This is a genomic window from Flavisolibacter nicotianae (assembly GCF_003628535.1).
Taxonomy (GTDB): domain Bacteria; phylum Bacteroidota; class Bacteroidia; order Chitinophagales; family Chitinophagaceae; genus Flavisolibacter; species Flavisolibacter nicotianae.
In genome coordinates, this window is sequence record NZ_RBCI01000002.1 from 173,015 (window position 1) to 227,729 (window position 54,715).

Genomic DNA, 54,715 nt, shown 5'->3' on the forward strand with positions numbered 1-54,715 from the left:
AAATATGGTAGCCGGCTTTGGTCTTGAACACAGCCGATACCTTGCCCGCCGGTGTGCTGTAGGCCAGGTTCTCCAGTTCGTATGGAAGCGAGAAAACCGTCAGCCACCCCAGGTCGCCGCCGTTTTGTTTTGCCGACGGATCGTCGGAGAATTCCCGGGCCACATCGGCAAAATCTTTTTTGCTGAGTGCAGCGATTGCCTCTGTTTTCTTTTGTTCGGTGGCGATCTCGTTTTCGCCAGCCCTGATAAAAATGTGGGCCAGGTGAATGTCTTTCTGCGAACGGCTGAAGGCTTCGCCGATCATCCGGCTCATGCTTTCCTTGTCGTTTAAATATGTGGGCAGGATTTGCTGCCGCAGGTTGGCCAGGTCCGAAATCAACTGGGGCAGGGTGTCGTAGCCCAGCTCTTTGGCTTCCTGGATCTTTAGCCGCGATGCGACATAGAGGTCGAGGTAGTCTTTCAGGGCTTTTTCCGTGACGGGGCCCTGGCTATTTTTCCGGAAGGCCCGTAAAAAATCAGAAGCGTTAACGGAATGTTTTCCGTAGGTAAACAACGTTTGCGCCGGTGCGGAAAAAGCAGCGGCCAGGCAAACGGCAGTTAGCAATTTTTTCATTCGATCGTTTTTAGAACGGTTGCGCAATGGTTGCTGGATTGTTGGTATACGGTTACTGGTGCTTACCCTTTTGCAGCTTTTCTCCGCTGCTCCAGGATCTCGTCGAGTTGTTTATCGGTTATTTTTTTGGCGATGATGCGTTTGTCTTTGTCGAGGAGATACAAAGTAGGAAAACTTTGCACATCGTACAACTGCGAGTACGACGGGGTGTTGGCGGCGATACGGGCTTTTTCGGCTTCGCGGGAATAGTACACGTTCACCCATTCCTTCATCCCGGTGTGGTGCATGAAGTCGTACCAGTCGCTTTTTTGTCCGTCGGTTTCTTTGGCCATGGCAAACACCTTGACGCCCCAGGCTTTCCATTTCTGGTTGTATAGGCTGTCGATATGCGGAAGGGTTTCTTTGCAATGGCCGCAGGTGGGATCATAGATGACCACCACCGTGTAGGGGGCATCCACGCCATACAGGTTTCGTTTGGCGCCGGTGGAGTCGGGCAGCTCAATTTCCGCAGCCGGGGAGCCCATGATATTGGCCATAAGGCTGTAGGCGCGGTCGGTGATGATCTTGCGGCCTTTGTCGTTGAGCCAGTCGTAATTTTTCTGGGCAAAATATTTTTCAAACAGGTGCACGAACACGGCGTCTTCCCACATGTATTTCTGGTTCAGGTAGCGGTTCACAAATTTCAGCAGGAGGAATTTTTGCATGTCCTCGCTGATCGATGCAAAACCCATCATCCAGTCGATTTCTTTAATCACCGAATCGGAAGAAGGAAAGACCAGCTGGTCGAAATATTTGTCGACGCGGTTTTCGAAAAACGGTGTCCGCGTGAGGCGGTCGTCCCAGAGGTTGATGCCGTCCCAGTAATGTCCTTTGAAGTAGTGGTAGGCATAAAGCGAATCTTTTTTCTCCGCTTCCTTGTTGGCCGGCACGGTGGGTTCTTTCATCCCCCTGAGCAGGGCACTGAGTAAACTGTTCGGGGCCTTGTTGATAACGGCCAGCCGGTAGTCCACGATTTTTTTCGAAAGGGTATCAATTTGTGCCGTGATCCGCAGCGAATCGGCTGCGCTGCTGCCGGTTCGTTTTTTGTACAATTCGTCCAGCCTGCGGCCGTTCTGCAGCATGAACTGCTGGTAGGCTTTGAAGGCGGTATTTTCGGCCGAGCCGGTGAAACTGATCCTGTCAATCGCAGCGGTATCGGCCACGACGGAAAATTTTTGTTCGGTGCCCACCAGCAGCTCAAACTTGTTGGAACGATCGGGATAACCCACCAGGTAAATGCCGCCGCCCAGTTTTTTGGGCCCTTTAAAAACGCCGGTGCTGTTGGCATCCAGTTTTACCGAATCAACAATCGGCAACTGCTTGCCGTAGTAATGCCCCAGGTAGATGTATTGATTTTTGAACGGCTTGAGCGTGACTTTGATCTCGTAGCCGTTTTGTGCAAAAAGGGAAGTGCCCACAAGCAGTGAGAAGGCGGTGGCCAGATATTTCATAAGAAATGAATAAGTAGACGTAAAAATAGATTTTAATGGGAGATGAGTGGTTAAAAAGATGCAAAACAGTTTGGAGTTTGGAGTCTGGGGTTTAGGGTTATTGGGTGCTAGTTTCTTTCTTTAATTTTTTGCCCCTGATGTCCGAAGCGTTTAAATAGCTGATAAAGGCACCAATTTTTTTGACCGGTAAATCTGCATTGGAATAGAGTTCGTTGAAAAGTGCTTCTGAAAATAGTGTATGTCCAAGCCCCTGCATAATTGCGATTTCAGCTCCCCGGCTTCTCCCTTTGCAGTGGTTAATGAGTGTACAAACTCATGTTTACTTCCCCGGCCGAAGCCTTCGGCAATATTGTCCATAATAGAACCACATGTGCCTCTGACCTGGTCTTTGTAGCGAAAGTCCTTGGCAATAGGCTCCTCAAAAGTGAGCAGATTGATTTCCCGGGAAAGCCGCCGTGCTGGCTGCCAAATCTCCAGGTCTTCAAACTTATGAACAGCAGCCATGGTAAAGTTTGACCGAACTAAGATAACAACTCCGGACCCCCATCTCCAAACCCCAAACTCTCACCTATCTTTGCCCGCGTTTAACCTTTCATTAACCCAACGGCGAATACATTTGTTTCCTTTAACAATCATTATGAGAAAAGTAATTTTCAGTGTGTTGATCCTTTGCTTTGGCTTTGCTGCAGTAGCCCAGACCGATACCTCCCGGAATGCCCGTTTGCTCAGTCCCATGCAGATTCCGTCCAGCGACCATTTCATGATCCAGATCGGAAGTGCCGCCTGGCAAAACAAGCCCGACTCGATCCAGACAAAAGGCTTTTCCCGGACGTTCAACATGTACCTGATGCTGGACTTTCCGTTCAAGACCAACCCCCACTTTAGCGTGGCGCTGGGTCCCGGCCTGTCGACCGACCATATTTTCCTGGACAACCGGACCGCCGCTATCACGTCTACGGCCACCAAACTTACTTTTCCCAACGTAGCCGATACCAATCATTTTAAAAAATACAAGGTTTCAACCGCCTTCCTGGAAGTTCCTGTTGAATTGCGTTACTCTACCAAGCCTGAATCCAACGGCAGCAGCGTGAAGCTGGCCATCGGCGCCAAGGTAGGAACCCTGCTGGCTGCCTGGACAAAAGGAAAGACGCTGCAAAACAAAACAGGCAGCACCATCAACGATTTTATCGAGAAAGAAAAAGACAAACGGTATTTCAACTCCACCCGGCTTTCGTTAACCGGCCGTATCGGGTACGGGCATTTCTCCGCCTTTGCCTCGTATGCCCTGACACCGGTGTTCAAAGAAGGCGTGGCCCCCAAGGTGAACACCTTGAGCCTGGGGTTAACTGTGAGCGGCTTGTAAGAGATTGCCTGGCGACAGGAAAAAAGCGGTGCACTGAATAGTGGCATCGCTTTTTTACATTTAAGTAGGTTTGCGACGAAACATATAGAGCAATGCTGGACAAGAAAAACAAGATCAACAAAGAAGAACGGGCGGTGCTGGTTGGCGTGGTGCACAAAGACCAGCGCGAAGAAGAAGTGATGGAATACCTGGCCGAACTGGCCTTCCTGGCTGAAACGGCCGGCGCCGTAACGGTGAAAAAATTTATCCAAAAGCTTCCGCACCCCGACAGCCGGACTTATGTGGGCAAAGGAAAGCTGCAGGAAATCGCAACCTATGTGCAGAACAAAGACATCGACCTGCTCATTTTCGACGACGAGCTAAGCGGCGCCCAGATTGGCAATATCGAAAAAGAAGTGAACGTCAAAACCATCGACCGCTCCGACCTGATCCTCGATATTTTTGCCCGCAGGGCAAAAACCGCACAGGCAAAAGCCCAGGTGGAACTGGCCCAATACCAGTATATCCTTCCGCGGTTACGGGGGATGTGGAAACACCTCGAACGCCTGGGCGGTGGCATTGGTACACGGGGACCCGGTGAAACGGAGATCGAAACCGACCGCCGGATCGTTCGGGATAAAATTTCGCTCCTGCGCAAACGGCTGCTCGAGATCGACAAGCAGGCTTTTACACAGCGAAAAGATCGCGGCGAATTTATCCGCGTGGCCCTGGTGGGATATACCAACGTTGGCAAAAGCACCATCATGAACCTGCTGAGCAAAAGCGACGTGCTGGCCGAGAACAAGCTCTTTGCCACGCTGGACACCACCACCCGCAAGATCGTTTATGAAACCACGCCCTTCCTTCTCAGCGACACGGTTGGATTTATTCGCAAGCTGCCGCACCACCTGGTGGAAAGTTTTAAAAGCACGCTGGACGAAGTGCGGGAAGCCGATATTTTGCTGCATGTGGTGGATATTTCGCACCCGGCCTATGAAGACCAGCTTGGGGTGGTCAACAAAACGCTGCAGGAGATGGGCGTGCAGGAAAAGCCCACCATCACCATCTTCAATAAAATGGACCTCTACATCAAGCACACTTTTGATGAATGGCTGAACGAGGAAACAAAGGAGCAGATCCTGAATGATATGAAAGCAAGGTGGCAGGAGCAGACAGGCGGCAACGCCATCTTTATTTCGGCGCTGGAGCGGATGCACATCGACGAACTGCGGAAAGTGATCCTCGATAAAGTGCGGGAACTCTACCGCATCCGCTATCCCTACAAAACGGAATTCTTTTATTAACCGCGGACGGACAGGATTGTTTCATGAATGATAAAATCAGCTGGGTCAAAGTGGCGGAGAGCCGGGAAGAAGTGCCGTTTGGTGAAAACGGTTTGGCAGAACTGATGGCCGGCGACAAAAAAGTTTGCATCGGGACCTACAAAGACGAACTGTTTGCGTTTGCGGCCAAATGCCCGCATGCCAGCGGCCACTTGAAAGAGGGCTATATCGATGCGCTGGGCAACGTGGTTTGTCCGCTGCACCGCTATAAATTTTGCATGAAGAATGGCCGCAATGTGAGCGGCGAAGGCTACTACCTTAAGCATTGGCCGGTGGAAGTAAGGGCCGACGGGGTGTATGTGGGAATGAAGACCGGTGGCTTTTTCGGGTGGTTTTGAGCAGAGCGGTTTTTTAAGAAATTTATTGTGAAATGGGGATTTTCTCCTTTGCTGAAAAGTGAAAAACCCTATTTTTGCCGTCCCAAATACGGGGTATTCCTCCTTAGCTCAGTTGGTTAGAGCATCTGACTGTTAATCAGAGGGTCTCAGGTTCAAGTCCTGAAGGGGGAGCAACAGAAACGTTCTTATTGTCAATTTTATTTTCCTCCTTAGCTCAGTTGGTTAGAGCATCTGACTGTTAATCAGAGGGTCTCAGGTTCAAGTCCTGAAGGGGGAGCTGAACGAAAATGGTTTGAAAAGCAATTTTTTCAAACCATTTTTCTTTTAATCCCTTACCTGGACAGTCTAACCAAAGTCAATGGATCGGTTAATTCCCATATAACATTGCAGCAACCGATAAAGATCCATTTCTGAAACAATCTTAAAGTAAAGTTCATAGCCTTCTAGCTGGCGGTATGGGAAGTGTTTTTGCTCTGTACGAGTTGGGTAAAAATAGAGCGTGTTTTAGCAGCCACTAAATGGCTGGCCTAAAAAAGAGAAAGTGGCAATACCGACAGCATTGCCACTTTTACCAATAAGACGCTATATATGCAATTTCAGAGAGTCCTAAAAGTTTTAAGTACTGCCAACGGCGCAACCAAAACTTAATCACTTATAGCTATTTGCAACACCTGTCCGCCGCCAATGGCTGTGGGACCCAATCCCCAATTGGACACATAGAGGTTACCATCGGGTCCCATGGTCAGGCCGGTGGGCAGGCTAAGTCCCGATGCAACTGTTGTTACCCCGGTATGGTCCAAACGGACGACCCGGCCCTTACCTGGTTCGGGAAATCCACTTGAGGAGCCGACGGTATTTTCCAACACATAAATGCGGTCTCTTTTATCCACCACGATTCCCAGTATAGTAGTAAAGCCGGTTGCCAGTGTGGTAACCTGGCCGGAAGGCGTGACCTTCATGATCCTGGCGCCTCCCAGTGGAATGGGGAAAGTGTCTAAATTCCCTACGTAATAGTTCCCTTTGTAATCCATTACGGTTGGAACAATATGTCCAAAAAGGGCTGAAAAATCCACTACGCGGCTAATGTTTCCATCGGTGGTGATGCGCAACAGTTGGCCGCTGTTGGCTTCCACTACATAAAGGTTATCTCTTACAGCAGTCATGCTGTAGGGATCACCGTCCGGTTCAAAGTCATCCTCTTCCGGATTTTTTACCGGGTGCGTTTGTACAAAGGCGCTGATGCTGGCCACAAGGCTCCAGGATCCGTTGGACTCCACTTTCACAACACCGTTCGGTATGGAAGGGTTCCCATGTGAACAACCACCGCCTTCGATCAGTGCATAAAGCTGGTTGTGGATAAAAGCCACATCGGCTACCCCGATGATGTCCCCTCCAGTGATCTCGCTTAACATAGCGGATGGAAGCTGGTCCGTAACCGTGGTTCGTACGCCAGCAGGGCTGACTTTTGAAATCCGTCCGCCGGTTGGACTTCCTTTAACCGGACCTAACGGAAAGGGCACCTGTCGGCAAAGTCCTACCGTAGTATTGGTGCCGCCGGTTCCGCCCTCGGCTACATAGAGATATCCATCAGGACCGAATTCCAATCCTCTTGGATTGTTGAAGCCCGTGGCAAAAACCCTTACATTGTTAGTGAGCTGGCTTTTAACTTGTTTGCTCAATGCAGCTTTCCGCAGGGCCAGAGATTCATCGCTTTTGGGCGCCGTGGGTTCCGTAACCGTTTTTTTACAAGCCGTAAAAAACAGGACAATCACCAGGACGGCTGCCGTTGGTTTTGAAAACTTGCGCATAATTACCTCCTATGATTTTTAGTGAATAAGCCGGTTGAGTCGAAAGATGGATAAAGACAAACGTTAAAGACTACAAACCAGCCAGCCCTCTCTATCCATTTTTGTTTATATAGGGGATGTGGATGCTTACTCCCGCAAGATTCATTCAGTTGGGCCAGAGGGTTAGACAAGAAGGATCGCCAAGGGCAGATTGTAACAGGAGGATAAAATTACTGAAAATACATAATCACAGCGAAGAACGGTTTGTTTTGCATGGTAAGAATTGAATCAAACGATATGATGTTGCGAGGCCGGGGTTTGGTGTAATACCATTTCAAGTTGGGTAGTACGGTATCTTTTCATGACCATTGTGCCGTACTGAAACACAGGGAAAATTCTCTGGATTGACATGAGGGATCCCACGCACCGGCAAACGATTGCAACCGGGCTGGATTCGCCAACCGGTATGACCATGGGACCCGATGGCAATTTGTACGTTTCCACACGCGGTTTTGCCAGCAGCCCGGGTGATGGGATGGTAATGAAATTCAGCCTGCACTAACCGAATATTGATTTGCCCTGTTTACCCACAGGATTGTTGAAAGGGCAGGGATATAATAACGGCTTGAAAACATTGTTTTCAAGCCGTTTTACTTGCATCCTTTTTGACAGGATAAATCAAACTGCCATCCAGGTCAAACACTCGCCTGCGGAGAAAAGCCGTTCTCTCTACTGTCATCCGTCATCTGCCATCCGGACAAAATCTTCCCAACCCTTAACTCACTACCTTAAAGTTGAATGCCCCGTTCTGCGTAGCCGTCCAAATGCGCAGCCAGATGGGCAACACGGCTTCAGTTCCTCTTGCCGATGTGATGTCGCCAAGGTCGAGCAGGTTTTCGTTCTTCCAGCCAAATTCATTCAGCAAGGCTTTTACGTTTTGCTTGGCTTCTGCATCATTGCCGCAGATAAAATTCGTGTGATCGCCACTGTTGATCATGGCCGGGTTTACCATCAGTCCGCACCACATGGTGTTCAGTGTTTTCACCACTTTGGCGGAAGGAAATGTTTTCTGAATTTCTTCACCCAGCGAATGGGTGTTGCTTAAAGAGGGAAGAAGACTTGGTGGCGCACCTTTGCTAAAGTCCAGCGGGTTGGCAATGTCGACGATGATCTTTCCATCGATGTTGCTTTCGCCGGCCAGTTTCAGTGCTTCCACAGAAGCGCCTCCGGCCGTGCAGTTGAAGATGATCTCGCCAAAGGCTGCCGCATCGGCAAAGGTGGCGGCGCTGGCCTTGCCATTGTGTTTGGCAACAAAGGCCGCTGCTTTTTCATTATCCGCCGTGCGGGAGCCCATCCTGACTTCATGTCCCAGTTCGATCAGTCTTGAACCGATGGCATCACCGACCATGCCGGTTCCTAAAACAGCAATTTTCATTTGTATAAATTTTTATTGTTTGTGAATGATTGACCACACAAAGTTCCTGCTCTGTCACGGCTGCAGCATGGTCAATAACTTGGTTAAAATGGTCCATTCATAAAAAAGTCCTGTTCAGGCGAACAGGACCAATCATGCGATGCCAGATCATTCTATTTATTCACTACCATGCCCATTTGCGGCGCTGCGTACCGTGTTCCGGCAAAGGCACCTTCCGGAAAATTCTTGTCAAGCCTGGCCAGTTCTTCTGTTGATAAAGGAATGTCTCCTGCGTCGATATTTTCTTTCAGGCGACTTTGTTTCGTCGTGCCGAACAGGGGTAAAATATCATTGCCCTGGTGCAGCACCCACGCCAATGCAAGTTGCGAAGCCGTGCATCCTTTTTCTTTTGCCATTTCCTGTAAAAGCGCAACTCGTTTTTTGTTTGCTTCAAAATTTTCACCTGTAAACCTTGGTGCATGTGCCCTGAAATCGGTTGGTGCAAACTGGCCGGTCAGTTCACCGGACAGCAAGCCGCGGCTCAACACACCATAGGCAACTATGCCAATGCCCAGTTCGCGGCACACCTGCAGTAATTCATTTTCGATAACCCGGGAAGCCAGGGAATACTCCACTTCCACGGCGGTGATGGGATGAACCGCATGGGCTCTCCGGACCGTTTCGGGACTGGCTTCGGAAAGGCCGATGTATTTGACTTTTCCCTGTTGCACCAGGTCTGCAATGGCACCCACAGTATCCTCGATGGGGATCGTTGGGTGAACACGGCCGGGTTGGTAAATATCAATGGCTTCCGCACCCAAACGGTTGAGCGAGTAAGCGGCAAAGGTTTTGACGGCTTCCGGCCGCATATCAAATCCCAACCAGTCGCCGGCAGGCGAACGCAAGGCGCCGAACTTGACGCTGATCACCGGCTTTTCGCTTCGTCCCTTCAGTGCCTCGCGGATCAACAATTCGTTATGTCCCATGCCGTAATAGTCGCCGGTGTCGAGGAAGTTGATGCCCATGTCCAGGGCCGCATGTATCGTCGCAATGCTTTCGGCATCGTTGCGGGTTTCTTTGTTGCCGTACATATCGCTCATGCCCATCGTGCCCAGGCCGGGCACAGCCACTGCAGGACCTATTTTGCCTAATTGGATCGTCTTCATGTGCTGAATGATTTTAAAATGTCATACAAAAATCAGACAGTGCTTTCAATAGATCGTGGTGAGAAGTTCAGAAAAAATAGTGAGAAGTTCAGGTTATCCGCCGTGGCTGTCGCGAAACTTCTTCGGCGTTGTTCCTGTAAAATGTTTGAAGAACTTGCTGAAGTTAGACGGGTCAAACGTCAGGTGCCTGGCAATGGCTGCAATGGAAAGGTCAGTTGTGAGAATGATTTCCTTGGCGAGGTTCACCAGCCTTTCTTCGTAAATATCGCAGGGCGACCGGTTTAATTCGGCCTGTATGGTGTTGCTCAGGTGCGTGGGATGAATGTGCAACAGCGCCGCAATGTCTTTCACTTCAAACGTCGTAGCCGCCTTGCCGGATCTGAGCTCGTCGATGTGCTTGTCCAGTTCTTTTAAATAGGCTTCCGTGATTTCTTTTGGACGTTTCATTTCCCTGTTTGTGCTTTTCGGTAGGCCAGCGGTGTTTGTCCTGCGTGCCGTTTGAAAAACTTTCCAAAATTAGCCGGATCGGAGAAATTCAACTGCCAGGCAATCTGCGCCATGTCAAAACCGGTGAACCGGATGAGCGATTTGGCTTCAGTCATGATCCGCTCGTTGATAAAGGACAGTGCGTTTTTGCCGGAGGCTGTTTTTACGGCCTGCGATAAATGGTTGGGTGTAATGAACAGGAGATCGGCATATTCTTCTATGGTGCGCTTTTCCAGGTAATAGTTGTTGACCAGTTGAATGAATTTTTTCAAAAGCGTTTGCTGCGGGGAGGCGAAACCATCCTCCCACTGGTTGAAGGCGGCTGCAAAGTCTTTGACCTGGTAGAGGAGGGCCAGCAATTTTAACGTCGCTGCGGCGTGCCGGCCTTCCGTTTTTTCGTAAGTGCTCTGCACGTCTTCAAACAAAGGGGCAAACTCGGTAAAGCGGCTTTGATTCAGCCTGAAAAAATTGGTGTGCAATAAATCAAAAAAAGGAAACTCACTTTCGAATTCGGGTTTGAAAAAGGAAAAGCATTCTTTTTTGAAATAAAACAGGTAGCCGCTGGCTTTGTTGTCGCGAAAAAAACTGTACACCAATCCGGGCGACTGGAAAACAAGAAAGGCATTCAGGTCAGTGACGCTGGTCGTATCGTAGGTGATCTTGGTCTTCCCGGCATTGTTGACCAGGGCGATGAAGTAAAAGTCTTTTTTAAATGGCGGTTTGTATTGTTGCATTGCCGGCATGTTTTCGTTCAGCCGCAGGCAATAAAGGTGAGGGTCGCGGGTGTTGTAGCCGGATGAAAACGACTGCAGGAAATCGTTGATCTCCTGATAGTGCGGGATGATGTGTTTTTGCGTCGCCACCGGATAAAGATAAAAGCCGTGACCCAAAGCATTCGATTATTCCGGGCCTGTGGCCGTGTGTCAAATCATCTCGTGCATGTGCAGAGCCTCCCACAGGAAGATGCGACGCTGTGTTTTTGTTGGCGCGATTGCATAGAAAACAACCGGTATACATTTCTGTCCTGTCATCAAGCGAAGTGTTTGCAAAAATGCTCAGGCAAAGCGCTGTCGGTAACTGGATTTGCTGATTGCGTTTAAGTGCAAGGCCTTATTTTTTTTAGTTTTCCAACTGCATTCATTGCCGGTTTTTTTGTTCCTTTTATCTTTCGGCCCTTCACCCCGCTAACCACGTACCATCCCAAAAAATTACCTATGAAAAACCCTGGCTCGTTTTTCACGGCACGGCAAATGCCTTTGGATTCGTCGATGGTAATCGACCATCCTGCAGGCAGAAAAGAAAAGCCTGTGTTTGTGTCAGCGGCCAGTCTGCACAGTTGGAAGGGAAAACAGGAAAAGCTGGTCGGGGAGGCATACGCCAGGTTGGTGCTCCCCGAAGCCCTCCGCACATTCCGGCAAACATGTGCCTTCCCTGCAATTGATTTTCCCAGCCACCTTGTAAACGAAACGGCGATGGACGGTGACAGGCGACTCACTTCGCATTTGCCAACACCAATCAACCGTGCAGGAATGAATGCGGACGACTTTTTTGCCGATGCCCCTGCCTGCCGTCTTCAACCTCTGTTGCTGCAGAACGATCCCGGGAATATGGATAGGTTTAATTCGAACAGTCGCAGTTGGCTGCGTTTTGTTCAGCCACTGCTTTTTGTACAACTATGAAAAAAAACACTCTTCTCATTATCGACGATCACACGCTTGTCAGGGAAACCTGGCGTTTGATTTTGGACCAGCATCCTGCATTTACAGTTGTGGGAGAGGCTGGAACTGCAGCGCAGGGAATCGAGCTGGCAAAAAAACTGCGTCCTGCCGTTGTGATCATGGACATTAACCTTCCCGATAGCAGCGGCATCGAAGCCACCCGGGCGATCCGCAAGGAATTGCCTTCGGCCAGGGTGCTGGCCGTGTCCCTGCACACGCATCCTGCATATGCCAGGCGGATGATCCGGGAAGGAGCGCAGGGCTATCTGACCAAAAATTCGTCGCGGGAGGAAATGTTTACCGCACTCCTTGAAATACTCGGTGGAAAAAAATACATCTGCCGGGAGATCAAAAACATTCTTTCCGAACAACTGCTGGGCGGTGGGGAAACCTCCGTTGCTGGTGAGCTTTCCAAACGCGAGAAGGAAATTGTGTCATTGATCCGGCAGGGGCATTCGTCTAAGCAAATTGCCGCAGCCCTTTCGATCTCCATCAAAACAGTGGAAGTGCACCGCTTCAACATACTTCGGAAACTACACCTGCGAAACAACGCCGCCCTGCTGGATTTCATTCATGCCAACAAACTGGCCTTTGTCTGATACGAGCCGGTAAGCCTGCCTGGTCGGGTTTGTTGCAATGGTGTTTTCAGCATGTTGCCGGGATGGCAACCCGCAATTCGCAGCCACCTTTCGGACCGGCGGAAAGTTTAACGGTCCCATTGAGGTGCTCGGCACTGGAGAGAATTTTGTTGATGCCGACCCCGCGTTTGAAATTGAGCATATCAATGCCGATGCCGTCGTCGCAGATCGTAATATGCACCGATGCCGCCACACGGATCTCAATGGCCACCTGTTTTGCATGGGCGTGCTGCTGCACGTTCAGCAACTGTTCCTCCACGATCCGGTAGATGGTCAGTGCCAGTGAAGCGTCAACCACAGCTTCGCCATCGTAATGCAACTGCGTTTCCACAGCAGTGCGGCTGGAAAACGCCTTGAGCATGCCCCGCAGCAGGTCTTTCAATTCTACCTGCTGCAGCAAAGAAGGCGAAATGGCTTGCGACAGCTCTCTTACCTGGTTTACCAGCGAGGCGATGTTCTGCCGGCTCATGCGAATCAGGTTGGTCCTGTCAAGATTGCCGCCTTCGGCCATCTCCAGGTAAAATTTGGTTGCGGCAAGGCCCTGTGCAATGTTCTCGTGCAGTTCCCGCCCGATGGATTGTTTTTCTTCTTCGTGTTGTTGCAGGGTTTTTTGCAGGAGACGTTTTTCCAACTGCAATTGTTCCTCCGCTTTTTGTTTGAGCAGTTTGTTCTTCAGGCGGAGTTCCAGGAGTTTCGATACCTGTCGCGAAATAATCTGTAAGGTCCTGGCCTTCGTGGCGGGCAAGTCTCGTGGCTTATTGTCAATGACGCAAATGGAGCCAAGGTTATAGCCGGTTGGCGAAACAATGGGGGCACCGGCATAAAAACGAACATTCGGATCCGACTCCACAAAGGGGTGGTTAAAAAAACGGTCGTCATTTCGTGCATCATTTACGATCATCACATCCTTTTCAAGGATGGTGTGGGCACAAAATGAAAGAGACCGGGCTGTTTCGTAAAAGTCGTCTGCGAGGCCGATTTTGGATTTGAACCACTGTCGTTCACTGTCGATAAAGCTGATGGCGGCAATCGGGCATCCGCAAATGTCTGCCGCCACTTCCAAGAGGTCGTCGAATTCCCTGTCCTTCCCGCTATCGAGAATGCCATAGGAGTAAAGATCCTGCAGGCGGAGGTCTTCATTGAGGGGTAGGGATGCGATGGGCATATGAACCTGTTCCGGCGTAATGGATAAATCCGAAAACGCCTCAAAAATATTCCGAAACGGCCCTGCGTACATGCAAACCGCAGTGATTTTTTGTTCGCTATTTGTTTGCACTTAGTGTGCGCTGGTGTTGCTGCTTATCCGCGCAGCCGAAAAGTGCTGTTGCCCGGTTGTATTCAATGGCAGGCCTGTTTTTCAGCTATCAAAATGACCCTGGTTCTAGCCCCAATTTGCACGGGTTCTCTATGGCGGTGCCAGCACGAAGCGGTTGGTGAACGACCATTTCCGGATTGCTTCCCGGCCGTATTTTTGGCCGGCATTCGATTGGTGCAGCCGTTCGGGTTGCCTATTTGTTTTATTCTTTTACCGACCAGTGGCAGGCATGAGTGGAAAGACCTTGATCGAACAGGAGTTTTCGGTTCCCTTCCGGCACCTGCAGTTCCATTTTGGCGGTGTCAGTTGCAAAAAGCGGATCCCGGCGCTGAATAAAAAGGTTCCCATCACCATCATTAATTACAATATCCGCGAAGAGTTTGATGCGGTGAAAGACTATTTTGCCAATGCCCTGGGCACAACCGCGATTCACATCAGGGTTCGCATTGCCATAACGAACGACCAGCCCAGCACCATTGAAGCCACATCGCCGGAGATCGATGCCATCAACACCCGCCTTATTGAAACCGTTCGGTTCCGGTATGTAAAAGAAGCCGTGCGGAAAAAGGCGTGGCCGGAGACGGGAAAGAACCTGCTGACCATGGATGAATTTTTTGAAGCCTTGTCGGAAGAAACATTCAACCCGGCTGCTTTTTACAGCCAGGAAAGCGAACTGGCGGAGGACCTGCTGGCCGTTACCGAAACGAAACATTACCAGCACCTGCGGTTTTTATCATCTGCACATGTCCACCACATCATGCGGCTGCGGTTTGTGTTAAAGCCATTTTCCTTTTTGTTCCTGCTCGAAGGGCAGGAACAGTACCACATCGTGTGGGAAACACTGGACACGGAAGAAGCCACTTATGTGTGGCCGGTGGCCAAGGATGTCGGCAAAGTAAAGTTGGCCCTGCAAAAGGTGGAAGATGTTCTTCAACTGGTGAATGTACAGGGTAAAACGGCCTACCTCAGTTCTGACGAAACCTGCTCACGGATCTTTCATCACTACAAAGAGGGCATCAGGGGATTTGTCAAATGGAAAAACGAACTGGAAAGCCGTCTGACATGATTTGCGGGTTCAAAGGCAACACCGACCCTGGTGCAGAAACCCGGTTCACCTGTACCAACTATTCGCCGCAGGCATGTTTAAATGTTTTTAAAAAAGAGGCAGTGGGCAAACAAAAAGGCCGGATAGAAATCCAGCCTCGTGTAAAATCCAATATCCTATGAAAAACCAGTTCAGTAATAAACAAATTGTAAACCAATTCTTCTGCACAGGGAGAACAGCAGGCTCACCTGTTGAAAACAGGACGGGGCGGGAATTTTTTTGCCCATCTTTTCGGTAATCCTTAACGCACTGCTTTCCAATATGGGTACGCCATTTGCTTTTTTATTCAATGGAAAATAATTAATTCATACCCACGTTTACCAATAAACAGGGAAAGTGATTGTGCAGATGGAAGATCAGTTTAAAAAATTAGAAAATGCCGACCTGAAAGCCTTGTATGAAAAACAATTGCAGGCGCTTTCCGATGCCTTGATCAGCGGTGCAGAATGGAAGGACGTGCAGGACCAACGCAACCTGCTCATCGAAATTTCCAAACGCCTGCATCGCGGCAACAGCAGCAGCAGTCCGGCCGACTATCCTAACCGGGGAGAATAAAATTTCTTTCTTTATTGCCATCCCACGATAACCCAGGCTTGCAGGGTGAGTGTTTAATTTTTCTCTACTTTTACGCCTGCTTCATCATACATTCACCTTAATTCAATCTCAAATACAAGTATGAAAGTGGATATTTCCAAGCTTCTTCAAAAGAAGAAGAAGCAAATTTTAGAGCAATGGATGAACAACCAACTGGCCGATGAAAGCCTGCGTGAAGACCTGATGAGCAATGACGAGTTGCGGATACAGTCAGAAGAATTGCTCAATGCGTTGGTAACCTCTGTCAACAACCGCAACATCGACGACGCCCAGTCCCCTGATTTTGATACCACCATTGAAATTCTTTCGGGAATTTCCATTTCACGTGCCCGGCAGGGTTATTCGCCCAAGGAAACAGGCATTTATGTTTTCAGTTTGAAGGATGCAATCTTGCAAACATTGCAGGAAGAAATCAAAACAGACCCGGTGACATTGTACACGGTGTCCTTTAAGGTCGGTAAGCTGATAGACAGCTTTGGTGTAACCACGTTCGAAACCTTTATCAAAGGCCGCGAAGAAGTCATCCTCCGCCAGACCGACGAAATTGCGGAGATATCTACACCGGTGATCCGGGTGTGGGATGGGATACTGGCCCTGCCCATCATTGGCACCCTGGACAGTGCCCGCACGCAGGTGGTAATGGAAAACCTGTTGCAGCAGATCGTCGACTCGGGGAGCAGCATTGCCATCTTGGACATTTCGGGGGTGCCGGCCGTTGACTCGCTGGTTGCGCAGCACCTGATCAAAACCGTGAGTGCCACACGCCTGATGGGTGCCGAGTGCATCATCAGCGGCATTCGTCCGGAAATTGCCCAAACGGTTGTACACCTGGGTATCGACCTCTCCAACATTGTTACCAAAGCTTCGCTGGCCAGCGCCCTGCGGTATGCGTTTACCATGTTGCAGTTAGAAGTAAGAAAAACAGCAAAAGAAAAAAACAGTCTCTAAGTATATATGGACAGGATACCAATCCTCCGGATGGGGAATTTTTTACTGGTCACGATCCAGGTCGATCTGTACGACAGGTTGGCCTTGAACCTGGAAAGTGACCTGGTGCAGATGGTGAGCAAAACCGGTGCAAGAGGCGTTCTGATTGACATTTCCGCCCTTTCCATCGTTGATTCGTTCATGGGACGCATCATCGGCAATATTGGAAGCATGAGCAAGATTATGGATGCCGAAACCGTGGTAGTGGGCATGCAGCCTGCCGTGGCCATTACGCTGATCGAACTGGGACTGGAACTGAAAGGAGTGAGCACCGCACTCAATGTTGAGAAAGGAATGGAATTGCTACGAAGTAAAATCGGTTCTTTCGAGGACTTTGAGGAGGAAGAACACGATGATCATCGTCCTGAGTAAAGACACGCTTGTCATACAAAAAGAGCAGGATGTAGTACCGTTTCGCAACCGGATCAAAGAGTATGCGGTCAAGATCGGAATGGGGTTGGTGAACCAAACCAAATTGATCACCGCTGCTTCCGAACTGGTTCGCAACATGCTGCGCTATGGCGGTGGTGGAACGACAATCATCGAAGTGGTGAGCAAAGGCCGTGAGAACGGCATTCGCTTAACTTTCCAGGACAAAGGTCCCGGCATCAAAGACATTCAACAGGCCATGAAGGACGGATTCTCTACCGGTAAAAGCCTTGGCCTGGGTTTGCCCGGTGCCCGGCGGCTGGTGAACGAATTCGACATTAAAAGTGTGGTGGGAAAAGGGACAACAGTTATCGTTACAAAGTGGAAGAATGGTTAATGCAGTACACCTCCGGCTGAACGCGGCAGACAGAAGTTATTTTGCGATATTGAAAAAAGAAATCCATGCACTGGCTGCATCGGCCGGTTTCGGCCTAAAGCGGCTGGCGGAGATCGATATCGTGGTCGCTGAAATTGTTTCCAACCTGTCCAAGCACGCCATTGGCGGAGAAGTGCTGGTAAAACTGATCGAAGAAAAAGGGCTCCAGGGCATCGAGATCATCTCTATCGACAACGGCCCAGGCATCAATGACCTGAAGAACATGATGGTCGATGGGGCTTCTTCCAAAAACACGCTGGGTCAGGGCCTGGGCGCCATCCGGCGGCTTTCCGATGTTTTCCAGATCTATACGCAAAAAGGGTGGGGCACGCTGCTGCTTTCCCGTTTGTTTGACGGAAAACTGCCGGAAAAGAAAGTACGTGCCGGTTTCGACGTCCGTTCGCTGCTGGTTCCCAAACCGGGAGAAACGGAATGCGGCGACGGATTTTATTTCAAACACTCCAAAGAGCATCTCAAGTTATTCCTGGGCGATGGCCTTGGGCATGGGAAAGAGGCGGCCATTGCCGTGAACACGGCTATTGAAGCCTTCAAGGTCTGTCACGAACACAGCCCGGTAGAGAACCTTCGATTCATTAACCTGGCCGTCAAAAAAACAAGAGGCCTCGTGGCAACCGTGGCTATCTTTCACTTCAAAGAACGTCGCTGGGCTATTTGCGGCGTGGGCAACATCAGTACAAAGACCTACAGCGTCAATGGCGCCAAATACCACAATCCGTATAATGGAATCGTTGGCCTTAACATGCCGACTTCCATGAAAGACCAGGAAATTCTGTACGAACCGGGACAATGCCTGATTATGTGCAGCGACGGACTGAAGTCGAAATGGGATATGCTGAAATTTCCCGGAATTTTGCGGAATGACCTTTCGCTGCTTGATGCCGTCTTGTTCAAAGAATTTGTACGGGGCACCGACGATGCATCCATTGCCAGTTGTAAACTTTATGTATGAAGACGCAGGAGTTAATCCGGGTAACGTTGCAGAATGAAATGGACCTGATCCTGGCCCACAAGCGCAGCATGCGACTGGCGGAACTGGCCGGGTTATCGTTGTCGGCACAAACTACCTTTGCCACGGCAGTTTCCGAAGTGTCGCGAAACACCATCGAACACGGAAAGAACGGCTGCCTGGTGTTGAGCATCACCGAGGCCCAACGCGAAAAATACATCGTTGCCAAGATTCTCGATGAAGAACAGCAACACCAGAAATACGAAGGGCTTGCGTTTGCCAAGCGGCTGGTGAGCAAGTACAACATCTCTACGACCGAAAAGCAGACCTCCATCGAACTGTATTATTCCATTCCTTTCGCCGACAAGCTTGACGCCCAAAAGCTGGACGAGTGGAAACGGGTCTTCCGCAGTGAACCCCCTCTCTCGCCCTACGAAGAGATCAAGCGAAAGAACGAACTGCTGCAGGACCTTGCCCAGAAACTGCAGGAAAGCGAGCAACAGTACAAGATGCTCACCAATGCACTGCCGCTGATCATTTTTTCGCTGAGCGACAAAGGCGAACTGATTTATGCCAACGAATGGCTGAAGCGCTTTACGGGCATGACCACTTCGCAACTGAATGCCTCCCGCTGGAAGGAAGTGGTGCATCCCGAAGACTATGATTCATTTTCCATCCTGGTCAAACAGGAAGTGCCGTTGGGTGCATCCACCATTAAAACCCAGTGCCGCCTGCGTCACAAGGGTGACGAGGATTACTACTGGCACCTGGTTTCCATTTCGCCGCTCAATGATGAAAAAGGCAAGTTGCTCTACTGGATCGGTTACTTCGTCGACATCAATGCACAAAAGATGGTGGAAGAAACCCTGCAGAACAACAAGGAGCTGAAAGAAACGCAGGCCCGGTTACGGGAAAATCAGGCTGCTCTCGAGCACAACATCACAGAGTTGAACCGCAGCAACCTGGAACTGCAGCAATTTGCCTACGTGGCTTCGCACGACCTGCAGGAACCGGCACGGAAGATCAGTTTTTACAGCGATTTCCTTTTAAGTAAATACGAGCCGGTACTGGACGAAAAAGGCCGTGATTACCTGAATAACATGCAGGCTGCCTCCCGCCGCATGCGTAGCCTGATCAACGACCTGCTGGCATTTGCCCAGGTAGAGCGAAAAGCGGTCCAGTTTAAAAAAATCAACCTGAACCAGGTAACGCACAACGCACTGCAGGATCTTGAAATGCTGATCGAGGAAAAAGGCGCGATTGTTCACATCGACCCTTTGCCGTTGATCGAGGCGGATGAAAACATGCTGCACCAGTTGTTTGAAAACCTGATTAGCAACGGGATCAAATATGCCCGGGACAACGTAAAGCCGGAAATAAAAGTCTGGGGCGAGACAGACAACAACGATCTCCGGATTCACATCAACGACAACGGCATTGGTTTCGAAGAGAAATTTTTGCCGCAAATGTTTACGCTGTTTCAACGGCTGCACTCTACACAGAAATACGAGGGCACCGGCCTGGGGCTTGCCATTTGCCACAAAATTGTTGCCCTGCACGGCGGCAACATCACAGCGCAAAGCCGCCTCGGAAAGGGATCGACGTTCGTGATCACATTACCGATTAACCACTCCGCAGTTTATGAAAAGCAAAGACATTGACATCTTAATGGTTGACGACGATGAAGAAGATCGTCTGCTTCTCAAAGATACCTTTGAAGAATTAGGCTATGGCGACTGTGTGCAGTACGAAGAGAACGGCGAACGGGCTTTAGCCTACCTGCAGCAATGTACCAAGGAAGGCGCAACGCTACCCTGCCTGATGATCCTGGACCTGAACATGCCCAAACTAAACGGCAGGCAAACACTAAAACTGCTGAAAGCCGAACCTTCCCTGCAGCACATTGCCGTGGTTATTTATTCTACGTCGCTAAACCCCGTTGAGCGGGATGAGTGCCTGGCCCTGGGTGCACACTCGTACGTGGTAAAACCGATTTCCTACAAAGAGTCTGTCGACATTGCCAACAAGTTTTTTGCCCTGTGCAAGTCGTTGAAGGCGATTGCAGCGAAGTAGTGAAATTTTTCTGGCAGGACGAAAAATGCCCAAATGCAGTCCGCAGGCAGCTCTCCGTTTGTTACAAAGAGCATTCGCTGTCTCACAAAAAAAACGGTGCAACAGATCGCATTTATTTTCTCTATCTTCCGTGGCGAAATCAGGAACCAACCTCCCTTCAACGCACGTTTATGAGAATAATCTCCCTGCTTTTTCTTTCGCTTTTGCTGCGATCCGTTGCGGTTGCGCAAACAATCGCCGTTTCGGGCCAGTGTATGACCGGGACCATCACACTGAATAAAATTGCCGATGTAAACGGGCAGGTTGCTTACGAAGGCACGGGAACCGTTGCCGGCACGGCTGGTGTCACCGTCGATATTTTCTGGATGGGCGCACCCGATAACGTGTGGGTATTGGCGTTTGACGGGCAGCCTTATTATCAAAGCCCGTGTAACCGCTCCACGCCGCCCAGCACCAGCAATCCTTCCTGCTCCTGGTCGGGGGTTACGCCAAGTCCCAATCCGCCTTGTACCGGTGGTACCGCACTCTCTATCACAGGCTCGGGCACACTGCCGATTCGCCTGGTTAGCTTTACAGCCGCAAAGACCGGCCGGCAGGTGCAGCTCAACTGGATCACAGCATCGGAAACCAACAACAAAGGTTTCGAAGTGCAGCACAGTCGCAACGGCGCCGACTGGACGACGATCGGGTTTGTCAATGGCGCGGGTAATTCTGCCACGGAACGGGCTTACCATTTTACCGATGCCACGCCGGTATCCGGCCGCAATTATTACCGTCTCCAGCAACGCGATCTGGATAACCAATCTGCTTATTCTGCCATCGTAAGTGTGGATCTTTCTGCCGGTGGTTTTTACACGCTGCAGCAGGCCGGCAATGGCCGCTACCAGTTGAGCATTGATGCCAACGGGCCGGTGGAGATTTCTGTTGTAGATATGAACGGACGCAAGCTGTTTGGCCAAACAGTGGCGCAGGGCCTTCACCCGGTAGATCTGTCGCCGTATGCGAAAGGCATCTACCTTCTCCAGATCAAAAAAGACACGGATCTGCTTACCGAGAAACTGATAAAACAATAACCCCATGAACAGTAGCAATACCAGCCGGCGAAGTTTCCTGGGCAGCCTGGCCGTACTCTCTGCCGGCGCCGCCTTTGGTTCCGTCGGCCAATTTCTTCCCCTGCCGCAAACCGAAGACCTGCAGCAGCTCTGGAAAAATTTTTCAACGAAAAACAGTGGCCGGCGTTTTAGCGGGACCGTTCAGCAGGACGGCAATCTACCCGTAGCCAATGGACATTTTCACCGGGACGGTGACGCAGTTGTTTTTTCCGAACACCATCTCGTGGCAAAGCCCACCTGGATTTATTGGAACGAAGAAGCCAGGCGGCCTTCGGATGTGGTAGTTACGTTTTTCAGCGCTGACGGGGAAAACGAAAAACTTTTCCGGCTCAACCGCTTTGAACTGGAAGCGCTGCAGGCACTACCGATGGAGGAAGAGACTACCGATTCCATTCTGCTGCTGAAAAGAAGCTTGCAAAAAACCAGTGCGTCAAAGCCACCGTTGTTGAAAGTAAAAGCGAAGGTGCGGAAGGGACAGCAGGTGAATATCATCGCCAGCGTTTTGGAAAAAGAAACAGTTTTGAACAAGAAAATCATTTATCACGTTTAAACTTTTATTGTTATGCCAGAAAGTCCATTGCTCGGAGAAATTACCATATCCGGGATAAACTTTGCTCCACGCGGTTATGCCTTCTGCCAGGGCCAAATTCTGTCGATTGCCCAAAATACTGCCCTCTTTGCTCTTTTGGGTACGACGTATGGCGGCAATGGCCAAACCACGTTTGCTCTTCCGGATCTCCGTGGTCGTGTGCCTATGGGCCAAGGACAGGGGCCAGGTCTTTCACCCAGAACCCTGGGTGAACTGTCCGGTACGGAAACCGTTACCCTCCTGTCAACGCAAATGCCTATCCATAACCACGCCTTCACCGCGGTATCGGATGCCGGCGATACCTCATCGCCTTCCGGGGCGTACCTAGCCAATACCGGTGCATTGGACAGAGAATACAAGACCAGCGGAACAGCGGTGCAAATGAACCCGGCTGCGGTTGGGACAGCCGGTGGCAGCCAGCCCCATAACAATATGCCGCCATATCTGGTGTTGAATTTTTACATTGCTCTCGAAGGCATATTTCCTTCCCGTAACTAAACTGTTTGCGTCGAAACAATGGTACCCGATCTTTTATGGTGGCGGCAGTTGTCGCCGGGATGGAAACAGGCGTTTGCCGAAACGGTTTTTCACCATGCGAATGAGCCAACTCCCGGTGAGTTGGCTCAGCTTTTTGCATTGCAGGCCCTGCGTTTTGCCGGTCCCCGTGCGGCCTATGCCAATATGCGTTTTGAGCTGACTGATCTTTCGGGCGTTGCAGCGCTGACCAACCTGACCGTGCTGGTCGTCATCCACCATAGAATCGAAACAATCACCGAAGTGCAGTCGCTGACACAATTGAAAGCCTTGTTTTTGCTCGACAACCAGATCAAAAGCCTGGCAGGTATCGAAGACCTTTTGTCGCTGGAGCAACTGTATGTGCAATTGAATCAAATCGACAGCCTGAAGCCCGTGGCGAAGCTCACGAACCTGAAGGAACTGTATGTGCACGACAACCCGCTGTCGTCGCTGGAAGGTTTAACAGAAGCCCATTCGGAAAAACTGGAAGGTTTCTTTTGCAAGCCCAATGAGGGACTGAAGCAAAAAGAAATCATGCGGGTGGAGCGGGAACTCTATATCCGCTGCCGCGGCATCTGATCAAATTTCTTGTCTTCACGAAACAGTACTACGTCTTTGAAACCGTCATTCGCCTTGCACAATTGGCTTCCTGTACGAATGCAGAAATCGTCCCCGGCTCTTTTGTGCGAATGGCTGTATATGGGCGAAAAAGAATTTACCGAACCTTTTTTTGAAGAGACCCTATCCGCCTGCAAATACGCCCAGGGCGGACGTCGCCGCTACAAATCCGTTTCGGATCTGCCCATGCTGGTTGAGTGGTCGACGGGCATTGCAGCTCTTGCACCAACGGCGATCATCTTTCACGTGTCCCGTTGCGGCTCCACGCTGCTTTCCCAGTTATTGAGTTTGGAAAAGGAAAACCTGGTGCTGTCGGAAGTTCCGTTTTTCGACAACGTCCTCCGGTTGCCGTTTCAATTGCCCTCGGTCAGCCAGCCTGCTGCCGGCGAGTACTTCCGGGCCGCATTGGCCTTTTACGGCCGGCAACGCAACAGCGAACAGCAGAATCTTTTTCTCAAAGCCGATAGCTGGCACCTGCATTTTTACGAACAGCTTCGAAGACTTTTTCCACAGATCCCTTTCATCCTTCTTTACCGCGAGCCGTTCGAGGTTTTGCGCTCACAGCAAAAACAGCGGGGCCTTCAATCGGTGCCGGGCATGATAGAACCGCAGCTGTTTGGTTTTACAGAAGAAGAAAGCCGCGAGTTAAACCCGGACCGATACATGGGCCATGTACTGACTTCTTATTTCAGGCAGATCAGCAGGATCATCGAAAGCGATCCGCTGGCCTTTGCGTTTGACTACGCAGCCGGCATGGATAACATCATCAGGGACGTGTACAGCCTCGTGCAACTCCCGTTTTACTCTTCGCTGGAACAGCAGTTTGAAGAACGCTGTCGCTACCATGCCAAACGTCCGCAACAGGTGTTTGCGGAAATGGGGGAGAAATCGCAATGGCCCGGTTACCTGGAGCCTTGTTATGCATTTTATGAAAAGGTAAAAAAACTACCTGCCGGCTTCCAAAGACGATAGGACAAAAGAGAGCAGGCAATGGCCGGACTCTGTAACGTTCATCACACCGGTGTCAATCACAAGGTCCGGCGCCGAAGGCAATTCGTAGGGATCGTTGATGCCTGACAGGTTGCGGATCTTTTGGGGGTGATCGTCGGGAAGAAATGCTTTTTGGTAAAGACCTTTTGTGTCTCTTTGAATCAGGATCTGCAGATCGCACCGCACCCAAATAATCTTCGCACCAACAGTTTCCGAAATTTCTTTCCGTATTTCTTCATAGGGGTTGATGGCAGCGATGATGGCAATGACGCCTTGCTGGTAAAAACCGTTTGCTACACCGGCAAGCCGCCGCATGTTTTCTTTCCGGTCGGCTGCCGAAAAGCCAAGGTCCTTACAGGTCGTTTGCCGGTACACATCCCCGTCAATCACTTCTGCCGCCAGGCCCTTTTCGTCCAGGCCTTTTTTCAGCGCAAAGGCAAGCGTGGACTTTCCTGCGCCGGACAAACCTGTGAGTTGAAGAATGAGCATGGGGAGGATAAAAAATAAATAATGAAGAATGAGGGCACTAATCGCGGAGCCATTTTTTCATGACCGGGTAAACGGAATCTGCACCCGGTGCCGTTGTTGTCAGACCCAGCCATTGCAGCATCGGCACGCCAATGTAATTTCCGTTACTGAAATTTTCCACGATGGATTCGCCGCCGCCCTGGTAACCCTGCCCGTGAAAAACAAAATGCGGATCGATGGAGAGATGAATGCAGGCGGCATAGCTCCAGGCAATGGCCATCATCTCTTCGGCCGGCGCATCCTTCCGCTGACCGATGGCAGGCCCGCTTAGTGTGTTTCGATCGGCTGCAGGAACTACGGCGAGATGTGCCGCTTCATGGAGCACATCACCGTGGTGCCGGAGCTTTTCTTTGTCGATCAGGATCCGGCCTTCTTCGATAGACAAGCCGGGTAGAAAACAATCCTGCTCCGGCAGGCTGCAATAGCTTGTTTCAATGCCGATGCTGTGGATAAAACCCAGTGTTTTTTCGAAAAAATATTCGTTGGTCATGACAGGCTGTTTTCGAGGTTGGCGGCCAGTTCCAGGGAAGTTGGCGTATTCTGTTTGCGCAATTCGGCAATGATTTTTTTCGTGGTTTCGGGATCGTGGTGGTGCTGTTTTTCCTCCGCCTGTTTTTGCACCCGTGCTTGTTGCGCAAACAGGTTACGTACCCACTCGTTAACCTTGCAATCAATCACGAGGTGCACACGGTCGGTAGTGCCGGCGTTTTTGACGCGGTGTTTAAGCGAGAGGTTCAGGTACCAGCATTCGCCTTCCTGCATCACTACCTGTTCTTCTTCGAGGTAAAACGCCACACCCGGGTTGGTGGTCACCGGGATATGAAACCGCACCTCGCCTTCTTCAAAACTCATCTCCTGGTCGCAGTGTTCTTTGATGATGGCGCCGGCGTGCAGCTTCATCAACCGGACAGCCCTTTTTTCGCAGGCGAAAAAACGAAGCACCGACTGAATGGAAGGAAAGGACTGCAGCAGCGGCGTATCGCTGTATGGATTGGTCGTGGCATGGACGGAAACAATGTTTTCAGCACTGCCGTTCAGGGACCGCAGCGGCGACACATTCCATTGCCCTTCGTAATGGCTTTTGTTGTAATGCTGCTTCCACCGGCTCTCTTCCATTTGCGCCATTTCGGCCTTTATTTTTTCGACATCGAAATGTTGTTGCAGTTGCAGGTATTTGATCATGGCGGACTTTTAACGCAGCCAATATAGTGGATTTGGAAGCACGCAGCGAAGAGCGTCGAAAAGCTTTGCTGTTTTTGCAAATTGCTGGCGGAATGAAAACCGCTCACGCTGTTCAATTGGCTGAAGCAGCCAATCGGTGTAACAGTTTACGACAAGAAAAATTTCTGGTAAGACTACTTGAGACGATAACCGTTTAGAGTGGAAGCGGAGCCGCTTCGTTGAGCGAACTGATATGGTTGTAGATTTCCTGTATCTCGGAATGAATCGCCTTTAGTTCGTCCTGCGAACGCTTTTCTTTTAAGGCAAGGGTAAATGCTTTGTTTCTTTCCACCAGCCGTGCCGACAGGTCTAGCACAAATTGAATTCTTGTCTTCTTCTGCACCATGCGAAAGGTTGTATAGATCGACTGTAACAAATTTAGGGCCGCTCCCCGAACAGAGGCGTGCCCGGCAAAATGGTCGAAGAAGAAAGCCAAATTTCTTGCCTTCCTTTTTTTATTTGTGGACGAATGGGGCGTTCTTTTCTCACCGCAGAGCTGCGTCGAGGAGGGCTTTCAATTCCCTGTATTTTTCATTGCGGCCTTTGTTTTTCAGGTTAAAGGTCATCAGGAAAGCACAGTAGTTTTTTTCATGATCCACCAGCGGGAAGGAACCAAAAAGGCCGGGGCTGCAAACGGCTTTGGTGCGGTTGTTCGGCGTGGACGTTTCCATCACCCACTCGCCAAAGCCATAACCAAAGTTGCCGGCTTCTGCTGGTGCATAGGCGATTCGCACAGGCGGTGTGATGCGGTTGACTTCCATTTCGGCAATGCTTTTTTCCGAAAGGATGCGCTGGTTATTGAAAACACCCTTGTGCAGGATCATCACCAGGAAATTCAGGTAGTCTTCCGGTGTGCTTTGCGCACCGCCGGCGGGTAGTGCTACCCGGCCTTTGCCAAAATCGGTCTTCTTCATCTGCAGGGGGGCGGCAAGCCGCTCCGCAAAAAGCGTTTCAAACGATTTTCCGCTGATCTTTTCCAGCACGGCGCCTGCGATCTGCAGGCCGGTATTGCTGTAACGAAATACCTGGCCGGGTTCTCCTTCCATGGGCAGCAAAGCAATTTGTTCGATGGCTTCGTCCATGCTGCCGACGTCTTTCATCTCCCGCAGGCTTTCCCGGAGTTCCGGTGCCTGGATGGCTGTCAGGTGCGAAAGACATTGGCCGATGGTGATCTTGCCTTTTCCGTGATGGGAAAGAGCGGGCAGCCAGCGGCCGACCGTATCCGTGAGATGGAGTTTTCCTTCGTCAACAAAGGTCATCACCAGGGCGGCGCTGAGCCACTTGCTGCAACTGGCAATGGGCTGGCGGGTTGTGGCGGTGTAGTCGTTGAGGTTGGGCTCTTTGCCCTGCCTGCGGGCTATGAATTTGCCAACGGCTTTTTGGCGGCGGCTCATCTCGTTCACCGCCTGTGAGTAGACAACCTTGCCATCTTTGTACACCAGTAGCATGGCCCGGCCGCCCAGGTCCCGGATATTGGTTTGCAGCCAGGAATCGACAGCAGCAAAGGATTGTGCACGACCGGCAAGACTTGCAGCGACCAGCAGAAGCAGGAGAAGAATGCGCACTTGAATTCGAACGCAGGTTGTTTGCATAGGTGGTTGACTTTGTTTTTTGCAAGGGGTTTAGCGGCTTAAAATAATACACGGCGTTTGCGGTTCAAAAGGAAAGCAATTTTGTTCCGTATTTTAAGGGCCTTATTCTTCCTTTTATTCTTCTGTTATGCATCGACGGATTTTTATTCTTGCACTTGTTTTTTGCGGCCAGCTTGGTGCCTGGGCACAGAATACGGTTGTCCGGTACCGGCAGGCTGTGTTTGCCGATCCGGCCCGCGTTGAAAAAATCAAGGCCGCCCTGCCCTTGGTCGATAGTTTGTACAAGGCCTTTGCTGCCCGGATTCATTCGCCGGGTTTTGTGTATGGCATTGTGGTCGACGGCCGGCTAATTGGCTCGGGACAAAGCGGCGTGCTGGAAACAGGAAAAAATACACCGGCAGGTTCCCAATCGGCATTTCGCATTGCGTCGATGAGCAAAAGCCTCACCGCAATGGCTATCCTGCAACTGCGGGACGCCGGCAGGCTACGGTTGGATGATCCTGTTTCGCTGTACATTCCCGCCTTTAAAACGCAGGAGTACCCGGCAGCGGATGCACCACCGGTCACCATCCACCACCTGCTGACCCATGCAGCAGGCTTTCCCGAAGACAATCCCTGGGGCGATCGTCAACTGGCGAAGACCGACCAGGAATTACTGGCCTTGCTCAGCAGGGGCATTCGTTATTCCAATGTGCCCGGTGTTGCTTATGAATACAGCAATCTTGGTTTTGCCACGCTGGGCTACATCATCAAAGCCGTTTCGGGGCAAGCGTATGACCGGTATATCACAGAACACATCCTGCAGCCGCTGGGCATGAACCATACCTATTACGAATTCACCAAGGTTCCTGCGGAGCAACTGGCGCACGGCTACCGCTGGCTCAACGGGCAATGGGTGGAACAGCCCCTGCTGCACAACGGCGTGTGGGGCGCCATGGGCGGTATGATCACGACCATCGAAGATTTTAGCAAATACCTGGCGCTGCACCAGGCTGCTTGGCCGCCACGAAGCGAGAAAGAAACGGGCCCGCTGAAACGAAGTTCGCTGCGTGAAATGCAGCAGCCCTGGAATTTTAGCGGCCTGAATGCAGCTTACGTCTATCCTTCCGGTCGTCCCTGCGCGGTGGCATCGGCCTATGCCTATGGCTTGCGGTGGCAGCGTGATTGCGAGGGCCGTGTTTCGGTAGGGCACAGCGGCGGCTTGCCCGGCTTTGGCAGCAACTGGCAAATTTTACCCGACTACGGCATTGGGGTCGTTTGCTTCAGCAACCTGACCTATGCTCCAACCACCGCTATCAACAACCAGGTGCTTGATACCCTGGTTAGGCTGGCGGGGTTGAAGCCGCGGCAGTTGCAGCCTTCATCCATCCTGGTGCAGCGCAGGGATCAACTGGTGCAATTGCTGCCGTCGTGGAAAGGGGCAGAGACGGCCGGCATTTTTGCTGAAAATTTTTTCCTGGACTATTTTCCCGATGTGTTGCGGAAAGAGGCAACGGCCATATTTGAAAAAGCGGGAAAGATCCTCCGTGTGGGTGAGGTGGTACCCGAGAATGGCTTGCGCGGCTCCTTTGTGCTGGAAGGCGAAAAGGCGAATGTGGAAGTCAGTTTTACCCTTACACCGGAGAACCCGCCGCTGATCCAGGAATACCACATTCGCGAACGGAAAAACTAACGGTACGGAGAAATTTTTCGCGTTCACGATGGAAACAGAAAGACTCAAAAAATTCCTTTTGCAAGTGCACCCGCTTTCCGAAGAGGAACTGGCAGCACTTACGGCCACCTGGCAACCGCTGACGGTGAAGCGGAAGGTGGTGCTCACCGCGGCCGGTGAAACCGAACGGTACCTGTATTTTGTCCTGGAGGGTATACAGCGTGCCTTTTACCTGGGTGACGACAACAAAGAAGCCACCATCGTGTTTACCTACCCGCCATCGTTCAGCGGTGTGGCCGATAGTTTTCTCACGCAAACCCCCTCCTTGTATTTTCTGGAAACACTGACGGCCAGCCGGCTGCTGCGTATGCACCACGATGAACTTACTGCGCTGATGGAACGGTATCCCGCCGTGCGGCAGCTGTTTTTCAAGGCCTCCGCTTTTGCACTCAAGGGCGCACTGGAGCGGCATATAGAATTGCAATGTTTTACCAATGAAGAAAAGTTCCGAACGCTGTTCCGGCGAAGCCCGCACCTGTTAAACCTGGTGCCGCACAAGTACCTGGCTTCTTATCTTGGTATCGACGCCACCAACTTCAGCAAGCTGCTGGCAAGGGTAAAGATTGAGTAAGACCTGTAAGACATCGATGCAACCGTTTTAGCGCTCCCGTTTTTTCTGTTCCGTCGAAAACTTGGTATTCACCAAGATTCCTGTCTGCCCCTGTTTTCATTTTTGCGTTACTAAAACAACAAGATGAATTACAACAGTCGTTCTTTGGTAGACAGCCTGCAGGCCGATGTGCGCAGCCTTATTTTACAGGTCAATCAATTGCAGATATTGCCGGCTTACCTGTTACAAGCACAACCCGCTTTTCAGCAGTGGAGCCCGGCACAGATACTGGAGCACCTGAATATGTATGCACGGCATTACATCCAAGCGATGGAAGAAGGTTTGCACCTGAACCAACAACCTGCCGCCACGAAATTTCGTCCGGGCTGGCTGGGCAACTATTTTACAAGGCTGATGATGCCGGAAGAAAACGGCAGCGTGAAAAACAAAATGAAGGCGCCAAAGCAGGCCATCCCCGCGTCACAGCCCGATGCCGAAATGCAGGTAGCGGAGTTCCTGCAGCACCAGCACCATTTGCTCAACCTGCTGGAAATTGCCAAAGGCGCCGACCTCGCGTCGGTACGTATCCCCACGACTTTGCACAAACTGGTACGCCTGAAACTTGGCGACACCTTCCGGTTTTTTATTGCACACGAGCAACGGCATTTTTTACAACTGCAAAATGCGTTGGCGATACTGGAAAAGAGAATGCACGTGGAGGCATAACCATTGAAATGGAGGCTGTGTTTGGCCATGCGCCTTCGCGGTTTGCGGAGCATATACCCTTACTTTTTCAGCAACTGGCCGAACCGTTTCAGGTCGGCCAGTTCGGCCGGAGAAAGCGGTTGGTTGTTGTTGTATTTCGATTGGAGAAAACGTACGGTTTTGTGCTGCGGGTATTTGGCCAGGATGGCTTCAATAAGCTGGCCCGTGCTTTCATCTTTTTGATAAAGCGGTGTGCTTTCTTTTGGTGCTTCCGACTTTGTGCGGTTGGGCATTTTGTTGATCATGGCTTCCAGCGACGCCAGCTTGCCCGGTGCGAGGTCTTCAATTTTTTGCGCTTTGGCGTAAAGACCCTGCAACTGGCCTTTGGTCAGCCAGCCACGGCTGATGTATTGTTTGTACAGGCTAATGATAAAGGACGAAACGGGGTAGGCGAGAATACAGGCTTCCAGTACTTCGTTCACAATGTCGATACTGCCTTTTTTGTGTTCCATTCGGTTGTTTGCGCAAGGGGTTGGTGATTTCAGGAGGCGGGCCTTTTTTCTTCCGGCGATTGTTCGTTGCTTCTTTCCGCTTCTTCCTGCACGATTGCGGGCTCAAGGTACGCCGCTTCGTATTGGTGTCGCAACTGATCGATGCAAATCGTTTCGTCGTTGCGTTTCACATACCAGAACAGCCAGCCGTTGCCGGTGTCTTTTTTCTGGATGGCAGCGCTGATCTTGTGAATGGAACCGGTGATGCCGTCGTGCTCCAGTGAGGCATCGGCCAGCACGATCGCCACCTGCTTTCCATCCCTGCTGAACAACGGCTCGCCGGTTGCGATGTAGCCCTTCTCTACCAGGTTGCCAAACGACACCCGAGGCTTACGGTTTTCCATCTTGTATACTAGTAGCGAATGATCGAGAGGTTCAATTGTTTTCAGCCGCTCGTGGGCAATCCGAATGTAAAACGCGTCGCGTTCAAAGGCAATGAAATTCCGCCCCAGGCGCTTGGCTACCGCCGCCGTTGTGCCGCTGCCGGAAAAAGGATCCAGCACGACGTCGCCGGGATTGGACGTGGAAAGAATCACCCGTTGCAACAGCGCTTCGGGCTTTTGCGTGGAGTGTGCTTTTTCTCCGTTTACCCTGATCCGTTCACTACCGGTGCAAATCGGGATCAACCAGTCGCTGCGCATTTGCAGGTCGTCGTTTGCGGTCTTCATGGAGCGGTAGTGAAACGTGTAAAGCGAGTCTTTGGAACGGGTGGCCCAGATCAGTGTTTCGTGTGCATTGTTGAACCGTGTGCCCTTGAAATTGGGCATGGGATTGGTCTTTACCCACACCACGTCGTTCAGCAGCCAAAAGTCCAGGTCCTGCATGATGGCGCCAACCCTGAATATGTTGTGATAGGTACCGATGACCCAGATGCTGCCGTTGGTCTTCAACACGCGGCGACATTCGCTTAGCCAGGCACGACAGAATTTGTCGTAGGCCTGGGTTGATTCGAACTTGTCCCAGGTATCATCCACTGCATCCACCCTGGTAAAGTTGGGCCGGTACAACTCGCCGTTTAACTGCAGGTTGTAGGGCGGGTCGGCGAAAATGAGGTCAACCGAATTGGCCGGCAGCATTTGCAACAGGTCGATGCAGTCGCCTTGAACGAACGTGTTCAGCGGAAAGGGGCCAATTTTCGACATGGCAGGGGGTTTCAACAAATTTACTGTTTTGCCGCTGTTTGTTTTTTATAGGCCAGTTTCGTTGGGGCACCGATCGATTTGAGCACGCCGACGAGGATGGTCTTCCACACGAGCATCATAAAGCCGCCGGTCGGGTCGCGTTGAAAACTGCCCTGCTCCACTCGCGGTGTTTTCCCACCTTTTGGATTGTCTTTTTTTAACACCACCAGGTTGGCCAGGAGCGAGGTGACGTCTTTTTTGTCCAGTGTTGTTTTGCCCTGGTCTTTTTCGAGCAAGGCCAGCTTTAAATCGTTGTAAAGCACCTGCACGGTTCCGCTGGCACCCGTTTCGTCACCCCTGATGGTGGCGTCAAGTTTTTTCAGTTCACCTTTTTCCACCCTCATCATTCCCAGCGGCGCTGTAAAAGAATTCAACAGACTCCCGGCATATGGCGTCGCTGAATGAACGGAGGCGGAAAAGCGGCCGGATTTTGCCCGGCGCATGTCGAATTCAAACCGTGCCCGCACGGGAACCTGGTGCATGAGCAAAGCGGTTCCGTTGACCACGACCGGTGCTTTGTTTTGGTTGCCGGCATTGGTAATATCCATCGACGCATTATCGAAATAAATGGTTCCGCTTTGTTGTGAAAGCGGATTGTACTCCTCGTACGATAGATCGAGGTTGCGGATCTTTATTCGGGCAATATCCAGTTTAAACGGAAGTTTCAGCAACAACTGGTTGGGAAAGTTGCCCAGCTTTTTTTTCGACGGGAGGCTGCGGTTAAAATACACCGAGAATTTTCCACCTCTCATTTCTACTTCAGTAGCCAGCACGTCTTCTTCGTTGAGCAGAGACCACCAGTCCACGCCGGTCAGGGTAACCGTCGGAATGGAAAGCCCGTACATTTCCTTTGCCTGCTTCTGCTTTTTGACAAAGGCCTGCTTGCTAAGCGGTGAACCAAAGGAAAATTTGTTTAACGTGATCTGCTTTTGTGCCGCATTCACCGAAACGCCGGCGATCTTCAGGTTGTACAAGCCGTCTTTTGTTCTGCTGCTATAATCGTGAAAATCGAGGCGGGCTTCTTTTGCAAAAAGAAAGCGGCTTTTATCCGCCCGGGTTTCTTCGTTGAGCAGGATGTCTTTCATCAGCACCTGCACGTTGGCAAATCGTTTCGTTGTACCCTTTTGTTTGTCGTGCACACTGATGTTGCCATCCTGCACAACCAGCTTGTCCAGCGAGAGTTTTTGCATTTCTTTCAGGAAGCGTTGCGTGAAGTCGCATTCGGGTTTTGTCCTGCCGGCTTTGTAATGCACGATTTCGATCTCGGGGTTCACCAGTTTCACGAGTTTGTAATCCATGGTTTTGCTGGTGATGGCGTCGTCGAGGTTCACGCCTTCGATGTGCAAATTTTTAAACGCAAATGTGAAAACGTCATCGGGCAAAAGCCCCGATGCTTTCAGGGCTTCAAGCTGTTTTGCGTCCGGACGAACCGTTACGTTTCGCAACGCAATGGTGGATGCCAGCACATCTACTGTCAAATCGCCAACGGTCAGCTCGTACAAACCATTTGAACTTTTTTTCAGCAGTTGCTGCAGGCGTTCAACAAAGTGCGGACGCAGGTCGAGGGCGGAGACTTTTTTACCTCCTAGCGTATCTGTTTTTTTCCCTTCACGCACAAGATTATTGCCCGTGGCTTTTTCCTCGTCGCGGATAGTGGCACGCAGGTAAACCTGTACCGCAAAATAACCGGCAATGAGCAGCAGGGCCGGGGAGAGCAGCAAAAGAAGTCGTTTCCTGGACATCACCGGAAGGATTTCAAAAGGCAAGCCAGAACAGTCTCGTGCCGCCAAAGCCGCACAACGCTTGTATCATGGCATCAAGGTTGTAAAGGTTGGGGGAAATGATGCCTCATGAACAAGCTCGTATCCGAAACAGAATATAGCTGGAACAAGATTCCGCTGCTCACGCTTTTATTCTGGATCATGAAAATAACGGCCACAACGCTGGGCGAAACCGGCGGCGACCTGGTGGCGCAAACGCTTAACGTCGGTTATGCGGTGAGCACACTGATCTTTTTGGGTTTTTTCCTCGTGGTGCTGACGCTGCAGCTCCTGGCCAAACGCTACATTCCACCCATTTACTGGGCCGTGATCGTGGCAACGAGTACCGCGGGAACAACCATGTCGGATTACATGGACGGAACGTTGCAGCTTGGTTATGCCAAGGGTGCCATGCTGCTTGTTTCCCTTCTCATTGTAGTTCTGTTGATATGGAAGATGGTGGAGAAGAGTTTGTCGGTGAACCGAATCAGCAGCTTTCGCGGCGAAATTTTTTACTGGCTGGCGATTCTTGTTTCCAATACCCTGGGTACGGCGCTGGGCGATTTTCTTGCCGATGATTCCGGGCTGGGTTTCGGTGGCAGTGCGCTGCTCATTACGGCTGCGCTGGTGTTGGTTGTGCTGGCCTACTTCTTTACAAAAATCTCCCGTGTTGTGCTGTTCTGGATTGCGTTTGTGCTGACCCGTCCTTTTGGCGCCACCTTTGGCGACCTGCTAACCAAGCCGCACGAACAAGGCGGGCTTGCTTACGGCACAAAGGGGTCGTCGCTTATTCTGTTGGTGTTGCTGATCGGTCTCGTGATTTACGAAATGGTGCGGCAATCGAAGCAGGCGGGTGGTGAACGGTACAGCCACCAGCGGGTGAAGGTCGTAACGCGGTAACCCGCTTTAATGCTGCTTGTTCAACGGCAGTGGAGCGAAAAATTTTACCGAAGAAAAAAGGGCTGCCGTTGCGGGCAGCCCTTTGCGTTTTTTGCGAACAGGGTTAGAAGGCCCTGCTCACATTTTCGTATCCGAACAGGTCATCTACGGCCACTTTTTTCACCTCCCCGTATTTCTTCAGGTCGTCTACATTGATCTTTTTTTCCGAGGCAATCACGGTGTACGTGAACGGCTGGTTCTGGAACTGCTGCTGGTGGTAAGCGGCAATATCGGCCAGTGTCAGTTTGTCGAGTTCATTGTACACGGTCTTGCGCACATCTTCCGTCAGGCCTTTCTTCTTTGCATTCAGGTAGCTGAAGATGATGGCGTCTTTGGTGATGCGCTGTGTTTCGATGTCTTTTTTCTGACTCTTCACTGCGTTCACAAAATTCTGCTCTGTCTTCGGCATTTCCTTCAGCAGGTCGTTCATGCCGTTGATGGCATCGTTCATCTTGTCGGCCTGGCTGCCCACGTACCCCACAAAGGTGTAATCGTCTTCCTTCTTGGCCGGGGTCTGCACAAACGCATAGGTTGAGTAGGCCAGCGCTTTTGATTCGCGGATGGTCTGGAACACAACGGAACTCATGCCACCACCGAAATAGTTGTTGTACAAGTTGATCTTGGCCGTGCTTTTCGGATCGTACTGGCCGAGGTCACGCACCCAGTAGATCTCCGATTGCACCGCATCGTAATCGTTGAACAGAACCTGGTTGGCTGCTTGTTTCAATGGTTTGAACTGAACGGCTTTGGGGGCCGCTGTCCATGCTTTGGGCATTGGGTGAAGCCTGCTGATGTCGGCACTCAGTTTGGCCAGGGGTGAAGGACCATAGTAAAGCACGTCGTGCTTGTACGACGGCAGCGCATGCAGCAGCGCGACAAGGTCTTCGGCCCTGAGTGATTTGATCTCTTCGTTTGTCAGTACATAATTGAACGGGTTGTTGGCTCCGTACACTGCGTAGTCGCGGATCGCAGCAGCAATCGCCTGTTTGTTGGTCTTGTTGTTGGCGCGGCTTTTCAGCAGGCGGTCTTTCAGCGCTTCCAGTGCTTTTTCATCTGCCTGGCAATTGCGCAGCAGGTGTTCGAACAGGGCTACCGACTGGTCGAAGTTTTCCTGCAGGCCGCTGATGGTGATGGTGGTTTCTTCGTTGGCCGCATTGGCAGAAAAGCTGCTCGCCAGGTTGTAAAACTGCTTGGTGATGTCTTCGGCCGTGTATTTCTCGGTACCCAAAAACTGCAGGTACTGCAGTGCAATGGGAAGCATGCGGTTGTTGAAATTGCCCATGCTGAAATAATAGTTCAGGCGGAACAGGCTGTTGTCTTTGTTGGGAACAGTCAACACGTCGGCCAGTCCGGCTTTTCCTTTCTGGATGTCTTTGTTGTAATCCATCCATACCGGCTGGGTGGGCGCCAACGCATCTTTGGTGATCGATTTTACAAAATCGGATTGTTTGCCGGCATTGGTTTCTACCGGGGTGATGGCCGGCTTTTCCACCTTCACGATGTTTTTGTCTTCGCCTTTGCGTTTATAGATCACCGCATAGTTGTCGGCGAGGAAAAAGCGGTTGGCAAAATCCACGATCTCTTTCTTGGTTACCTTGGCCATGTCGTCCAGTTGCGCCACGTTTTTATCCCATCCCTGTCCGCGGTTTTTGATAAACTGGTCCACGATGTCTTCCACGCGGTTGGCGTTGTTTTCCATCGCTGTCAGTTGGCTCAGTTTGTAGTTGGCCACGATGGCCTTGATCAGCGATTCGTCGAACTCGCCCTTTTTCAGCTTGTCAATTTGCTCCAGCAAAATGTCTTTCACCTGTTCCAGCGTCTGACCCTGTTTTGGATTGGCCAGCAGCACAAACACGCCGTAGTCTTTGTATTGACGCACACCGGCGCTGGCACCGAGCACTTTCTGGCTCTTGTTTAAATTCAGGTCCAGCAGACCGGCTTTGCCGTTAGCAAGGATGGAAGAGGTAAGGTCGGCCAAAAAGGCTTCACGTGAGTTGGACGGACCGGTGCGGTATACAATGCGCATGGTTTCGGCCGAAGGACCATAGATCTCTTTTACCACGGCGCCTTTCACCGGTGCTTCCACAGGGCCTTTGTATTCTTCCACCGGTTTGGGCTGCATGTAATTGAAAGCAGCGTCCACCTTTTTGATCACTTCGTCCGGGTTGAAATCTCCCGCCAGCACAATGGCCATGTTGTTGGGCACATAGAATTTGTAGTAGTACTCGCGGATCGCTTTCAGGGAAGGATTTTTCAGGTGCTCGATGGTGCCAATGGTGGTTTGCTGCCCGTAGTTGTGCGTGGGGAACAGCAGGCTATGCATAGCTTCCTGCACCTTCCAGCCGTCGTTGTCGAGCGAACGGTTTTTCTCTTCGTATACGGCTTCCAGTTCCGTGTGAAAAATGCGGAAAATCGGTTGACGGAAGCGTTCGGACTGGATGGTTAAGAATTTATCCAGCGCAGTGGCGGGAATGTTTTCTTCGTACACCGTTTCCTCCACCCAGGTATGGGCGTTGGTGCCCTGCGAACCGAGAGCCGCCATCATCTTGTCGTACTCGTTGGCAATGGCGTATTTGGCAGCAATACCCGACACGCTGTCAATGGTGTGGTAGATGGTTTTGCGTTGTGCTGCATCCGTGGTCGAGTTGTACTGCTCGTAAAGATTGTCTACCTGGTCGAGGTAAGGCTTTTCCTGTGCCCAGTTGAGCGAACCAAATTTGTCAGTGCCCTTGAACAGGAGGTGTTCGAGGTAGTGCGCAAGGCCGGTGTGATCTTTGGGATCGGTGTTGCTGCCGGTACGCACCGGGATGCGAACGGCAATGCGGGGCTCTTTTTTGTTGGGCGATAGGGCGACCGTCAGACCGTTCTTCAACGTGTAAAAACGGGTTCCCATCGGGTCGTTGGTAACATACCTGTACGTGTAGCCGCCAGCGGTAGCGGTCTTCCATTCGTACTTTTTTTGTGCCTGTGCCGCGGTGCTAACCACAAGCAGCAGGAGAAACAAGTGCGTAAACTTCATGCTGTGTTTATTTTGAAAAAGAATAAGCGGATGTTTTGTTATCCAGTCTGTTGGTGCCGTTCCGGTTGCAGGGAGAAAGGACGTAATATAAGTCCGGAACGGCTGACAACGGTTACCACTCATCATAAAATATTTTGAAAGGCGGAGCCGGATACGCTTTGTGTTGGCCGTTCGCGAAAGGTGGTGTAAAATCGTTACCGTAGTTTCGGTTCCCTAATTCCACCTGCACATGAAAAGTTTCCTGTTCCCGGTTGCCGTTCTTTTCTCGCTGGCGGGCAAAGCGCAGCCGGTTGCACAATTCGTCCGGCAAAACAAGGCGCAACTCCTCGACGAATATGTTCGCTTTCTTTCGATACCCAACGTGTCTGCCGATACGCCCAACATTCGCAGAAACACTGCCTTTATCCGCGAAATGATGGAACGAAGGGGAATCCGGGTGCAACTGCTGCAGGGAACCACGCCGGGTGTGACACCGGCTGTTTTCGGCGAGATCAAAACCCCGGGTGCCGCGAGAACACTGGGTTTTTATGCCCACTACGACGGGCAGCCCGTCAACCCGAAGCAATGGCACGAAGGACTGGCGCCATTCGAGCCGGTGGTGCTGACAGCACCGCTGGAAAGCGGTGGAAAAATTGTCGGGCCGTACAAAGCCGGCGAACCGGTTGACGACAGTTACCGCATTTCGGGCCGCGGCAGTGCCGATGATAAAGCAGGAGTCATGGTCATCCTGAACGCCTACGATGCGCTGGTGAAAACCGGTGCAAAGCTTTCCGCCAACATCAGGTTCCTGTTCGAAGGGGAAGAAGAAGTCGGCTCCATTCACCTCGACGAAATTTTTCGCCGGCACAAAGACCTGCTCACCGCCGACGCCTGGATTGTGGTAGACGGGCCAAAGCACATCACGGGCAGGAAGACCCTTTCGTTTGGTGTTCGGGGCGACGTGAACATGGCGTTGACGGTCTATGGCGCCAGGCGTCCGCTCCACAGCGGGAATTACGGCAACTGGGCGCCCAACCCGGCTTTGCGGCTGGTGCAACTGCTTGCTTCCCTAAAAGACGAAAACGGGAACGTGCTGGTGAAAGATTTTTACGCCGACGTGACACCGTTGTCACCGCGGGAAAAACAGGCGCTCGCCCAACTCCCCAACAGCGATTCGCTGCTGAAAAAAGAACTGGGCCTGAAAGACCCGGAAATGCCTGGCCGCTCCCTTGCCGAAGGGCTCATGGTGCCAACGCTCAACATCAACGGCATCCAGAGTGCCAATGTGGGCGCACAGGCCAGCAACGTGATCCCGGCAAAGGCGGAAGCCGTACTGGACCTGCGGCTCGTGAAAGGCAACGACTGGCGGCGACAGGTGCAAAAAGTCGTTGATCATATCAAAAGCCGGGGCTTTACAGTAATAGACCATGAGCCAACCGATGAAGAGCGGGCCGCGTCGGCAAAGCTGGTAAAGATTACAATGGACCACGGTTATAATGCACAACGCACATCCATGGACCTGCCCATCGCAAGGGCCGTGCAGGAGGCAGTACAGTCGACCACCAACGACCCGCTGGTGCTGGTGCCTTCGGCGGGTGGCAGTCTTCCGCTTTACCTGTTTGAAGACGTCCTCCAGTCAAAGGTGATGGTTCTTTCCATTGCGAATTACGACAACAACCAGCACGCGGAAAATGAAAATGTGCGGATTGGGTTCTTGTGGGAAGGCATCGAAACCGTCGCCGCCGTGATGCGGATGAAATAGCACGCCGGCTTCTGCTCTTTTTTGCGCCGGGCCACGGCTGTAAATGACAAGAACACACCAGGGTGTGTTCTTGCAAAAGTCAACAGTGATCCGTATGGATAAGGGCTCAGGCCTCTTTTTCCCAGGGCAAATACGCTTCGTACTCGATGCTGCCTTTGATGAGGCGAGCTTCCACGTATTCGTAGGTGGATGGCCGTTTGCGGAAGCTTCCTTTCTCGACAATTTCCAGGAAACCATGAATGGTGTCGTCGTCGGGAATGGGGAAAGCAAGGTTGCCAAGCGAGGTTTTGATCTTTAGCATCAGCTTCTGGCTTTCATTGAAAATAATGGTGACGTAAGCGTCAAACGTGAAGCGCAGTCCGTCCTGGCGTTTGAAGACGGTACCGAATTGGGGACATTGGATTATTTCGACATGCATGGGGCGAAAGTAAAAGTGGGCGGTTTCATATCCAATTGCACTATTACGGAAAAATTTTGGTGGTTCTACGGCGGCAATCCGGCGCTGTTTTGGAAGATATTAAAGGTAAATTCTCGCATCGGTACGAGTGGTTTTTTGAGCGGGCAACTGCGGAAACTGCGTGATTTACGATTCCGGTATTGGGAAGCGTCTTTTTCCGGCGGATGTGCAGTTGCCTGCTCCTTGCCTGTGGCAATGCAAACCGCTTCATCCTGCCGGCATTTTTTACCTGGGAAAGCCGCCATCAACCGGATTTGAAACCTGCTTTGCGAAAGCGGTTACATTTGCGCAAAGCAAAGCAGATATGGACCAGGAGTTGTCGCTCCGAACGGTGACGGTTACACGCTACGTTACACCTTTGCGGGAAGGCGGTTCGCTGCCGGCCATTGTGGAGGCAGATGACGAGTTTTTGTATGCGCTCAAGTTTCGCGGGGCCGGCCAGGGGGTAAAGGCCCTGGTAGCAGAGTTGCTCGGTGGCGAAATTGCCAGGGCGCTGGGACTTCGGGTGCCGGAGATCGTGTTTGCCCAGGTCGACCCGGCCTTTGGCCGCACGGAGCCGGACGAAGAAATCCAGGACCTGCTCAAGGCCAGCGCTGGTTTGAACCTTGCCTTGCATTACCTGTCCGGTGCCATCACGTTCGACCCTGTGGTGACAACCATTGACGCCACGCTGGCCTCGCAGATCGTGTGGCTGGATTGCTTCCTGACCAACGTGGATCGTACGCCGCGGAACACCAACCTGCTGATGTGGCACAAGGAACTTTGGCTGATCGACCATGGCGCTTCGCTTTATTTTCATCACAGCTGGGACAACTGGAAAGAACAATCGGAGCGGCCTTTTGTGCAGGTGAAAGACCATGTGCTTTTGCCCTGGGCCAGCGAGATGGAGACGATCGACCAGCAGTCCAGGAAAATCCTGACTCCCGAACGGATCGCCGCCATTGTTGGCCTGCTACCCGACGACTGGATCAACACGGATTCTTACCCGGCAGACGTCGATGTGCGAAAGGTCTACGAGGACTTTTTGCGCAACCGTCTTACTCATTCTTCCACCTTTGTAAAAGAAGCGCAGCATGCCCGGAAAGCATTTGTTTGAATATGCCGTGGTGCGGGTGGTGCCGAAGGTTGAGCGGGAAGAGTTTCTCAACGTAGGCATTGTGCTTTACTGCAAGCAGCACCGCTACCTGCACACTTTTTTCCACCTCGATGAGGAACGCCTGAAAGCGTTTGCTCCTTCGCTCGATCTTGCCGAGGTGCAGGCTTACCTGGCGGCGTTTGAAAAGATAAGCCAGGGCGCCAAAGACGGCGGACCCATTGCCAAACTAGACCTGCCGTCCCGCTTTCGCTGGCTGACCGCTACCCGCAGCACCATCGTGCAGGTTTCCAAAACCCATGTGGGTCTGTGTGAGGACCTGGAAAAAGCCGGGCAAAAATTGCTGGAGCAATTAGTGCTTTGAGGTTATTCCGTGTTCGACGTTTGACGTTGGATCGTTCAGCCTTCATTCTTTTCCTGACGAAACAGCAACAGAAAAGGGAGAACAGAACCCTCGGCAACCAGCATCAAAGCCTGAACAGGCGAGCCCTTGTTAAAGAAATCTTCATTAACAATTGCTAACAAAAGATGGGTAAAGGTTTGCTCCAGATTTGGCAGAACGGCCAAATCAACGTTCCCTCCATTTTATGAAAAAACATTTATTCTTCCTGTCCTTCCTCTTTGTTTCGGGAGCCGTGATGGCGCAATCAAAACCTTCGTTCGGTGTCCGTGTAGGCGTGGTCAATTCATCCATGAGCGGCGATGCCGTCAATAATTTTCAAAACCTCCTGACCTATACCGGCGGGGCTGTTACCTCGCACAGCAAAACCGGCTTTTACGGTGGCGGCTTTGTTTCCATTCCCGTGTCGGAAAACTTTTCGGTTGAGCCGGGACTTACGTATACCCAAAAAGGATATGAGCTGAGAGGAAGCCTGGGCATCAAGGGCACCGATATCATTGGCGGCAAGTCGCAGCTCGACCTGGCCTATATTGAAATGCCCGTTCTGGCAAAGGCGACGATCAGCGGCCTGCAACTCTTTGCCGGTCCGCAGGTCGGCTACCTGGCCAGCGCTAACTTGCATACAACCGCCGGCGTTTTCGGTTTCAATTTTATCAACGATAAGCGGGATGTGAAAGACCAGTTCAATCCCTGGGATGTGTCGCTGACCGGTGGTGTTGGCTACCAGTTCGGCAATGGCTTTAGCATCAATGCAGCCTATGATCACGGGCTGTCGAAGGTCAATTCGGGCCAAAGCATTCAGGCCTACAACCAGGCCGTAAAAGTGGGTGTGGGCTTCCGTTTTTAATCCGGACAAAACAATCTCTTCGGGCAGCCGCTTTGGAAACAAGGCGGCTGTTTTTTTTGAGCGGCTTGCAAGTGGCCGGCACCGTTTCCATGACTGCGAAATAAGGCGGATAAAAGGCCACCGGAAACGCCTGACATGGCGTAACTTTATTATATTAAATCAGTGGTTATGAACCAGCACATTATCTCGCGGATCGCCATTTACATCCTAGCCTCTGTTATGTTTTATTTTGGCATCCGGCATTTGCTTTATCCCGATGTATTGGTTGTTTCTGTACCGGATTTTTTGCCTGGTGGCAAGTTTTGGGTTTATCTCACCGGTGTGGCATTTATCCTGGCCGCGCTTTCCTTTTTCGTCAATGTATGGGTACGAACAGCAGCCTACATGTTGGCCTTGCTGCTGTTTGTCATTGTCCTGACCATACACCTGCCCAATTACCTGCAAACGGCCGATAAAGCGTACCAGCAAATGGCCCTGACCAATTTGCTCAAGGACGCGGCTCTTGCTGCCTTTGCTCTCTACATTGCCAGCAATGCCAGGCATCAGCGAATCCTGGAAGAAACCGAAGTGGAGGAGGAGATCAAAGCAATCAGGATCGAACCCGAGCCGATGTAATCCGGCCGGCGCCTCTCACAAAAGAACCATCGTTCTTCAGCGCTGGCTGATTAAATCATGCTTACTCCAAAGCATTCCCCAGTCCCCTTTTACAAGCCTTTTTTCCGTTCGTGTGATCTAGCGGGTCACACCGGCAGGGTTCATCACAACCACCGCAGGTTGCGGAAACAGCGCGGCAATTTTTTGCTGCACAAATTCAGGCGGAAAAGGTTTGGCTATAAAATCATCGGCATCAAAGCGCATCACACGACTGGTGGGACAGCAGTAGCCCGACATCAGCATCACCTTCGTTCTGTCGGCTTCAGGCCCGTGCTTGATCTTCCAGCAAAGCTGGCGGCCGTCTTCTCCATTTACGTTGATGTCTATAATGACCAGTTCGGGTTTGAAAAGCGACAGGACATATTCGGCTTCCGAAAGTGAAACGGCTGACTCTACTACAAATCCATGTTGCTGGAGTTTGCGCTCCATGAGCATCAGCAGGTCAATGTCGTCGTCTACCACTAAAATCTTCACTCCATTTTTCTGCATAAAACAACAGTTAAAACAGTTACACAATCCTGCTGGCCGGTACGAACAGCAGCAATTCTCAGTAGGGACAGAAGATAATTTCTTGGGTGGTGGATTGTAGAAAGAGGTTGAAAAGTGGAAAGTTTCGTGGCCACATTGGTGCGTCAACCTCTATTTCAAAAGTATTGTACAATGGTTCCCCCGTCAAGAGCAGAATCGCCCTTTCCTTGAATCGTGTTTTTACGGATAAGTGTTCGCTTTGGACTGTAGAACTACGTGACGGAATTATGTGAAAATACGTAGTTGGCGCCGCTGCCACGGTGAGTCGAACGACGCCGGTTCGACCCGGTGCAAGGGCGGTGGAAAGAGCGGAAAGCGGGCTGTGTACAACTATTTTTTCGGCCGGCTCTCGCATTGAAAACAGGGTAGAGAAGCCGACTCCGGAATCTGCAGGATATGTACAAGCGATGTGCAAAACTATTTTCCTTTTTGTCGTTTGCTGCAGTGCTTAATTTGACCAGGCGTTACCCGTTTTTATGCCGAAATACAAATCTGTGGGAAGGGCTTACCTTTTTTGGACAGTGGGTCTTTTTGGTTGTTTAGGTCTTCACAGGATTTACCTGCGGAAGAAAAAGACGGCCGCTGTATGGATGCTTACGCTGGGATTACTGGGTATCGGTGCGCTGGCTGATCTTATTTTTTTGAAATGGCTTGTAAAACGCTATAACATGATTCAAAAACTCAACGAAATCCAGAACGAATTGCTGCGTACAGAGCAGTGGCGGGAAGAACTTGCCCGCAAACAGAAATACGACGAAGCCTCCTACAAGAGGGACAAGGAAAAGCTGCTCCGCCGCGAAATGGCACGCCTGCGCCTAAAGCTGAAACTGGGACGGGAGATCGAAAGAGAATAGGCAATCAGCAATTTGAACAGAACATCAATAAGTGTGGACTACCGGAATGGGAGTTCTGCCTTTTGTTTCTTGCCGGTTGCAAATTGCCCATTGCCCCCATGGCACAGCAATTGTCCTTTTACCGAAAACGATTTTTATGAAGGGAAAATATTTTGCTGCGGCGGGGCTGGCCCTTGCAGGTTTTGTTGTGTATTATTTTTTGAACAAAAGAAAGAACAGCGAAGTGGCGCAGCCGCAAAATGAAAACGAACGCCATCACCTTACCAATGCTTTTGCCAAGGCAAAACAGGTGGCAGTCGGCAGGTAAAGCGGCATTCGTATGACTGGCTGCAGCAGGCCTTATTCCGGCCGGTAATTCCACAGTCCCAAGCTGCCTCGTATGGCGATGGGTTTAATGAACGGAACCGGGTTTTGCAGCAGCCAGGCATACCGGCCTTTGGTGTAATCGCCAAAGGCTTTTTCTTCCAGTGTGAGATGTGCCAGTGCGGTAGCGGGAAGCTGCAGCGTTTCAACAGGGACAATTTCCTCCAGGAAAACACTGCCGATGATGGCACCAAATGGGAGGCGCTCGAAGTCGTGGATATACCGGTTAAAGGGTGGATCGCTCACGAGGGCCGCTCCTTTTTTCCCCATACTGGCATGGATGAGCAGTTCGCCGCGATAGGCGGTTTGCCAGGAGCGGGTTTCAATTTTTTTGGCGCCCATGATAACTAGGCTGGCCCAGGGTTGTAACAGCGACAGAACTTTCATCTCACTTTATTCTAACAAAGCGTCCTGCCGGTGCAGGACGTTTCAATTTGGCCGGTACGCTGTACAGGCAGTAAAGCCAACGGTTTGCAAGGTTCAGTATATCCAAACCATACCTCCATTGTGATAGAAGAAAATCGTGCCATTGCTTTGGCGATTTCGGCTGGCAAACTTTCAATCAAAATCATGAGGGTGACAGCGAAACCAAACATAGGACCTAATGCCGGGGAAAGTTGATTGCACCGCTTTAGTAGAGGTCTAGTAAATAAAAAGAAGGCATTCGCCTCAGGCAAGGCACCACCGGCCGTCCTCGTCTTTGGTATAGGAAAGGCCATTGCTCATGTGATAGATTTCCCGGCCGGTCTTCGGATGCACCGATATTTTTTGTTCATAGACACGAATACCGTTGTTTTCTCTTGCGAGGTAAACAAGAAGCGCATGCATGGTGGGCTGCACCTCGTGCAACCATTGCTCATCGCTCTCGCGGACAAATGCCTGGCTCATACCGATCATTTTTTGTGTTTAGCAATCGTTTGTTTTCACAGGAGCGTAAAGTTGCCATTTGCGCTGGCCGTGCCTTGGCGTGAACCTGTTCCCGCTGTAGGGGCACAAAGGAACAGTTGTGAAAAATATGCCATCGTCAGGCTCGCTTGGGGTGGAAATGATCCATGCCGGCCTTGGCAAGAGACTTGCTTCTTTATAAAAGTCGTCATACCCATGATGGCTGAATAAAAAAAGTAAGTTATGAAAAAAGCATTGTTGATTTTATTGTTGGCGATGGGCACCACCATGGTGTCGGCGACCTTTAATGAAGCGGCTGCACAAAAGAAATGGAGCAGCCGGAAAAAAGGAGCGGTGATCGGGGGTGTCGTGGGCGCAGGCACGGGTGCAGCTGTCAGTCACAAAAAAGGAAAAGGTGCGATCATCGGCGGCGCGGTAGGTGCCGGTGCCGGTTACGTGATCGGCCGTCACCGCGACAAGAAAAAAGGTCGTGTTCGTTCGTAGACCGTGATGTTTTTCCCACATGAAAAAAGCTCCGTAGCGGACGGGGCTTTTTTCATGTGGCAGCCTAAGGGCTGACCGTTGTTTTTGCCACAAGGATCGAAGCCCTTTAATGGTTAACCGACAAAATGAAAGCGTTAAACTAAAACGCACAAAGGTCAATTAAACATTGTCCAATTTTACGGTCTAAACCTCGCACCAAACAACCAATTATGAAAGACCGTACGTATACATCCACTACCGACATTGAGCGGGCAAGGGCTTTGTGGGAGAAGGGCGTTTTCCTGGCACAACGAACCGAAGGCTTTCACACCCTGCAGCTTTATCAATTGCACGATATCTACGTCGAAGTTAGCTGGCACACCCATTTCAACGTAGCCCTGAAGGTGACGACCTTCAGTGAGACTTCGCACCTGGATCCCTATCTCGAGGCCATTTCACTGGACGGTTTACTGACCTAAGCTTTACTGAAACCGGTTGCTCTACTAATGTTTTGATGACCCGATAAGATTTCCTGTACGCCGCAACCCGGCGTTTCAACAGCAACCTTGCGGTTGCTTCTTACTTTTGCCCGCATGAAAACCTGGGCAGATCACCTTTACGAATTCTACACATCGCTCCACCCCACACAAAAACTGCCCAACCATGTACAATGGCTTTACCCCCAGCAAAGCGAGGCGGTATTGCAGGTTGTCAAGACTTTTTTGGTGAAGTATTTCAATGATGCAGGCAGGCGCCAGCTGTTCCTGGGGATCAATCCCGGGCGGTTTGGTGCCGGCATTACGGGTGTCAATTTCACAGCAGCCCGCCAGCTAACAGAAGACTGCAGGATTGCGCATCCATTTGGCAAAGGCTCCGAGCTTTCGGCCGAATTTATTTACGCGGTTGTCAATGCCTATGGCGGGCCGGAACTGTTTTACCGGGATTTTTTTATTGGATCTGTGTGCCCACTGGGCTTTGTGAAAGAAGGCAGGAACATCAATTATTACGACGACAAAGACCTGCAAAAGGCTGTGGAGCCGTTTATCATCGAAAGTATCGAAAAGCAATTGCGTTTCCCGGTTGACCGCAGTCGCTGCCTTTGTATTGGTGGAGAAAAAAACTTCAAGTATCTCTCCGGACTCAACAACCGTTTTCACTGGTTTAGTGAAGTTGTGCCGCTGCCTCATCCGCGTTTCATCATGCAGTACCGCCGCAAAGAAATTGCTTCGTTTATCCAGCTCTATTTGGCGGCAATGAAAAAGGTTTGATATATTTGTTTCTCTTCAAGCAAGCGCATATGATTTTCTAACAAGCCTTTTACGGCATTTTCCATCTGCAGGCTAAACGCCTTTTTCCTGTTTCGTCCATTTACAAAACCAACCTCTTTATGTCGCAGACTGTGACGCAACCAAAAGTTGTCAAAGCTTTTTCTCTATTCATCCGCGCTGTGAAAGGTGAGCCGCAGGACTACACTGTGGGTAGCATACGCCAGGCTATTTTTTTATTGGCTGTTCCCATGATTCTCGAGATGGGCATGGAAAGCGTGTTTGCGCTGGTGGATCTTTTTTTCGTAAGCCGGCTGGGTAAACATGCCGTGTCTACCGTTGGCCTCACCGAGTCAGTACTGACCATTATTTATTCCATTGCCATTGGTGTTAGCATGGCAGCCGCAGCCATGGTGGCCCGCCGCATCGGTGAGAAAAATGAAAAAGGCGCTGCTTCGGCCGCTATGCAAAGTTTGTGGCTCAGTCTTGCCATCATTCTTTTTTTTAGTATCACGGGAGTGGTGTTCGCTGCGGACATTCTTCGCCTGATGGGTGCTGAGACAGAGACGATCGGAACCGGTGCTACCTACACCCGCATCATGATGGCCAGCAGTACGGTGATCATGCTGCTTTTCCTGATCAACGGGATCTTCCGCGGCGCCGGTGATGCTTCGATTGCGATGCGCAGCCTGGCCATTGCAAACGGGTTTAACATCGTGCTTTGTCCACTCCTGATCAACGGCCTTGGCCCCGTTCCTGCATTCGGGATTACCGGCGCAGCAATGGCCACGTCGATCGGCCGGAGCATTGGCGTTTGCTACCAGCTTTATCACCTGTTCAACGGCAAAAGCGTGGTCAGGTTATCGAAGGCTTCGCTGAAAATCGAAGGAGCGATCATCCGGTCGCTGGTAAAGATTGCCTGGCCGGCGACCTTCCAGTTTATCATTGCGTCCTGCAGCTGGATTTTCCTGGCGCAATTGGTTGCCGAAACAGGACACAGCGCCGCTTCTGCCGGTTACCAAACGGCGATCCGCATCATCATGTTTTTTCTTTTGCCGGCCTGGGGCATCAGCAACGCAGCTGCCACGCTGGTTGGACAAAATCTCGGTGCAAAGAACCTGCTGCGGGCTGAGCAGTCGGTGGAGCAAACGGCAAAGTACAATGCCATTTTCATGGGGATGGTATCCTTGTTGTTTTTGTTTTTTCCGGGAGCGATTGTAGGATTGTTTACACCAATCATTGAAGTGCAACAATATGCAATCACGGCACTGCGAATCATTAGTGCGGGCTATATTTTTTACGGCATCGGCATGGTATTGATCAATGCTTTTAACGGTGCCGGCGATACCCGTACGCCAACCGTCATCAACATCTTTTGTTTTTGGCTGTTCCAGTTGCCGCTGGCTTACCTGCTGGCCAAGTATTTTGCGCTTGGTCCCAAAGGTGTATTCATTGCAATCCCGGTTGCGGAAATGGTCATTACCGTTGCGGCTTTTATTCTTTTTAAAAAGGGTCGGTGGAAAGCCGTCAAAATCTAGATATCGCCGCAAAAAACATGTTCCGTTACTGGTGCTGGCATTTTCTTCTTCCAAGGCAAGGAGGTGGTTTTTGTTTGGTATGGTAACTTCGTTTGGAAACCGTGTTTCGATCTGTTATGAACAATACGACCATTGATAATAATGTCCTGAAGCAGATTTTCTTCATTGCCGTCATCTTGTTTTTGGGAATCGTACTGGCGAAGGAGTTGTGGTTTTTCTTTTCTGCTTTTTTGGGTTCGGTTACGTTTTATGTGCTGATGCGGCAGCGGATGTTTTTCCTGGTAGAAAGAAGAGGCTGGAAACCAACACGTGCCGCCATCGTGCTGCTGGTGCTCTCCTTTTTTGTGATCCTGGTGCCGATTGGGTTGCTGGGAAACATCCTGTATTCTAAAATCAGCTACCTGGTAGCACATTCCAACGAGCTGATCAATTCGCTGAATGTCGCTGCCGGCCGCCTTGAAGATAGGATAGGTTACAAGTTCATCGACACCAATGCCATGAATAAGGTGAGCAGTTACCTGGCGCAGCTGCTGCCGAAGATTTTAGGGGTGACATTCAATAGCATTATGCTGGTTGCCGCCATGTATTTCCTGCTCTACTTCATGTTGGTTAACGGACGCCGTATGGAGACGGCCCTGTATGAATACATTCCCCTGAAAGATTCCAATGTTGATCGGCTTGGAACCGAGCTGCGCAACATTATCTCGTCCAGCGCCATCGGCATTCCGCTAATCGCATTTGTACAGGGGATTGCCGGGCTGATCGGTTACCTCATCATTGGCGTTAACGAGCCCTGGCTTTGGTTTGTCGCCACGACCATTGCAGCCATGTTGCCTGTTGTTGGGGCGGCCATCATCTATGTGCCACTGACCATTATGTTGTTTGTCCAGGGTCATACCGGCAAAGGCATAGCCATGGGCCTTTGGGGTTTTGTTGTCATCGGCCTGATCGACAATGTGTTTCGTTTGCTGGTGAACAAACGGCTTGGCGACATTCACCCCCTCATTACCATCTTTGGTGTCTTGATTGGCGTACAATTGTTTGGCTTTATTGGGTTGATTTTTGGCCCGGTACTGATTGCCCTATTTATTTTGCTGCTACGTATCTATTCTTCGGAGTTTATTGTCAAAAAACGGGAAGTGAAAGAGGTGGATAAGTAAAACAACTACAATTCTTTAACGTAAGAATCCGTGCTGCCCGGGTACTAGTTCGTAACTTTGTTCGGCGATGGCAAAAACATGATTTTTTGCTTGTCCATGCGGGGGGTGCATACTATTTTCACACCCGCAGCGTTTATCCAAAAAACCTGAAAAACCCAATGCACGTGAAAAAAATCTTTTTACCGGCATCCCTTGTTTGTCTTCTAACCGTACTGATCGCTATCCCAACGCTGAAGGCCAGAAGCAACAAGACACTCGTAAAGAGTACAGTCGTTACCGAAGAAAAGACTGAGTCAAAATCCCTTTCCGCAGTAGAGGTCGCTTCCAATTTGCTTTACGACAGTTTGAAGCTGGCCGATATGGGCCTGTCCAAAGATGCCATGCTGATGGCCTACAAAGGACAGCAAGTGCTGGCGCAACGCGGCGTGCTGAACAGGGACAATGTCGTGGCTATTTGCGATTTCAGCCAGTCATCAAAAGCGAAACGCCTTTATATCATTGATACCAAGAACTACCAGGTGCTGATGAATACCTATGTTGCACACGGTAAAAATTCCGGGCTTGACTATGCCGAGAACTTCTCGAACCGCCCCGAATCACTGCAAAGCAGTCTTGGCTTCTATGTTACGAAAAACACCTATTTCGGCAAGCACGGTTTATCGTTGAAGCTCTCCGGACAGGAGAATGGTTTTAACAACAATGCCGAATCAAGAGCCGTTGTTATTCATGGTGCCAATTATATTGGTGATAACCGTCTTCAATCCCCTTACATGGGTCGCAGCTTCGGCTGTCCTGCTGTACCACAGGAACTGTCGGCAAAAGTGATCGACCTGTTGAAGGATGGAACTTGTTTGTTTATTTATTCTCCGAATCAAGCCTATCTGCACGGATCCAAAATACTAAACGGCTGATTTGGACGCAAACAAGGATGGATGAACAAAGCCCACCGTACCCTATGGTTGGGCTTTTGTTTTTTCTGCCGGTGCCCGGTTACCTTTGTGGCTGTGACAACGCTCCACTATAAACGCATTCCTGCCGGGTCGCCTGCCTATGAAGACATGCTAGCCCTTCGCATGCGAGTATTGCTTGATCCGATTGGTATCCCCCGGTCTTATATCAATCCGCAAAAAGAAGCCGGAGACTTTCTTCTGGGTGCCTACCAGGACGATGCTCTCGTGGCCTGTTGTATTTTAACCCCGCTATCCGGACGTGTTGTGCAGCTCCGGCAAATGGCGGTAGACCTGCCGTTTCAGAAAAAGGGATCAGGTGCAGCTTTGTTGTCATTTGCCGAAAGCATTGCAGGGCAAAATGGATATACCGAACTTGTGATGCATGCACGGGACACGGTGCTTCCCTTCTATGCAAAGTGCGGCTACCGGATTGCCGGCGAACAGTTTTTCGAAGTGGGAATTGCGCATCATAAAATGAGCAAGACTCTCCGGCCGGCAACCGTTTGAAACCGGCTTTCCTGATCGGGTAGAAGGCATTGTTCAGAGCTCGTTATTTTTTAGGTGTATGACACAAAAAGTCATTTCATACCAGATTGCCGATTCGATCGATGTCAAACAGTTCAGTGCTTTTTTTAAAGCTGAGCTGTATTACAGCGATCCATCCGAATTGTTTTACCGCATCGACACCGACCATTATCTCTACGTGTTCAAGTATGGCGCAGTTTGCTTTTTAAACTACGATCCCGTTAGCATTTCCGAATTTTTACGCATCATCAAGCCGTTTTGCAAGAACATTTTTGAAAACAGCCTGACCGATGAGTTTTTGGTCGAAACCGGCTCGAAAGACCTGCGGGTGGGATTTAATAAAATCGAAATTCCATCGGCCAGCATCGACGTGCTGCGCCTGGTGATGATCAATGTGTCGCAGTCTGTGGCGCTGGACTATTACGGGGAGCAAACTTCCAAACTGCTGGCCGAAACCAACCAGTACACGCAAATGCTGGAAACGAAAGGCCGGCTAGGGATTACCGGGAAAAAATTAAAACAGTACATCGGCCGCACCCTCCTGCTGCGCAACCGCATTGCGGAGAATATTTACGTCTTCGATTCTCCGCCGGAAACGTGGGAAAACGAAAGGCTCAACAAAGCCGATTCGGATCTGAAACGAACATTTGATTTGCAGGTGCGTGTGCGGGTGATCCACGAAGGCTTGAGCATTGTCCGCGACAACCTCGAACTTTTCCGCGGACTGCTCCAGTACCGCAACAGCAATATTTTGGAATGGATCGTCATCATCCTGATTTTGGTGGAAGTGCTGAACATTGCAATTGAAAAATTGTTTTGAAACCCTTTTCGCCAGGCCGTTATTTGGAAGGATTGATTCCTAACGGTCCTGTCTTTTTTTGATGTTACCGTGCCTTTTGATCTGGCCATTTTATTGGACCCAGACCGGGTAATTTGCCCAGCGTACATGCTTTTTTCGGGGCCGGGTTGGTATAATTTTTTGACCGTTGAAAACTCTTTTGGCCGCAATCGACAGATAGACGTAAATTAGTATGCATAAACCAGTTCTTACGACCTTTTAAATTCTAATCATTATGGCAAAAGCTTCGAAAAAAGCAGCAACAAAAAAGACAGCAGCAAAGAAAGCTCCTGCAAAAAAAACAGCTACCAAAGCCCCTGTTAAAGCAGCACCTAAAAAAGCGGCTGCAAAGAAATCAACCCGCAAACCCAATGCAGCTTTCATGGCGCCTCTGCAGCCCGATGACACACTGGCTGCCGTGGTTGGCAGCAAGCCGATGCCCCGTACGGAAATCGTTAAGAAAGTATGGGACCACATCAAGAAGAATAACCTGCAGGACAAAACCAATAGGCGCATGATCAATGCCGATGCAAAAACAAGAACGCTCTTCGGCAAAGACCAGATCTCGATGTTTGATCTTGCTAAGATTGTCAACAACCACATTAAAAAGTAAAACAGTGAACTACCGGGTCGAAAGCCCGGTAGTTTTTTTCTCCCCTTTTCCTGCCTTGCTTTTGCCTGCAAGTGCAGAAGCAAATCGTTTGCATAATTCGCTTTTACCGATCGCCTTTTTCTTCATTTTTTTCCGTTAAGCCATTCGTCTACTTCAACCGGCGACCTTGGTTTTTATTTCATTGCTTGTTGACGTTGTACTCCGGTTCTGCGCATTGCTTGATAGCAGGATCTGTTGAAGAGACTCCCCTTTCCGGGGCAAAGACTGTTACACGCCCATCGTTTTATTTAGAGTCGGCATTTCGTAGCGATATCCGTTTCCATCACCTATACAGTACCGAAGGGAAATTTGTTTGGCGGTAAAGCACTCATCGTTATCCTCAATTCTTTTCGGAGATATTCACCTCGTTTTTGGATGACAAATGTTTGATAGGTATAAAAACACGGCATTCGACGTTTGCGGTTATTCATTTTTGCCGGGGAAATTGAGTAACTTTTAAAGGAATATGGCTGCTTCAAGTGTATCATCTTCGGTATTACCAACAGCACCTTCGGTTGCAGACGTAGAGCGAATTGCAGCGCAGGCAATCCCCGTGCTTCGCAACCTGCAGATCACGCAGTGTTACTGCGAACTGTCGGCGTCATTTGCCCACCGCACAGGGCTGGTGGCCAATTGGTGCACATTTGCCACCTGGGCTTCCAGACAGGCAGGCCAAACAATCCGTAAGGAAGACATTCAACGAAGTATGGCAACCTGCCTGGAAGAGGACGACGAATTGCAAACGGCACTGGTGTTGGTGATCACAGTTGCCCGGGAACTGGGTGCGCAGAAATCAACAGGGTAGGTGAAAAATTCGATCCTGGAAAATTTTGCTTCCACTGCAGCGCAAAAAGCCGCCGAAGCCGTGAGTCGCGGCAATAAAAAAGTGTTTGAAGAAATCGCCCTGCAGTTTGCCCGGTTTATTCAAGTATGCCTGAACGACGAAACCTATAACGAAGAGCACATCACGGCTTTTTGCCGCCAGCTCAATCCCGGGCCACCGCCTGACCGACAGGACTACCTGCAACGTGCTTTCCGGCATTACTACCTTGCTTTTTTCGAACAGGATGAAAAACGCAGGGCCGAACTCTCCCTTCTTGCGAATCTGGAAATCGGCTTTCACGAACAAACCCGGTTGCAACCCGAAATTTTAGAGGCGCTGAATGCCGGTAGCATGGATATCGATCCGGTAAAAAAATACGTGCATGCATTGCTGATGGCGGACACAGGCTTTTGGAAAAAGCTCTACTTTCTTATTCAGCGTGTTTTAGGGAAAACAGGTTTTTTGGACGAGGCCATTGCCGCCCTGGCGGTGCGTGTACAAGAGCTGCTGCGTCGGTTGCTGACAGCACACCTGATGGTTCTGTCGCTACCGGGCAGGCATCTCCATTTGGGAAAAGATCTGACTACATCCTTCCCCGCGCAACTGGTTCATTTGGAAAATGCAGACCTGCTTTCGCTGCTTCGCACCATTGACCCCACACCGGATAGTGTATTGCAAAGCGGTGCGACGGACTGGGCCAGCCTGCCGGAACGAATCCATTTTATTGCCGATCTTTTTCGCTGCTTCCAGGAAGACGCAACCCTGTTTTCTGACGCTTTTTCAACCCTGCAAGCCGCGGATATCAAGGCTGGTCGTGTTCCGGCCGGTGAATTGTGATGCAATATCGAGCCGGCAACAGGCCTTTCCCAATTATCCACGATTGGAAATGTCAAAAG

65 protein-coding genes and 2 tRNA genes (1 of these 67 only partly in view) are annotated in these 54,715 nt (G+C 50.7%); 43 read left to right on the plus strand and 24 right to left on the minus strand.

From position 1 onward, the window contains the following. The 3 genes from D6024_RS05660 to D6024_RS05670 form a co-directional block, all read right to left on the minus strand. On the minus strand, positions 1-613 hold the 5' portion of the coding sequence (locus tag D6024_RS05660) for a peptidylprolyl isomerase (protein WP_121353628.1). Its footprint begins 1,310 nt before the window's first position; only the first 613 of its 1,923 coding nucleotides appear in the window; the start codon lies at positions 611-613; the stop codon falls past the left edge of the window. A 62-nt stretch (positions 614-675) separates the two neighbouring features. Then, complete coding sequence (locus D6024_RS05665; protein ID WP_121353629.1) at positions 676-2,103, minus strand: DUF5106 domain-containing protein; 1,428 nt, start codon at positions 2,101-2,103, stop codon at positions 676-678. Between the two features lie 150 nt (positions 2,104-2,253). After that, the gene (locus D6024_RS05670) at positions 2,254-2,607 is read right to left on the minus strand and encodes a four helix bundle protein (protein WP_240409968.1); all 354 of its coding nucleotides are present in this window, start codon (positions 2,605-2,607) and stop codon (positions 2,254-2,256) included. Between the two features lie 133 nt (positions 2,608-2,740). On the opposite strand from D6024_RS05670, the gene D6024_RS05675 reads away from it, so the two are divergent. From D6024_RS05675 to D6024_RS05695, 5 genes are all read left to right on the plus strand, one after another. After that, positions 2,741-3,466, plus strand: coding sequence for an outer membrane beta-barrel protein (locus D6024_RS05675; RefSeq protein ID WP_162944569.1), 726 nt, complete (start codon positions 2,741-2,743; stop codon positions 3,464-3,466). A 92-nt stretch (positions 3,467-3,558) separates the two neighbouring features. Beyond that, positions 3,559-4,749, plus strand: a complete 1,191-nt coding sequence (hflX, locus tag D6024_RS05680) for a GTPase HflX (protein ID WP_121353631.1) — start codon at positions 3,559-3,561, stop codon at positions 4,747-4,749. A gap of 23 nt (positions 4,750-4,772) precedes the next feature. After that, the gene (locus tag D6024_RS05685; RefSeq protein ID WP_121353632.1) at positions 4,773-5,126 is read left to right on the plus strand and encodes a Rieske (2Fe-2S) protein; all 354 of its coding nucleotides are present in this window, start codon (positions 4,773-4,775) and stop codon (positions 5,124-5,126) included. A 97-nt stretch (positions 5,127-5,223) separates the two neighbouring features. After that, positions 5,224-5,297, plus strand: a tRNA-Asn gene (locus tag D6024_RS05690). 32 nt (positions 5,298-5,329) lie between these two features. After that, positions 5,330-5,403, plus strand: a tRNA-Asn gene (locus D6024_RS05695). A gap of 367 nt (positions 5,404-5,770) precedes the next feature. Here D6024_RS05695 and D6024_RS05700 read toward each other — a convergent pair. Continuing rightward, positions 5,771-6,934, minus strand: a complete 1,164-nt coding sequence (locus D6024_RS05700) for a ScyD/ScyE family protein (RefSeq protein ID WP_121353633.1) — start codon at positions 6,932-6,934, stop codon at positions 5,771-5,773. A 388-nt stretch (positions 6,935-7,322) separates the two neighbouring features. Here D6024_RS05700 and D6024_RS26550 point away from each other — a divergent pair, with 388 nt between their 5' ends. Then, positions 7,323-7,475 carry a hypothetical protein gene (locus D6024_RS26550; protein ID WP_162944570.1) on the plus strand — a complete coding sequence of 51 codons (153 nt, stop codon included), beginning with the start codon at positions 7,323-7,325 and terminating at the stop codon, positions 7,473-7,475. 213 nt (positions 7,476-7,688) lie between these two features. On the opposite strand, the gene D6024_RS05705 is transcribed toward D6024_RS26550, so the two are convergent. From D6024_RS05705 to D6024_RS05720, 4 genes are all read right to left on the minus strand, one after another. Further along, entirely contained in the window at positions 7,689-8,348 is a 660-nt protein-coding gene (locus tag D6024_RS05705; RefSeq protein ID WP_121353634.1) for an NADPH-dependent F420 reductase, read from the minus strand. Positions 8,349-8,500: 152 nt separating this feature from the next. Beyond that, on the minus strand, positions 8,501-9,493 hold the full coding sequence (locus tag D6024_RS05710; protein WP_121353635.1) for an aldo/keto reductase: 993 nt from the start codon (positions 9,491-9,493) through the stop codon (positions 8,501-8,503). 93 nt (positions 9,494-9,586) lie between these two features. Next, positions 9,587-9,940, minus strand: a complete 354-nt coding sequence (locus tag D6024_RS05715; RefSeq protein ID WP_121353636.1) for a helix-turn-helix transcriptional regulator — start codon at positions 9,938-9,940, stop codon at positions 9,587-9,589. Then, entirely contained in the window at positions 9,937-10,842 is a 906-nt protein-coding gene (locus tag D6024_RS05720) for a helix-turn-helix domain-containing protein (protein ID WP_162944571.1), read from the minus strand. The genes D6024_RS05715 and D6024_RS05720 overlap by 4 nt, the downstream gene beginning before the upstream one ends. A gap of 351 nt (positions 10,843-11,193) precedes the next feature. Between D6024_RS05720 and D6024_RS05725 the strand changes: the two genes are divergently transcribed. After that, positions 11,194-11,658, plus strand: coding sequence for a hypothetical protein (locus tag D6024_RS05725; RefSeq protein WP_121353638.1), 465 nt, complete (start codon positions 11,194-11,196; stop codon positions 11,656-11,658). Continuing rightward, complete coding sequence (locus D6024_RS05730; RefSeq protein ID WP_121353639.1) at positions 11,655-12,296, plus strand: response regulator transcription factor; 642 nt, start codon at positions 11,655-11,657, stop codon at positions 12,294-12,296. Before D6024_RS05725 ends, D6024_RS05730 begins: the two co-directional genes overlap by 4 nt. A gap of 46 nt (positions 12,297-12,342) precedes the next feature. On the opposite strand, the gene D6024_RS05735 is transcribed toward D6024_RS05730, so the two are convergent. Continuing rightward, the gene (locus tag D6024_RS05735) at positions 12,343-13,500 is read right to left on the minus strand and encodes a GAF domain-containing sensor histidine kinase (protein ID WP_162944572.1); all 1,158 of its coding nucleotides are present in this window, start codon (positions 13,498-13,500) and stop codon (positions 12,343-12,345) included. A 379-nt stretch (positions 13,501-13,879) separates the two neighbouring features. Here D6024_RS05735 and D6024_RS05740 point away from each other — a divergent pair, with 379 nt between their 5' ends. The 13 genes from D6024_RS05740 (at position 13,880) to D6024_RS05800 (ending at position 23,988) form a co-directional block, all read left to right on the plus strand. Further along, on the plus strand, positions 13,880-14,716 hold the full coding sequence (locus D6024_RS05740; RefSeq protein ID WP_162944573.1) for a hypothetical protein: 837 nt from the start codon (positions 13,880-13,882) through the stop codon (positions 14,714-14,716). A gap of 375 nt (positions 14,717-15,091) precedes the next feature. Further along, positions 15,092-15,310 carry a hypothetical protein gene (locus tag D6024_RS05745; protein WP_121353642.1) on the plus strand — a complete coding sequence of 73 codons (219 nt, stop codon included), beginning with the start codon at positions 15,092-15,094 and terminating at the stop codon, positions 15,308-15,310. Positions 15,311-15,430: 120 nt separating this feature from the next. After that, positions 15,431-16,297, plus strand: a complete 867-nt coding sequence (locus D6024_RS05750; RefSeq protein ID WP_121353643.1) for an STAS domain-containing protein — start codon at positions 15,431-15,433, stop codon at positions 16,295-16,297. A 6-nt stretch (positions 16,298-16,303) separates the two neighbouring features. Continuing rightward, positions 16,304-16,708, plus strand: coding sequence for an STAS domain-containing protein (locus D6024_RS05755; protein ID WP_121353644.1), 405 nt, complete (start codon positions 16,304-16,306; stop codon positions 16,706-16,708). After that, positions 16,689-17,102, plus strand: a complete 414-nt coding sequence (locus D6024_RS05760) for an anti-sigma regulatory factor (RefSeq protein WP_121353645.1) — start codon at positions 16,689-16,691, stop codon at positions 17,100-17,102. The genes D6024_RS05755 and D6024_RS05760 overlap by 20 nt, the downstream gene beginning before the upstream one ends. Beyond that, entirely contained in the window at positions 17,095-18,111 is a 1,017-nt protein-coding gene (locus D6024_RS05765) for an ATP-binding SpoIIE family protein phosphatase (protein WP_121353646.1), read from the plus strand. Before D6024_RS05760 ends, D6024_RS05765 begins: the two co-directional genes overlap by 8 nt. Further along, positions 18,108-19,769 (plus strand): ATP-binding protein, encoded by a 1,662-nt coding sequence (locus D6024_RS05770; RefSeq protein ID WP_121353647.1) that lies wholly within the window; start codon positions 18,108-18,110, stop codon positions 19,767-19,769. The genes D6024_RS05765 and D6024_RS05770 overlap by 4 nt, the downstream gene beginning before the upstream one ends. Continuing rightward, positions 19,750-20,181 carry a response regulator gene (locus D6024_RS05775; RefSeq protein WP_121353648.1) on the plus strand — a complete coding sequence of 144 codons (432 nt, stop codon included), beginning with the start codon at positions 19,750-19,752 and terminating at the stop codon, positions 20,179-20,181. The genes D6024_RS05770 and D6024_RS05775 overlap by 20 nt, the downstream gene beginning before the upstream one ends. A 170-nt stretch (positions 20,182-20,351) precedes the next feature. Then, positions 20,352-21,254, plus strand: a complete 903-nt coding sequence (locus D6024_RS05780) for a T9SS type A sorting domain-containing protein (RefSeq protein WP_162944574.1) — start codon at positions 20,352-20,354, stop codon at positions 21,252-21,254. Between the two features lie 4 nt (positions 21,255-21,258). After that, the gene (locus D6024_RS05785; protein ID WP_121353650.1) at positions 21,259-21,843 is read left to right on the plus strand and encodes a twin-arginine translocation signal domain-containing protein; all 585 of its coding nucleotides are present in this window, start codon (positions 21,259-21,261) and stop codon (positions 21,841-21,843) included. A 12-nt stretch (positions 21,844-21,855) separates the two neighbouring features. Further along, a complete protein-coding gene (locus D6024_RS05790; RefSeq protein ID WP_121353651.1) occupies positions 21,856-22,380 on the plus strand; it encodes a phage tail protein in 525 nt (174 codons plus the stop codon). A gap of 18 nt (positions 22,381-22,398) precedes the next feature. Continuing rightward, positions 22,399-22,977 (plus strand): leucine-rich repeat domain-containing protein, encoded by a 579-nt coding sequence (locus tag D6024_RS05795; RefSeq protein ID WP_121353652.1) that lies wholly within the window; start codon positions 22,399-22,401, stop codon positions 22,975-22,977. A gap of 78 nt (positions 22,978-23,055) precedes the next feature. Next, positions 23,056-23,988: a sulfotransferase family protein gene (locus tag D6024_RS05800; RefSeq protein WP_162944575.1), complete on the plus strand. Its 933-nt coding sequence runs from the start codon at positions 23,056-23,058 to the stop codon at positions 23,986-23,988. Here the strand turns inward: D6024_RS05800 and cysC are convergent. From cysC to D6024_RS05825, 5 genes are all read right to left on the minus strand, one after another. Then, positions 23,962-24,495, minus strand: a complete 534-nt coding sequence (gene cysC, locus D6024_RS05805) for an adenylyl-sulfate kinase (protein ID WP_121353654.1) — start codon at positions 24,493-24,495, stop codon at positions 23,962-23,964. The genes D6024_RS05800 and cysC overlap by 27 nt on opposite strands. Positions 24,496-24,532: 37 nt before the next feature. Then, positions 24,533-25,024, minus strand: coding sequence for a hypothetical protein (locus D6024_RS05810; protein ID WP_121353655.1), 492 nt, complete (start codon positions 25,022-25,024; stop codon positions 24,533-24,535). Then, a complete protein-coding gene (locus tag D6024_RS05815; protein ID WP_121353656.1) occupies positions 25,021-25,716 on the minus strand; it encodes an aspartyl/asparaginyl beta-hydroxylase domain-containing protein in 696 nt (231 codons plus the stop codon). The genes D6024_RS05810 and D6024_RS05815 overlap by 4 nt, the downstream gene beginning before the upstream one ends. Before the next feature lie 193 nt (positions 25,717-25,909). Next, a complete protein-coding gene (locus tag D6024_RS05820; protein WP_121353657.1) occupies positions 25,910-26,191 on the minus strand; it encodes a hypothetical protein in 282 nt (93 codons plus the stop codon). Between the two features lie 49 nt (positions 26,192-26,240). Next, a complete protein-coding gene (locus D6024_RS05825) occupies positions 26,241-27,320 on the minus strand; it encodes a serine hydrolase domain-containing protein (protein ID WP_205573232.1) in 1,080 nt (359 codons plus the stop codon). Between the two features lie 154 nt (positions 27,321-27,474). Here D6024_RS05825 and D6024_RS05830 point away from each other — a divergent pair, with 154 nt between their 5' ends. The 3 genes from D6024_RS05830 to D6024_RS05840 all read left to right on the plus strand — a co-directional run bounded on the left by D6024_RS05830 (position 27,475) and on the right by D6024_RS05840 (position 30,334). Further along, entirely contained in the window at positions 27,475-29,019 is a 1,545-nt protein-coding gene (locus tag D6024_RS05830) for a serine hydrolase domain-containing protein (protein WP_121353659.1), read from the plus strand. 28 nt (positions 29,020-29,047) lie between these two features. Further along, entirely contained in the window at positions 29,048-29,629 is a 582-nt protein-coding gene (locus tag D6024_RS05835) for a Crp/Fnr family transcriptional regulator (RefSeq protein ID WP_121353660.1), read from the plus strand. Positions 29,630-29,752: 123 nt separating this feature from the next. Beyond that, the gene (locus D6024_RS05840; RefSeq protein WP_121353661.1) at positions 29,753-30,334 is read left to right on the plus strand and encodes a DinB family protein; all 582 of its coding nucleotides are present in this window, start codon (positions 29,753-29,755) and stop codon (positions 30,332-30,334) included. Between the two features lie 59 nt (positions 30,335-30,393). Here the strand turns inward: D6024_RS05840 and D6024_RS05845 are convergent, their stop codons facing one another. From D6024_RS05845 to D6024_RS05855, 3 genes are read right to left on the minus strand one after another with little or no spacing between them, the layout of a single operon-like run. Further along, positions 30,394-30,825 carry a hypothetical protein gene (locus tag D6024_RS05845; protein WP_121353662.1) on the minus strand — a complete coding sequence of 144 codons (432 nt, stop codon included), beginning with the start codon at positions 30,823-30,825 and terminating at the stop codon, positions 30,394-30,396. Between the two features lie 29 nt (positions 30,826-30,854). Then, on the minus strand, positions 30,855-32,006 hold the full coding sequence (locus tag D6024_RS05850; protein WP_121354129.1) for a site-specific DNA-methyltransferase: 1,152 nt from the start codon (positions 32,004-32,006) through the stop codon (positions 30,855-30,857). Between the two features lie 20 nt (positions 32,007-32,026). Next, positions 32,027-33,787: an AsmA family protein gene (locus tag D6024_RS05855; protein WP_162944576.1), complete on the minus strand. Its 1,761-nt coding sequence runs from the start codon at positions 33,785-33,787 to the stop codon at positions 32,027-32,029. A 108-nt stretch (positions 33,788-33,895) separates the two neighbouring features. On the opposite strand from D6024_RS05855, the gene D6024_RS05860 reads away from it, so the two are divergent. Beyond that, complete coding sequence (locus tag D6024_RS05860) at positions 33,896-34,705, plus strand: COG4705 family protein (RefSeq protein WP_121353664.1); 810 nt, start codon at positions 33,896-33,898, stop codon at positions 34,703-34,705. A 103-nt stretch (positions 34,706-34,808) separates the two neighbouring features. Here D6024_RS05860 and D6024_RS05865 read toward each other — a convergent pair whose 3' ends face one another. Then, positions 34,809-37,763, minus strand: a complete 2,955-nt coding sequence (locus tag D6024_RS05865; RefSeq protein WP_121353665.1) for a M16 family metallopeptidase — start codon at positions 37,761-37,763, stop codon at positions 34,809-34,811. A 229-nt stretch (positions 37,764-37,992) separates the two neighbouring features. Between D6024_RS05865 and D6024_RS05870 the strand changes: the two genes are divergently transcribed. Beyond that, positions 37,993-39,504: a M20/M25/M40 family metallo-hydrolase gene (locus tag D6024_RS05870; RefSeq protein ID WP_121353666.1), complete on the plus strand. Its 1,512-nt coding sequence runs from the start codon at positions 37,993-37,995 to the stop codon at positions 39,502-39,504. 106 nt (positions 39,505-39,610) lie between these two features. On the opposite strand, the gene D6024_RS05875 is transcribed toward D6024_RS05870, so the two are convergent. Beyond that, on the minus strand, positions 39,611-39,922 hold the full coding sequence (locus tag D6024_RS05875; protein ID WP_121353667.1) for a hypothetical protein: 312 nt from the start codon (positions 39,920-39,922) through the stop codon (positions 39,611-39,613). 160 nt (positions 39,923-40,082) lie between these two features. Here D6024_RS05875 and D6024_RS05880 point away from each other — a divergent pair, with 160 nt between their 5' ends. Both D6024_RS05880 and D6024_RS05885 read left to right on the plus strand, forming a co-directional pair. Further along, on the plus strand, positions 40,083-41,057 hold the full coding sequence (locus tag D6024_RS05880; protein WP_240409969.1) for a HipA family kinase: 975 nt from the start codon (positions 40,083-40,085) through the stop codon (positions 41,055-41,057). Further along, positions 41,035-41,418 carry a DUF3037 domain-containing protein gene (locus D6024_RS05885; protein ID WP_121353668.1) on the plus strand — a complete coding sequence of 128 codons (384 nt, stop codon included), beginning with the start codon at positions 41,035-41,037 and terminating at the stop codon, positions 41,416-41,418. The genes D6024_RS05880 and D6024_RS05885 overlap by 23 nt, the downstream gene beginning before the upstream one ends. A gap of 35 nt (positions 41,419-41,453) precedes the next feature. Here D6024_RS05885 and D6024_RS26555 read toward each other — a convergent pair whose 3' ends face one another. Beyond that, on the minus strand, positions 41,454-41,621 hold the full coding sequence (locus D6024_RS26555; protein ID WP_162944577.1) for a hypothetical protein: 168 nt from the start codon (positions 41,619-41,621) through the stop codon (positions 41,454-41,456). 20 nt (positions 41,622-41,641) lie between these two features. Here D6024_RS26555 and D6024_RS05890 point away from each other — a divergent pair, with 20 nt between their 5' ends. Next, positions 41,642-42,301 carry a porin family protein gene (locus D6024_RS05890; protein WP_121353669.1) on the plus strand — a complete coding sequence of 220 codons (660 nt, stop codon included), beginning with the start codon at positions 41,642-41,644 and terminating at the stop codon, positions 42,299-42,301. 168 nt (positions 42,302-42,469) lie between these two features. Further along, positions 42,470-42,916 carry a DoxX family protein gene (locus D6024_RS05895; protein WP_121353670.1) on the plus strand — a complete coding sequence of 149 codons (447 nt, stop codon included), beginning with the start codon at positions 42,470-42,472 and terminating at the stop codon, positions 42,914-42,916. A 117-nt stretch (positions 42,917-43,033) separates the two neighbouring features. Here the strand turns inward: D6024_RS05895 and D6024_RS05900 are convergent, their stop codons facing one another. Further along, complete coding sequence (locus D6024_RS05900) at positions 43,034-43,444, minus strand: response regulator (RefSeq protein ID WP_121353671.1); 411 nt, start codon at positions 43,442-43,444, stop codon at positions 43,034-43,036. A gap of 515 nt (positions 43,445-43,959) precedes the next feature. On the opposite strand from D6024_RS05900, the gene D6024_RS05905 reads away from it, so the two are divergent. Further along, on the plus strand, positions 43,960-44,337 hold the full coding sequence (locus D6024_RS05905; protein ID WP_121353672.1) for a TM2 domain-containing protein: 378 nt from the start codon (positions 43,960-43,962) through the stop codon (positions 44,335-44,337). 136 nt (positions 44,338-44,473) lie between these two features. Continuing rightward, complete coding sequence (locus tag D6024_RS26560; protein ID WP_162944578.1) at positions 44,474-44,644, plus strand: hypothetical protein; 171 nt, start codon at positions 44,474-44,476, stop codon at positions 44,642-44,644. A gap of 32 nt (positions 44,645-44,676) precedes the next feature. On the opposite strand, the gene D6024_RS05910 is transcribed toward D6024_RS26560, so the two are convergent. Further along, positions 44,677-45,087: an ASCH domain-containing protein gene (locus tag D6024_RS05910; RefSeq protein ID WP_121353673.1), complete on the minus strand. Its 411-nt coding sequence runs from the start codon at positions 45,085-45,087 to the stop codon at positions 44,677-44,679. 282 nt (positions 45,088-45,369) lie between these two features. Continuing rightward, complete coding sequence (locus D6024_RS05915; RefSeq protein WP_121353674.1) at positions 45,370-45,588, minus strand: hypothetical protein; 219 nt, start codon at positions 45,586-45,588, stop codon at positions 45,370-45,372. A gap of 240 nt (positions 45,589-45,828) precedes the next feature. Here D6024_RS05915 and D6024_RS05920 point away from each other — a divergent pair, with 240 nt between their 5' ends. The 8 genes from D6024_RS05920 to D6024_RS05955 all read left to right on the plus strand — a co-directional run bounded on the left by D6024_RS05920 (position 45,829) and on the right by D6024_RS05955 (position 52,326). Then, entirely contained in the window at positions 45,829-46,089 is a 261-nt protein-coding gene (locus tag D6024_RS05920) for a YMGG-like glycine zipper-containing protein (protein ID WP_162944579.1), read from the plus strand. Positions 46,090-46,298: 209 nt separating this feature from the next. Further along, on the plus strand, positions 46,299-46,547 hold the full coding sequence (locus D6024_RS05925; protein WP_121353675.1) for a hypothetical protein: 249 nt from the start codon (positions 46,299-46,301) through the stop codon (positions 46,545-46,547). Between the two features lie 114 nt (positions 46,548-46,661). Next, positions 46,662-47,336, plus strand: coding sequence for a uracil-DNA glycosylase family protein (locus D6024_RS05930; protein ID WP_121353676.1), 675 nt, complete (start codon positions 46,662-46,664; stop codon positions 47,334-47,336). A gap of 119 nt (positions 47,337-47,455) precedes the next feature. Further along, entirely contained in the window at positions 47,456-48,871 is a 1,416-nt protein-coding gene (locus D6024_RS05935) for an MATE family efflux transporter (protein ID WP_121353677.1), read from the plus strand. Between the two features lie 116 nt (positions 48,872-48,987). Beyond that, positions 48,988-50,031: an AI-2E family transporter gene (locus D6024_RS05940; protein ID WP_121353678.1), complete on the plus strand. Its 1,044-nt coding sequence runs from the start codon at positions 48,988-48,990 to the stop codon at positions 50,029-50,031. Between the two features lie 164 nt (positions 50,032-50,195). Beyond that, on the plus strand, positions 50,196-50,942 hold the full coding sequence (locus D6024_RS05945) for a murein L,D-transpeptidase catalytic domain family protein (RefSeq protein WP_162944580.1): 747 nt from the start codon (positions 50,196-50,198) through the stop codon (positions 50,940-50,942). Positions 50,943-50,963: 21 nt separating this feature from the next. Further along, a complete protein-coding gene (locus D6024_RS05950; protein ID WP_121353680.1) occupies positions 50,964-51,488 on the plus strand; it encodes a GNAT family N-acetyltransferase in 525 nt (174 codons plus the stop codon). A gap of 58 nt (positions 51,489-51,546) precedes the next feature. Continuing rightward, a complete protein-coding gene (locus D6024_RS05955; protein WP_121353681.1) occupies positions 51,547-52,326 on the plus strand; it encodes an RMD1 family protein in 780 nt (259 codons plus the stop codon). Between the two features lie 237 nt (positions 52,327-52,563). Here the strand turns inward: D6024_RS05955 and D6024_RS27190 are convergent, their stop codons facing one another. Then, positions 52,564-52,728 (minus strand): hypothetical protein, encoded by a 165-nt coding sequence (locus D6024_RS27190; RefSeq protein ID WP_240409970.1) that lies wholly within the window; start codon positions 52,726-52,728, stop codon positions 52,564-52,566. Between D6024_RS27190 and D6024_RS27195 the strand changes: the two genes are divergently transcribed. The 3 genes from D6024_RS27195 to D6024_RS05970 all read left to right on the plus strand — a co-directional run bounded on the left by D6024_RS27195 (position 52,727) and on the right by D6024_RS05970 (position 54,656). Next, the gene (locus tag D6024_RS27195; protein ID WP_240409971.1) at positions 52,727-52,957 is read left to right on the plus strand and encodes an SWIB/MDM2 domain-containing protein; all 231 of its coding nucleotides are present in this window, start codon (positions 52,727-52,729) and stop codon (positions 52,955-52,957) included. The genes D6024_RS27190 and D6024_RS27195 overlap by 2 nt on opposite strands. Before the next feature lie 505 nt (positions 52,958-53,462). Next, a complete protein-coding gene (locus D6024_RS05965; RefSeq protein WP_121353683.1) occupies positions 53,463-53,801 on the plus strand; it encodes a hypothetical protein in 339 nt (112 codons plus the stop codon). Continuing rightward, a complete protein-coding gene (locus tag D6024_RS05970; RefSeq protein WP_121353684.1) occupies positions 53,802-54,656 on the plus strand; it encodes a hypothetical protein in 855 nt (284 codons plus the stop codon). Positions 54,657-54,715 lie beyond the last annotated feature (59 nt).

Coding starts and splice junctions, on each gene's coding strand:
- D6024_RS05850 (WP_121354129.1), bottom strand. CDS start 32,006: ATGTCGAAAATTGGCCCCTTTCCGCTGAACACGTTCGTTCAAGGCGAC.
- cysC (WP_121353654.1), bottom strand. CDS start 24,495: ATGCTCATTCTTCAACTCACAGGTTTGTCCGGCGCAGGAAAGTCCACG.
- D6024_RS05920 (WP_162944579.1), top strand. CDS start 45,829: ATGAAAAAAGCATTGTTGATTTTATTGTTGGCGATGGGCACCACCATG.
- D6024_RS05865 (WP_121353665.1), bottom strand. CDS start 37,763: ATGAAGTTTACGCACTTGTTTCTCCTGCTGCTTGTGGTTAGCACCGCG.
- D6024_RS05935 (WP_121353677.1), top strand. CDS start 47,456: ATGTCGCAGACTGTGACGCAACCAAAAGTTGTCAAAGCTTTTTCTCTA.
- D6024_RS05900 (WP_121353671.1), bottom strand. CDS start 43,444: ATGCAGAAAAATGGAGTGAAGATTTTAGTGGTAGACGACGACATTGAC.
- D6024_RS05715 (WP_121353636.1), bottom strand. CDS start 9,940: ATGAAACGTCCAAAAGAAATCACGGAAGCCTATTTAAAAGAACTGGAC.
- D6024_RS05895 (WP_121353670.1), top strand. CDS start 42,470: ATGAACCAGCACATTATCTCGCGGATCGCCATTTACATCCTAGCCTCT.
- D6024_RS27190 (WP_240409970.1), bottom strand. CDS start 52,728: ATGAAAGCTGCATTGGGTTTGCGGGTTGATTTCTTTGCAGCCGCTTTT.
- D6024_RS05950 (WP_121353680.1), top strand. CDS start 50,964: ATGAACAAAGCCCACCGTACCCTATGGTTGGGCTTTTGTTTTTTCTGC.
- D6024_RS05725 (WP_121353638.1), top strand. CDS start 11,194: ATGAAAAACCCTGGCTCGTTTTTCACGGCACGGCAAATGCCTTTGGAT.
- D6024_RS05890 (WP_121353669.1), top strand. CDS start 41,642: ATGAAAAAACATTTATTCTTCCTGTCCTTCCTCTTTGTTTCGGGAGCC.
- D6024_RS05675 (WP_162944569.1), top strand. CDS start 2,741: ATGAGAAAAGTAATTTTCAGTGTGTTGATCCTTTGCTTTGGCTTTGCT.
- D6024_RS05700 (WP_121353633.1), bottom strand. CDS start 6,934: ATGCGCAAGTTTTCAAAACCAACGGCAGCCGTCCTGGTGATTGTCCTG.
- D6024_RS05860 (WP_121353664.1), top strand. CDS start 33,896: ATGAACAAGCTCGTATCCGAAACAGAATATAGCTGGAACAAGATTCCG.
- D6024_RS05670 (WP_240409968.1), bottom strand. CDS start 2,607: ATGGCTGCTGTTCATAAGTTTGAAGACCTGGAGATTTGGCAGCCAGCA.
- D6024_RS05815 (WP_121353656.1), bottom strand. CDS start 25,716: ATGATCAAATACCTGCAACTGCAACAACATTTCGATGTCGAAAAAATA.
- D6024_RS05925 (WP_121353675.1), top strand. CDS start 46,299: ATGAAAGACCGTACGTATACATCCACTACCGACATTGAGCGGGCAAGG.
- D6024_RS05765 (WP_121353646.1), top strand. CDS start 17,095: ATGGTTAATGCAGTACACCTCCGGCTGAACGCGGCAGACAGAAGTTAT.
- D6024_RS05905 (WP_121353672.1), top strand. CDS start 43,960: ATGCCGAAATACAAATCTGTGGGAAGGGCTTACCTTTTTTGGACAGTG.
- D6024_RS05770 (WP_121353647.1), top strand. CDS start 18,108: ATGAAGACGCAGGAGTTAATCCGGGTAACGTTGCAGAATGAAATGGAC.
- D6024_RS05740 (WP_162944573.1), top strand. CDS start 13,880: ATGAGTGGAAAGACCTTGATCGAACAGGAGTTTTCGGTTCCCTTCCGG.
- D6024_RS05955 (WP_121353681.1), top strand. CDS start 51,547: ATGACACAAAAAGTCATTTCATACCAGATTGCCGATTCGATCGATGTC.
- D6024_RS05800 (WP_162944575.1), top strand. CDS start 23,056: ATGCAGAAATCGTCCCCGGCTCTTTTGTGCGAATGGCTGTATATGGGC.
- D6024_RS05965 (WP_121353683.1), top strand. CDS start 53,463: ATGGCTGCTTCAAGTGTATCATCTTCGGTATTACCAACAGCACCTTCG.
- D6024_RS05735 (WP_162944572.1), bottom strand. CDS start 13,500: ATGCCCATCGCATCCCTACCCCTCAATGAAGACCTCCGCCTGCAGGAT.
- D6024_RS05710 (WP_121353635.1), bottom strand. CDS start 9,493: ATGAAGACGATCCAATTAGGCAAAATAGGTCCTGCAGTGGCTGTGCCC.
- D6024_RS05870 (WP_121353666.1), top strand. CDS start 37,993: ATGAAAAGTTTCCTGTTCCCGGTTGCCGTTCTTTTCTCGCTGGCGGGC.
- D6024_RS05705 (WP_121353634.1), bottom strand. CDS start 8,348: ATGAAAATTGCTGTTTTAGGAACCGGCATGGTCGGTGATGCCATCGGT.
- D6024_RS05810 (WP_121353655.1), bottom strand. CDS start 25,024: ATGACCAACGAATATTTTTTCGAAAAAACACTGGGTTTTATCCACAGC.
- D6024_RS05785 (WP_121353650.1), top strand. CDS start 21,259: ATGAACAGTAGCAATACCAGCCGGCGAAGTTTCCTGGGCAGCCTGGCC.
- D6024_RS05795 (WP_121353652.1), top strand. CDS start 22,399: ATGGTACCCGATCTTTTATGGTGGCGGCAGTTGTCGCCGGGATGGAAA.
- D6024_RS05875 (WP_121353667.1), bottom strand. CDS start 39,922: ATGCATGTCGAAATAATCCAATGTCCCCAATTCGGTACCGTCTTCAAA.
- D6024_RS05830 (WP_121353659.1), top strand. CDS start 27,475: ATGCATCGACGGATTTTTATTCTTGCACTTGTTTTTTGCGGCCAGCTT.
- D6024_RS26560 (WP_162944578.1), top strand. CDS start 44,474: ATGAAGGGAAAATATTTTGCTGCGGCGGGGCTGGCCCTTGCAGGTTTT.
- D6024_RS05885 (WP_121353668.1), top strand. CDS start 41,035: ATGCCCGGAAAGCATTTGTTTGAATATGCCGTGGTGCGGGTGGTGCCG.
- D6024_RS05840 (WP_121353661.1), top strand. CDS start 29,753: ATGAATTACAACAGTCGTTCTTTGGTAGACAGCCTGCAGGCCGATGTG.
- D6024_RS05930 (WP_121353676.1), top strand. CDS start 46,662: ATGAAAACCTGGGCAGATCACCTTTACGAATTCTACACATCGCTCCAC.
- D6024_RS05855 (WP_162944576.1), bottom strand. CDS start 33,787: ATGTCCAGGAAACGACTTCTTTTGCTGCTCTCCCCGGCCCTGCTGCTC.
- D6024_RS05835 (WP_121353660.1), top strand. CDS start 29,048: ATGGAAACAGAAAGACTCAAAAAATTCCTTTTGCAAGTGCACCCGCTT.
- D6024_RS05845 (WP_121353662.1), bottom strand. CDS start 30,825: ATGGAACACAAAAAAGGCAGTATCGACATTGTGAACGAAGTACTGGAA.
- D6024_RS05730 (WP_121353639.1), top strand. CDS start 11,655: ATGAAAAAAAACACTCTTCTCATTATCGACGATCACACGCTTGTCAGG.
- D6024_RS05760 (WP_121353645.1), top strand. CDS start 16,689: ATGATCATCGTCCTGAGTAAAGACACGCTTGTCATACAAAAAGAGCAG.
- D6024_RS05665 (WP_121353629.1), bottom strand. CDS start 2,103: ATGAAATATCTGGCCACCGCCTTCTCACTGCTTGTGGGCACTTCCCTT.
- D6024_RS05790 (WP_121353651.1), top strand. CDS start 21,856: ATGCCAGAAAGTCCATTGCTCGGAGAAATTACCATATCCGGGATAAAC.
- D6024_RS05775 (WP_121353648.1), top strand. CDS start 19,750: ATGAAAAGCAAAGACATTGACATCTTAATGGTTGACGACGATGAAGAA.
- D6024_RS05755 (WP_121353644.1), top strand. CDS start 16,304: ATGGACAGGATACCAATCCTCCGGATGGGGAATTTTTTACTGGTCACG.
- D6024_RS05915 (WP_121353674.1), bottom strand. CDS start 45,588: ATGAGCCAGGCATTTGTCCGCGAGAGCGATGAGCAATGGTTGCACGAG.
- D6024_RS05685 (WP_121353632.1), top strand. CDS start 4,773: ATGAATGATAAAATCAGCTGGGTCAAAGTGGCGGAGAGCCGGGAAGAA.
- D6024_RS26550 (WP_162944570.1), top strand. CDS start 7,323: ATGAGGGATCCCACGCACCGGCAAACGATTGCAACCGGGCTGGATTCG.
- D6024_RS05780 (WP_162944574.1), top strand. CDS start 20,352: ATGAGAATAATCTCCCTGCTTTTTCTTTCGCTTTTGCTGCGATCCGTT.
- D6024_RS05910 (WP_121353673.1), bottom strand. CDS start 45,087: ATGAAAGTTCTGTCGCTGTTACAACCCTGGGCCAGCCTAGTTATCATG.
- D6024_RS27195 (WP_240409971.1), top strand. CDS start 52,727: ATGGCGCCTCTGCAGCCCGATGACACACTGGCTGCCGTGGTTGGCAGC.
- D6024_RS05750 (WP_121353643.1), top strand. CDS start 15,431: ATGAAAGTGGATATTTCCAAGCTTCTTCAAAAGAAGAAGAAGCAAATT.
- D6024_RS05940 (WP_121353678.1), top strand. CDS start 48,988: ATGAACAATACGACCATTGATAATAATGTCCTGAAGCAGATTTTCTTC.
- hflX (WP_121353631.1), top strand. CDS start 3,559: ATGCTGGACAAGAAAAACAAGATCAACAAAGAAGAACGGGCGGTGCTG.